Raw genomic sequence first — 56,678 nt, 5'->3', positions numbered from 1 at the left:
CTGCACTGCCGTTATTCCCCTCTTGCAAATGAGGTGAGTAGGCCTCATATACGGGATAGAAACCCAACCGCCTGAAGCATCCCGGTTGGGAAATATTGCTCTGCGCCGATCGTGTAATTAAATATCTAATGTCGGGATGGTTGGATCTGTTGAATATTATATTAAAGCACCAGTAATTTACCGGTGCTTTTTATCCTTTTTACATACAAACACAATGAGAATTATCGCATCTTGTCAAGGCTGAACCATCATAGCAAATCCGAGGGTCTGTTTCAGGATAAGGACATTCGATTGTGGCTCCGCCCTTTATTCTGATTCCTGAATTATTAGTTACAAAACTTGAGACGCTTAAGCTTTCAAGACTAATCTTCTCTCTTTTCATAAGTATATTTTATTATTTAGTTTAAGAGATAATAGCAATCTAAATTCCAAAAGCAAACCAATTTTCATCCCCCATCCCCATTTGTACTTTCGAAATATCCCCCTAAATTGCTTCCCCCGCCTGAGAGCCCCAAATCAGAGTTATCCACATTGAACTGCTTCGTCTCTGCTTCGCTACTAGTCCGTAACTACTTCGGTATGCCTATGCTTTGCCTATAGGTATCCTATAGGAACAGTATAATAGAGGCGCCTTTCTTTAATATCATCAGAAAATTGTACTTTTTCGTGTATACATCCCTGCTAACCACCAGCCTCCCTAATCTAGCCATACCCCATCATAGTAAAAGTATTTCTGCCAACAGACTTTGTACACCCCATGAGATCACATATCTTAACATAACAATCCTCATGCTTCTCATGGAAAATCAACAGAATAAGCCACTGACCCTGTCAGACTTCAATAAGGCTTCTCCTCACACATACACCATCAATAAAGAGGTAGTAATTTTTAATGCTCCCACTGAGAGCCAAAGCATTACCATAAAAGTCCCGAATGATGACCTGCAGGAACACCTCCCTAAGATCAATAATTATCTCAGTTGGCTAACCACCTGTAGCAGCACCCTCATACAAGCCTATAATAAAGACCCCTATTATGATGATGTAGTCGCCGATGATAGCTGGTTTCAAAATATTCAGGTATACAAGGCCACCATCATGCTTAATCAAGATGGAAGTATTTCGGCGATAATTTCAGGAGGCGATGACCAGGTATTGGATCATATACTCGATGTCGAGTTAAAGAATAAAGAAGTGACCTATATAGGATACGACGGATAGCCAACTTTCTTAGCCCACTTATGATACAACCCCGCCATTCATCGTAATCAGACTATCCCAAAAGGCTGCTGATAATATTAATTCAGACATAACCCGGAATTGGCAGTAGGGTTGCCATAATCACCTAAAAATAAAAAAAAAGGCCGCCCTTTTCAGGCAGCCTATTATTTATCAGCCCCAGTCCGGGACACAAACCGTATTGTCAATACACTCGGAAACCCTTTGCGAACGCTCACAAGGCAATTCAGATGAGAGGCAGTCTTCAGAATATCCTCCTCTGATAGTCCGGCTCTTGGAAGTGGTAAAACTTTCAACAGAGAGCTTCATCAGGTTTAATTTTCCCTTTTTCATAAAAGTCAAAATTTTAGGTAATCATTATTATCTAAACGTGGGCCGCATCCAAATTGGTTTAGCTGGCTTTATTTTTATAAAATTTACAAGCAGGTCCGGATAGCCAAAAAAGGTTTTTCCAAGCCGTGCAAAACAAAATCAGCGGGTAATAAAAAACCTATATTGATTACAAAAAAAGGGCAAACCCATGCCGGGTTTACCCTCTTACACTATCCTGTTGGGGGATTTATTTCGAGCCCGCCATCATATCGTCCCGGGCCGCTTTAAACTCCGAGCCCTCCTTGTAATTCGGGAAGTTACCAGAGTTCGCCAGTTCTACCCCCAGGTCAAACATAAGCTGCACGTACTCCACCATGCCAGCCATGTCCCAGCTTTCAGCATCATACTCGTCACTAGGGCCATGGTAGTGCTCAGACGTATACGTCTCCGTCTGTGCCTTGCCCCATTCCGCACCCTGCTCGCGCGATTCGTGGCCACTCTCAGCGTACAGCGCCGGCACCCCCATTTTCGCAAAGCTAAAGTGGTCCGACCGGTAGAAATACCCCGCACCAGGATTCTGGTCCGGCGTCACGTGCATGTCCATCTTGGCCGCCGCTGCCTCTGCCAGGTCGTCCAGTTCAGACTGTCCGTAGCCCACCACGATCAGGTCCTTCGTGCTGCCGATGTTCCCCAGCGCATCCATATTAATTACCGCCACCGTCTTATCCAGCGGGTACACCGGGTTAGTCGCATAATACTCCGAGCCCAGCAAGCCCTGCTCCTCCGCCGTTACCGCCAGGAAAAGGATAGAGCGCCCCTGAGGGTCCTCCAGCTCAGTAAACGCCTCAGCTAGCTCCAGGAGAGCCGCCGTACCCGTCGCATTATCCACCGCTCCATTATAGATAGAGTCGCCATCTACCGGCTCCCCAATACCCAGGTGGTCCCAGTGCGCTGTATAAATGATGTATTCATCCCTACGCTCAGCACCCCGCTTCAGCGCCAGCACATTATTAGATATTGATTCCTTAAGAGAATTGTCCAGCGTCAGCGAAGCAGTCACCCCCATAGGTACTGCCTTAAAGCCAGGCTTGCTCGCCTCCTCCATCAGCGATTCATCCATACCCGCCAGGGCAAACAGCTTCTTCGCGCTCTCCAGGCTTATCCAGCCCTCCACCTTCGCACGGCTCATATTGTTATCCTGCGCCTGCAGGTACAACGCCGGGCCACTCCATCCCCCGCGTACTACCGACCACGGATAGCTCGCAGGCTCCGTATCATGAATAATCAGCAGGCCCGCCGCACCCTGGCGCGCAGCCTCCTCATATTTGTACGTCCAGCGACCATAGTAAGTCATCGCCTCGCCATTAAACAAGCTCTCCTCCTTCGTCGCAAAGCCCGGGTCATTTACCATCACCACCACCGTTTTGCCTTCCACGTCCAGGCCTTCGTAGTCATTCCAGTTATATTCCGGCGCTACCACACCATAGCCCGCAAATACCAGCTCGCTGTTTTCAAGGCTCGTCTGCTCCTGCACGCGGCGCGTCAGCGCCACATAGTCCTTCAGGTAGTCAAGCGATACGCTTTCACCCTCGCCGTTTTTTACCACCATCGGACCCTGCGGCTGGCTGCTGATCTCCACCATCTGCACCTCCTGGAAGAAGCTATCCCCGTTGCCCGGTTCCAGGCCCAGCTTTTGGAACTCATCCTTCAGGTAGTTGATCGTCTTCTCCTCACCCGCCGTACCCGGCATACGGCCTTCGAACTCATCCGAGGCCAGCGTCTCGATATGCTTCGCAAAGCCCTCCGCATCGATTGCCTGCATTGCTGTGGAGTCTGCCCACTTAGCAGTATTTTCACTTGCTTGTTCTTCTTGTTCAGATGACTGACAGGCCACAGCCAGCATAAGGCCGCCTGCCAGTAGTAGGTTTGAGTATTTCATATGTGCTGTTAAGAATATTCTCTAATACAGCCAAAAGTTACGCATAATCCCCCATCAGCCAAAAGTGCATTTTATCCACAGGGTAGGAGGGACGCCATAAATAAAAAAGCTACCTGCCGGAACAGGTAGCTTCGTGTGATAAAATAGTATTTGCTCGTTTACTGAATGGCCTGTACCCTGCCGCACAAACATGGCTGAGGCTGCCCGCAGGCAGAGCATTCGTCACTACTAGGGCTTGCTACTCCGCCTTTAATCTTGGAAACGCTTTTGGAGATGTGCGTTATTTCCAGGTTCTCAAATGTGATCTTCTTCTTCATACTTGGTCAATATTTGATAGATAACTACCAATAATCTAACCCAATTTATCCTATACACAAAATAATTACCTGTCCCTTGCTTCTTTTACTGCCTCATTTTTCTTTTCAAGCCTATTCATATAGCTAGCTATGAACTACAACCCCAGGTGCAAAGAGCTTATCAACTTTATCATCCCTCCAAAGTAGAGACGCCAGGCTGGCGTCTCAGCCCGGTAGCGTTCAGGCACCGAGGCCTACCAATATCCTTCTTCCGACCCACCTCAGGTCCATGGAGCAATAGGTTCCCTCGGACTCATCCTCTTTGTCAGGCGAAAATGGATATGTAAAAAACCTCTATACCCACTTAGCCTCTTTTCCGTATAATCATTAAATTGCTGTATGATTTCGAAAGAAAAACTTAAAGAACAAATAGATAGATTCCCTGAGGATGAAATCTCTATTGATGATCTCATTGACAGACTTATCTTTATTGAGAAGCTCGAGGGTCGCATAAGGATCTCAGAGCGAGATGAGAAAACTGAATCAAGCGCTTCAGTAAAAGATGAGATAGCAAAATGGTCGAAATAAGATGGTTGAAAGAGGCCAGGTTGGATTTAAAAGATATTTTCGATTATATATCGCGAGACTCTAAACGATATGCTCAACGGCAAGTCGATAGAATCTTCCAAAAAACTCAAATTATAGAGACTCAGATCCGCGCCGGTAAAATAGTAGAAGAGATAAATAATCCTGCGGTTAGAGAAATTATTGAAGGTAATTATTGAATTATATATCGGGTAGTTGACGAAAATACCGTAGCTATCCTGATGATACACCACGGAGCCCGAAGCCTGAGTAGGAGATTCGAAAAGTAGCGGCCAGCCAAGTAGAGACGCCAGGCTGGCGTCTCAGCCCCGTATCGTCCAGGCACGGAAGCCCCCAAAAATCACCCTCATACCCACTTACATAAAAAAACTGCCTGTCCATCCGCCAAAGGCAGACCAACAGGCAGTCCCATAATTCTTATAACAAGTTACTCTTTAAAACTCCGCATTACCAGGCGTGCGAGGGAAAGGGATCACGTCCCGGATATTACCCATACCGCTCACAAACTGCACCAGGCGCTCGAATCCCAGCCCGAACCCACTGTGCGGTGCCGTTCCGAAGCGGCGCGTGTCCAAATACCACCACATTTCCTCCGCAGGGATATGCATCGCCTCCATTCGCTCAGTAAGCTTATCCAGGCGCTCCTCACGCTGGCTGCCACCCACTATCTCACCTATACCAGGGAACAGGATGTCCATCGCCGCCACCGTTTTATTATCATCGTTCTGGCGCATATAGAAAGCCTTGATCTCCTTAGGGTAGTTAAACAGGATCACCGGCTTCTTAAAGTGCTTCTCCACCAGGTAGCGCTCATGCTCAGACTGCAGGTCAGCCCCCCAGCCCTCTATCACGTAGTTAAATTTCTTCTTCTTATTCGGCTTGCTGTTACGCAGGATCTCGATCGCCTCCGTGTAAGGCAGTCTTTCAAATTCATTTTCCAGTACAAACTGCAGGCGCTCCATTAGCCCCATCTCGCTGCGCTCATTCGCAGCCTTCAGTTTGTCCTCATCCGCCGCACGCTTGTCCAGGAACAGCAGGTCATCCGCGCAGTTGTCCAGCGCATACCGGATCAGGTACTTCAGGAAGTCCTCCGCCAGGTCCATATTATCCTGCAGGTCATAGAACGCCATCTCAGGCTCTATCATCCAGAACTCCGCCAGGTGGCGGCTCGTATTACTGTTTTCCGCACGGAAAGTAGGCCCGAAAGTATAAATATTGCTCAGCGCCAGCGCCGCAAGTTCGCCCTCAAGCTGGCCCGATACCGTCAGGTTCGCCTCCTTTTCAAAGAAGTCCTTCTTATAGTCGATCCCCCCCTCATCCGTCCGTGGCGGGTTATCAAAAGGAAGCGTCGTCACCCGGAACGTCTCACCCGCACCCTCCGCATCAGAGCCCGTAATGATAGGCGTGTGCACATTATAGAACCCCCGCTCATTAAAGAAGTTATGCACCGCAAAGATCAGTGCATGGCGCAGCCGGTACACCGCCCCGAAGGTATTCGTACGTACCCGCAGGTGAGCGATCTCTCTCAGAAACTCCAGGCTGTGCTTCTTGGGCTGTAGGGGATACTTCTCAGGGTCAGCCGTTCCATACACCTCTATGTCAGAGGCCAGCAGCTCCACCTTCTGGCCCGCACCCTGCGACTCCGACAGCGTACCCCTCACGGCAAGGCAGCTACCCGTCGTGATCAGCCTCATCGTCTCTTCGCCCAAGGCCTGAGGGTCTGCCACCACCTGCAGGTTATGGATCACCGAGCCGTCATTAAGCGCAATGAAGGCCACGTTTTTGCTTTCGCGCTTCGTGCGTACCCAGCCTTTTACCAATACCTCAGTGCCCGTCTCGTCAGAGGCCAGCACCGCTTTTATTTGTGTCCGTTTCAGTTCTGCCACGATAAGAGAATATTTTTTTACTAGTGAGGCTTTTCTTTTTTACCCGTTATACGGGTGAATAAGACCGTAAAATACCCCAGCAAATGAAGAAAAAATGCTCTTCATTTGCTGGAATGCCTGCAAAAAAACGATAATTTGCTCTTTTTCTCAAAGGAATGGTAGAAATATAATAAATTTGGCACGACGTCCCTTGAGCACGTTTACTAGCATAAGAACTATATGCAGAAATTAGGTTTAACACAGTCATTACAACAGAAACTATCCCCGCAGCAGATACAGTTTATCAAACTGCTGCAGATACCTACTGCTGAACTGGAAGCACGCGTCGAAGAAGAACTCGAAGTAAACCCCGCCCTCGAAGAAGGCGGCGAAGATACCCAGGACGACTTCTCTTCCGACAGCGAGTATGAAGACTCCGCGGATCAGTCCAGCGATGATGTGGATGTGGACGACTACCTCAGGGACGACGACTTCAGTGGCTATAAGATGCAGGGAGATGGCAGCTACGGAGAAGACGATAAGGAAATGCCCATCCCCATGATGCAGTCCCTCAACGACCAGCTCAACATGCAGCTCGGCTTTCTCCATATGGACGACCGCCGCGAAGCCATCGGCCGCCAGTTGCTCGGCAGCATCGAGAGCGACGGATACATAAGACGTGACCTCGAGGCCATTATCAATGACCTCGCCTTTTCCCAAAACATTGAAACTGACCTCGACGAGGTCGAAGAGATCCTGCGGAAGATCCAGAAATTTGACCCACCCGGCATTGCCGCCCGCAATTTGCAGGAGTGCCTCCTCCTACAGCTCGAGCGTAAAGACGACCAGACACCCGCCGTCCAAAACGCCATCAGCATACTCGAAGACCATTTCGACGAGTTTACCAAAAAGCACTACGACAAAATAATGAAGCGGCTGGACATAGACGAAGACCAGCTAAAAGACGCTATTAACAGCATAACAAAGCTCAACCCCAAACCCGGCGGGGCAGGAGGGGCCGCACGTACCCAGTACCTCATACCCGACTTTATCCTCACCAATAACAACGGCAAGCTCGAACTGTCCCTAAACAGCCGCAACGCACCCGAACTACGCATAAGCCGCTCATACTCCGACATGCTCGATGCCTACGATAAGTCCAATAAAAAGGATAAGAAGCTCAAGGAGACCGTTTCCTTCGTTAAGCAAAAGCTCGACTCCGCCAAGTGGTTCATCGATGCCATACGCCAGCGTCAGCAGACCCTGCTCCATACCATGAGGGCCATAGTAGACTACCAGTTCGACTTCTTCCTCGAAGGCGACGAGAGCAAGCTGCGGCCCATGATCCTTAAAGACATTGCCAACCGCATCAACATGGACATATCCACCGTGTCGCGTGTGGCTAACAGTAAGAGCGTACAGACCGAGTTCGGCATCTACCCCCTCAAGTACTTCTTTAGCGAAGGCATTGCCACCGATAGTGGCGAGGATGTAAGTAGCCGTGAGGTCAAGAACACCCTGAGGGAGCTCATCGAAAATGAGAATAAGAAAAAGCCCCTTAGTGACGATAAGCTCGAAAAAGAACTCAAAAGCAAAGGCTATAACATCGCACGCCGTACCGTAGCCAAGTACCGCGAACAGATGAACATACCCGTAGCCAGGTTAAGAAAGGAGCTATAGTGTACAGACGCCTTGCCTGGATTCTTTCCGTAGCCCTCCATCCACTCATCATGCCCACCCTCATGTTTGTGGTAGTGCTACTGTTTGCCCCCCTCGCCACCATTCCATTCACCAGGGAAATCATGTGGCAGCTTACCCTGGCGGTGTTCATCACCACCTTCATCGTCCCCATAATCAGCATCAGTAGCATGAAGCTCAGCCGTTACATCAATAGCTTCCGTATGGCAGACCGGCAGGAGCGAAGGCTGCCTTTTCTTGTTATCGGGGCCTTTTACATCATTGCCACCTGGCTTTTTGCAAGCAAAAATACCGTTAACCCACTGCTCAACACCGGCATGATCGCAATGACCACCGTCGTCGTCATAGTAGCCATCGTCACCTTCTTTTGGAAGATCAGTGTACATAGTGCCGCCATTTGCGGCGCCGTCGGGTTCATCACTGCCCTGCAGATCATATACCCACACGATACCCTCCTTTACCCCCTCATCATCTTTACCCTTCTCGCCGGAGCCCTCATGTCTGCCCGCCTATACTTACAGAGCCATAAGCCTGCCGAAGTCTGGGTAGGCGGAGCCCTGGGCTTTACCGTCTGCTTCCTTATGATCTATTACTTCGGGAGGTAAGGGCATAAAAAAAGCCCTGCTTTTCAGCAAGGCTTTAATGTGCGTATGAGAGGATTCGAACCTCCACGCCCGAAGGCACCACCCCCTCAAGATGGCGTGTCTACCGATTTCACCACATACGCGTTTTGTCTCGGGGCTTGCAAAGGTAAAAAAGATTTTCTAATACACATAGCGCCATAAGTTTTTTTAGGACTTCGTTTTGTGAAAAGCCTTTAATATTGGTATATTCATTTTAAACCAGGTTCTTATTCAGATGGTACTTTTGCCTCTGTAAAGAACTCCAAAACAAAGTTTTCCTATGAAAAAACTAAACCTGGCGGGTATCAAAATTACCAGCTTCCCTATTGATATGCGCCACCTTCGCGGAGGAAAAGAGGCCGATTATACAGATGTCGGCTACCCCGGTTGCGGACCTACAGGCCTGTTGGTCGATCCCGACTGCCAGCACTAGGCATTTCTTACTATTTCCTGCTTTTATTCCATGTAATCATAATAAATAACCCTATGAAAAAACTAAAGATCAGCGAGCTCGAGGTAAAGAGCTTCGTAACTGATTCGTTTGCTTCAGGCATAATCGGCGGTGCAGAAGGCGGCCCAACCGAGCATGCAGTCGCCTGCCCCTTTACTCAGGCGTTGAGAGATCCGCTCTGCCAGCCGACAGGCCTTTGTATTAACTGGTAATTAAACATATTAGACAAATGAAAAAATTAAGCTTAAAAAATCTTACTGTAAACAGCTTTACAACTACTGAAAAACGAGTGATAAAAGGTGGGGCTGAGATGGGGCCGACCGAACATAAAGTAGCTTGTCCGCCTACCAAGGCGTTGCGCGACCCTGATTGTGATGTCACCGGATTTCAATAAAAAATCTCAGATGCTATGAAAAAGTTAAAGCTGAAGCAATTATCAGTATACAGTTTTCTACAACTGGTAAGAGACACGTGAAGGGCGGGGCCGAAACCGACAGCTATACCGGGGACTGTTGCTCCCTTCAGGGCTGTCGTACCGAAATAGATGGGTAAAGGCCACAATAATAAACCTATAATAGAAAAAACAAAGCTGCTTAGCTGACACGCTGCACAGTCTGTTTTTTTTTATCATATACTATTACCAACATAATCTAATTGTTATGAAGAAGTTAAAGCTTGAAGATCTTGCTATATCCAGCTTTCAGACCGCTGAAAAATCAAGCGTAAAAGCTGGAGCAGAGGTAGGCACCTCAGAAAAGATAGACAATTGTGCCTTTACAGAGGCCTATTGGACATGCCTCAACCCCTGCAATAATTAACTATACTTATGAAAAAACTGAATTTAAAAGACCTTAATGTAACCAGTTTCTCCACCAATGTGAAAAGCCAGATAATAGGCGGAGCAGAAGGTGGCCCTACTGAGCACCAGGTAGCCTGTCCTGAAACCGAAGCGCTGAGAAGCTGCCTTCGCGAGTGCGTAGCAAACGCGTAACATAAAGCATGTAGAGAAGGCTGTCTCAAAAGGCAGTCTCTTTCTTTTTGTTCAAAATATAATTTTACATTCCTCGTAACTACCGCGGGGTTGCACCCCGTGGTTGCCATTTCCGCGAAGTTGTACTTCGCTATGCAGAGTGTTTCAGGTGATTCTCAAAATATTGTTTGGCATGAAATTAGGCGGTGCTACTTTTAAGACAGCCCCTTTTTTATTACAATTCGATCTGTAAGATCCGACACATTTTAATTTCAACACTATGTCAGAAAAGAAACTGAAGCTCAATGAGCTAACTATAGAAAGCTTCACTACAGGCCAGGCCCGCCTGCTGGTAGGTGGGGCAGAACTGTTAGTAGACGATACTGATGACACAGAGCCTCAAAGAAGCTGTCTGCTCGCTTGTCACTCTAAGTAAAGGCAGATAAAAGTAAGTTATAACAGCTGCGTGGCGAATAGAAGCCACTAAGTATATCCAATCAGTAAATGTAATTTCATGAAAAAGCTAAGTTTAGAAGAACTAACCGTGTCCAGTTTTACTACCTCAGACAAGGAAACAGTAAAGGGAGGCTACGTATCCGAATACCGTGTATGCCCCGCAACAGTACAACTAATTAGCTGCTACCGGGCATGCTAGCCTGATCTAACAAGACTACGCAGGTTTCCCTTATCGGGGAACCTGTACCTTCACCACCAACCAAACCAACCGATGAATAAACTTAAGATTACCGATTTCAAAGTAAGTAGCTTTCCTACTTCCGGCAGCGTCAGGGGAGGAGTTTACACTCATTATGAAGCCTGTTATTCCCAGGAGATAAACTGCCCTACCGAAGCATTAAGATGCCAGGTAGGTAGCTAATGATATAGAATTAATTGACTCCAATTAGAATAATATGAAAAAGACCACTCTGCAAAAAGTGCTTAAAATAGAGAGTTTCACCACCTCTAAGCGTAAGGAAATAAAAGCAGGAGGAGGCCCCACCGAGCATTGCGACTTCTGCCCGGTTACCCAGGCCTTACGATCTTGCCCCCTTACCACAGGTCAAGTACAGTAATCGCTATTTCTAATAGCTTATTTTTTTAACCCTTAAATGATTTATCTATGAATAAGCTTAAGATCACAGATTTCAAAGTAAGTAGCTTTCCCACCGATTATCAGAGAAAGATTACCGGAGGGGAGTCAAATCATACCTGCGACTCAGGTAGTCAGGGAGTGTATACCCATTGCGAGTATGAATGCTCTTGGCCATGCTGATCATAAGATCACTGGCTAATCATATATAAAACCTGCTCCGGCAGGTTTTTTTTATGGGTTAATTTCACACGTGGTCTGTAAATAGTAAATCCCTTAACATCTGTAAAACAAATACTTACCTCTGCTTTTTTTACACTTATACCTAGTCTGAAGTATGAATAAAGAGCAGATAAAAACCCTTCTCACACGTATCGAAGAAATAGTGGAAACCGCCCTCCGCATGGAAGAAAAATACACCAATGAAATAGAAGCCGCCGCCGGGGAGCAACGTGTCAGCCTGAGAAACTTCCTCCACTACCTCGCCCTGGGACATCACAACATCCGCGACATTCAGGACCAGTTATCATCAGCAGGAATCAGTAGCCTCAAAAATGCACAACTGCACACCCTCGAAAATCTACACGCCGCCCAGCAAATACTCCATGCCCTGCTCCATACCTCCTGTAAACCCCGTGGGCAGGAGCCAATCACCCTGTCCCAGGCAAGCGAAAAGCTAAAGCAGAACACAGAAGCCCTCCTCGGGCAAGCCGATAAAGACAGGCATACACGTATCATGGTCACCTTTTCATCATCTATGGCCCACGACTACCAGGAAGTAAAAGCACTCATGCAGGCAGGAATGAACGTAGCCAGGATAAACTGTGCCAAAGATGATGAGGAAGCCTGGGATAAAATGATCCGGAACATTAAAAAAGCAGAAAAAGAAACCGGAAGACCTTGTCAAATACTTATGGACCTCGCCGGCCCCAAAATCCGCACCGGTGAAATAAAGCCAGGACCACGGCAAATAAAGATCAAAGTCACAAGAGACATCTACGGCAAGGCACACTTTCCCCTTACCGTTGCCGTCATCTTCGATAAACAAGGCGAAGAGACAGATGCCGATATCGTCATACCCGTAAGAGCACAGGAACTGCCTCCCCTCAAACCTGGTGACCACATCTGTTTTCGAGATGCCCGGGACTCAAACCGAACCCTTCAGGTAGCCGAAGTGCTGGACAATGGCTTTCTCGCCACCACCAGTAAAAATGCCTACCTCGAAACAGGCATGACCCTCCGGTTTGAACGTATAACCAACGGCCAAAAGGACATAGTCGCCCAGCACCCCGTAGCCCCTGTACCTCAAAAAGAACAGTACATATACCTTCAAAAAGGAGATAAGCTCATACTGCATGCCCGCCAGGAGCCCGGTGAGCCTCCCCTTTACGACAATCAGGGTAAAGTCACACGGTGTGCCCACATAGCCATCTCTCTTCCTGAAGTAATCAGGCATGTACAGCAAGGCCACAAAGTACTTTTTGATGATGGAAAGATAGAAGCCATAGTAGCCGCAAAAAGACAAGATGAACTGGAACTTCATATCACCTACGCCAAAAATGAAAGAAGGCACCTGAAGGCCGATAAAGGCATAAACTTCCCCGAAAGCGACCTGGACACAAAAGGCCTCACCGAAAAAGACCTCAAAGACCTCGACTTTGTCGCCAAACACGCCCATGTGGTAAACCTGTCCTTTGTCCAGAGCAAAGACGATGTACTGCTGCTACAGGAAGAACTCAAAAAACGCAATGCCTCCCAAATAGGCGTTATGCTCAAGATAGAGACCACAGAAGCAGTGCACCAGCTACCCTGGATACTCATGGCCGCTATGCGTACCTACCCCATCGGAGTCATGATAGCCCGCGGCGATCTCGCCGTAGAAATAGGGTGGGTCGAACTCGCCCGCTACCAGGAAGAGATACAGTGGATGTGCCGCGCCGCACACATTCCAGACGTGTGGGCAACACAAGTACTCGAAGGCATGGCAAAAAAAGGCCTCCCCAAACGTTCCGAAGTTACAGACGCCGCCCGCTCACAAAGAGCCGCATGCGTCATGCTCAATAAAGGCGATTACATCATCGATGCCATCCGGATACTCGATAACATACTCAGGCAGGTAGAGGACCTCCAGTACCGCAGCAGCCACCTGCTGCAAGACCTCCCCCTCTAAGATCCTCTATAGCCATTTGCAAGTCCGGTAAACCACCCATAGCTGTCAGCGCAAGGCGTTAAACACCAGGAGAATAGCACTCTGCAGCGATAAGCACAAATAATTCCCCTCCTGGGCCCAGGAGAGGCCCGACTTTCGGAGGTCCGACTTTCGGAGGTCCGACTTTCGGAGGCCCGACTTTCGGTGGTCCGACTTTCGGAGGTCCGACTTTCGGGGACCGGATGAAAATCGTTCCAGCGAGTTTTTATCCAGGGGAGGTACTAGCAGAATGCTTCTTAAAGCAGTCAATTTTAGTAAATTCTAATACCAGCTACTTCCGTATGCCGTCACGCCGAAATGCCGGCCCAACCCATTTGCGGGCCCAGCCTGATCCATACACCACTACGTACTTTTTGAACCGTTCCCGTAAGCCCGCATCGGTAAAGGAAGCATTAGAGCTTACGGTAACGAACTGCTCAGAGGAAACATCCTGCCAGTCCCATCGGGACGTCGCCTTTATAGCCCAATAAAGCCAAAGCAACCCTGAGTGCCGTAGGCACGCTGCCTCCGCCCGCATCCAGGTGTTTGGCATCAAAGTAATTCTCAGCTCAGCGGTGATAAAACACCTAGCCCGGAAACCCGAATAACAGCCGCTTGCAGCAGGCAACGGCTACTCGTACCGGATCTTGTTGATAAAAAATACCTCCCGGTTCAGTTTTACCCCTTCATCACGCATATTCTTGATCTTCTGCACCCCGTAGGCGTAAAAGTTCTGATCAAACCAGTGATTCAGCCCCGTCAGCTCACTGTCCGTCTTTTGAGCCACATCGTCCTCAAACTTCAGCCGCAGGTCATTAAATGACTTCCCTTCCACTACCTCATTTCCCTCTATCAACTTCGAGCGGATCACGTTTTCATACAGGTACAGCAGTACGATCCGGTTATCGTCTACAGTCGCATTCACCAGTTGGTCCAGATTCAGCAGTTCCACATCATTTATCTCAAAGCTATTGTCCCATAGCTTATTACCCGCCTTGTCAAAGCCCATGATCACCGCGTGGGTATATTGAAAACCACTGAAGCTCATCATATTAGTGAAAGTGTTCGTTCGCCAGTTGGCCGGCAGATTACCCGTAAGCGCACTCGTGCTTCGTGGCGAAGGCTGAGACGAATAACGCACATAATAGGCTTCCCCCAGCAGGATAAACTGGTCATCCGTTTCTATTACCGTATTCAGTTTCACCCGGTAATTAAAGCGTAGCTTCTTTCCCTTGATCTTTCTGCGGCGGATACGGCGTTTTATCCGTTCCTGCCGTTTCTCCTTCATATAATCAAAGAAGTTGCTCAGCTCCCCGTAATTAAAGTAATCCAGTGATAATTGCTCACCCTCATCCACCCGGCCCAGGTAAAGCCCCCTGGAGTAGTCCGATACCCGCGTGCCGTACGTACCCATCACCAGTGTTTCCCCGTTTTGCAGGAAACCCGCCATCCCGTTCAGCAGGCTATGCTTCGCCCGGTTTTTTAACTTCACCTCCGAGATCATGTCCCCCCGCGGGTCATAGTACTTCGCCGATATTGTATAAGATTTGTTCCGGTCCCGCTCCTGCATAAGCACCACCAGCCGGCGGTTTTTGTAATCAGGCTGCACCTGTAGTAATTCCGAGTGATCATTATACAGACCCTGTAGCGGCACACCACGGCCCGTCTCAAAATCATAGAGCATCACCACAGGGCGGAAGTTGATCTTACCGCCAAGGATCATTTTACCAAAAAATATCTCGAAGTGAGTGATCTCCATACCCACCTGGTTAATGAACCTGTAGGTCGCCGTGTCTCCCGTGAGCACATCGTATGAATTGATCACGAAGTCATCCTTAGCCCCGTAGCCGTCGCGGTACAGCAGGTGGATAAGCTCAGGTTCCGCATGATAGCCCAGTAGTTGCTGGTCATCCTTTACCAGGTGCTTTTTCTGCCATACCTCGTCCAGGTCCATGTTCAGCATCCGGAACTCCCATATATAACCTCCCCGGTCCCGCTCAGTAGTAGACCGGTACAGGAAAATGCCACTTTCTCCGGCATTGATCACATCAAAGGGATTGTCCCGCTTGTCCAGCTCCACCTCAAAGCGCTGAGGCTGTTGTACCTGCGCCAGCACCGGGGTCAGAAAAAATATCAGGCTGCCCGTGAGCAGTAAGTAAAATACCTGTCTGTTACGCATATCCTTATGTTGCCCGCTTATTAAAATAAGATACTGTTTTTCCGCTTAGTTACAAATAAGACACACTAAGCCCCCACTTTCCATTCCTCAACCCTTGCTCATAGCTATTATTTTTTCAAAAAGAGCCTTCTCTACCGGCATCACAGATAGGCGAGGCTGTTTTACCAGTAGAAATTCTTCGAAAGCAGGATCCCCTTTGATGGTGTCCAGCGATACACAAGCCTCCAGCCTGCCTGCCGCTTTAAGGTCCACCGCTACCCAGCCTTTGCCTTCATCCTCAGCGCCGGGGTCAGCGTAAGCCTCTTTCACCACTTCTGCCAGCCCCACGATTTCACGCCGGCGGCCGCTGTGGTAAAACAACACCTCATCACCCTTATTCATTTCCTTCATGAAGTTGCGCGCCTGATAGTTACGAACACCGTCCCAGCGGCCCGTACCGTCTTGCTTCAGGTGATCATAGCCATATTCCTCGGGTTCCGATTTTACTAACCAGTAGTTTTTCATGGTCAAAATATAAGCCCATGCAGCAATACTTCAAATGTCATCCACACCTCTTTACACCTCTGCTTTTCTGACCCTGCCGCTCATCCGTCATATCGTTTCATCCCTAATTTATTTTTCAGACATTGAAACCAACCAGCAACTATTCGCATCTAACTACCTAAACACAAGAAACCAAATCATGAAAAAAGCATTATTTTTTTACTTACTACTGCTTGCTAGCCTGCCCCTGGCCGCACAGGACAGTGACCTGGCCCGAAGGCTGGATAAACTCATGACCGACACATATCCTGAAGGAGAACCCGGAGCTACGGTCATTGTCAAACAAGGTGATGACATCCTCCTGCGAAAAGCCTACGGCATGGCAGATATGGAACTGCAGGTACCCATGCAGCCCGAAAACATCTTTCGCCTGGGCTCCATCACCAAGCAGTTTACAGCCGTTTCTATACTGAAGCTTCGGGAAGAAGGTAAGCTGGAACTTGACGAAAAGATCACCACCTACCTGAAAGACTACCCTGCTGAAACAGGCGACAAGGTCACCGTAAGGCAACTGCTAAACCACACCTCCGGTATACCCAGCTACACCAGTCAGTCCGACTTTCCTACCTACATGACAGACCACCTCAGCCTCTCAGAGCTCATCGATAAATTTAAAACCCTCCCCCTCGACTTTGAGCCAGGCACCGAGTGGAGCTATAACAATAGCGGTTACATCCTGCTCGGCGCCATCATTGAAGCTGTAAGTGGCAAAAGCTATGAGGAATATGTAGAGCAGGAGCTTTTTGCCCCTCTTGGTATGGAACACAGCTACTATGGAAACGTGAAAGACATCATTCCCGGCCGGGTGGAAGGCTACGGTAAGGACGGAGAAAATATAATCGTCGCTCCATACCTTAGCATGTCACTGCCCCATGCAGCCGGTTCCCTCGTAAGCAATGTAGATGACCTCGCCGTCTGGGACAAAGCCCTCTATGAAGGAAATCTCCTGCCTGCCGAGTCCCTTAAAGAAGCCTGGACCGGCAGCCTTTTGGCAAATGGTGCCGACACCCGCTACGGATTTGGCTGGCAGGTAGGACAGGTGGGAGAATACACCTCCATAGAGCATGGCGGCGGCATCAATGGCTTCCGCACCATGATGATCCGTGTACCCGAGAAAGAACTGCTCGTGGCCGTATTGCAGAACCGCGAATGGGACGCACCCGTAAACCTCGCAGTAAGCCTGGCGGAAACCGCCCTTAACACCGGGGGTGAGCCCATAGCCGTTAAGATCAAGCCTAAAAAACTGAAAGAGTATACAGGCAACTACCGCGTCACCGATGAAGCCTTCAGAGTAGTAAGCATCCGCAACGACACCCTCTTTAGCAAGCGCACAAGACAGCCCGGGTTTGCCCTCATACCCGTAGCAAAAGATGAATTTTACAGCCCCGGGGATAACTATGGCCGCTTCATCTTCAAGCGTGATAACAAAGGCAATATCACCCAGCTTGTTTTTCGCCCCCGCGGTGGCATGGAAAGCCCCTCTTTCCGCACCGATGACCCTGCACCCGCAGAACCCGAAGTCGTGGAAGCAGACCCCGCTTCCTATGATCGCTACATAGGTAAGTATCAACTGGCCCCCGCCTTTGCACTCACTGTATTCACCCAAGGTGAGTCACTCATGATACAGGGTACCGGCCAGCAAGCCATAGAAGTATTCCCCAAAAGCGATAAGCGCTTCTTTGCCAAAGTCGTCAACGCCGAGATCGAGTTTTTAGAAGAGAACGGAGAGATCCAAAGCCTTGTACTCTACCAGGGCGGACAGGAATTACCCGGCAAAAAGGTAGAATAAGATCCCCTTTAGACTATACCCGCAACAGGCCCGCCTCACCGGCGGGCTTTTCTTTTGTCTGGAGAGTGATCATCAGTATTTGCATGATCATTACCCGGGGCAAGTCATCAGGCATAGATTTGTTGGCAGGGTAAACTTATGGCCCTGGCGCCTAATCCTATGCCAGTCCCATCGGGACGTCGCCTTGGTAGCCCGCATAAAGAAATAGCAATCCTTAGGGCCGTAGGCACGCAGCTTTACCTTACTCCTGTTTCCTACTCCCCAATCTCCCCCTGCACATAATCGATTGCCTTTTGCAGCACCTCATCTTTACCTGCCCGTATACCCCCTATAGTCGGTTTTACCTCTATATCCGGCACCAGCCCTATCTTTTGGAGCTGCCGGCCATCTATGTGGCGCACATCATGCCCGGTAAATGCAAGGATTATATTGCCAGGGACCCGGAATTTAGTTACATCCCCGTTAGCCCCTGCCGTCTGGCTACCTATGAAGGTAGTGCCATTAGCCGCTTCCAGAAATAAGCCCGTATGTTCCGCCTGGCTCATCGTACGCTCGTCTATCAGCATGACCGTTTTTCCTTTATAGCGGCCGCCTTTTGAGGGAGGGATGGGCTGGTCAAAAAACGTTTGGTGCCCGGTGCCTCCAACGCTGATCTTCATAGGCGAATACCTTCTGAAGCTTGCCGCATACACCCCGTTCTTTTCCGTAAGGTAGGGCGCGATAGACCACGCCGTGCCCTTTGGGTAGCCCCTCATATCAAATATGATAGCTTTCGTGTCCCTCAATACATCGAACATGGAGTCCACCATCTCTTTCGTCAGCCTGTCCAGGTCCGCATACCCGATATCCTTATTGATCAGCCGGATGATAGGCTGCTCGTTTCTGCCATTGCCCAATTGCCACAACATTCGGTTATAAGAAGCATCTCTCCGCAGAGACACCCTGGCAGTACGGCCATCTGCCTTTTGTATCACCAGCGAAGCTTCCGTACCATCCTGTCCGTTCAACAGCACATGTGCCACCCTGCCTCGCAGATACGCATCATTAGAAGACGCCGTTAGAGTGGCGTACCGCTCAAAGCGATCTGATATAGCCTCACCATCCACCGCCAGCACGATATCTCCTATGTTTACTTCCGTATGCTTATAAAGAGAATCCGGCAGCAAATCCACAATCACAGGCTGCCCTTCTATATACCGTACTTTGATAGGAGGGGCGGCAGGGCCCAGGTAAGCATTAAGCGTTTTGCTGCCTGCAAAGCCGTGCCCGTCCTCGATGTTTGTATACATTGCCGCCACAGCCATATGATACCCCAGCGAATCCGATGCACTAACAAAACGAGGTATATACTCCCTCAGTACCTTGTCCCAGTCTTTTGTCATCAGGTCCTGGTAGGCAAAAAAGTAATGGATAACCGTCCATATTTTAGCGGCCGCCAACAGCCGGTGCCCCTCGTCAGGATAATCGCCTGACGACTCTTCCACCTGGTTATCACCGGCAGCAAACCTTGAAGTTTCTTTGGCATCGCCTACTACATTTACCTGTTCAGGCGTATGGTTAATCAGGGACAGGGCACTACCGACCATCTGCTGCTTTTCGGTTCCTTTCGGTAACAGCACGTGCTCTTTAATGGGACGGTCAGTCAGTAGCTCGTTCGTGCGGATAGAGACCGTTAGCGAGTCATCCAGTTCAAAGGTTATGGTTTCGGCAAATACCGCCTCTGTGATTGGCGAAGTCGATACTATGCGGGCTTTATCACCCAGATAAAGGCCTGCCACCACCCGCGGCATATCCGTATGTTCGTTAACAATAAAAACAATAGGCCTGTCCACCGCTTCAGGAGCCGGGGTAATGGTTTTTTGATTAGTTATATAGTAGCCCGATTCATAGCCGCCCGAAGTAGCCCCTGATTCCGGTGCGAACCCATCATGAAATCTTGCCTGCAAGCCAGGTATCTCGATTACTTCGCTTGAAAAGTAATTTTCTATCATATTGAAATACCAGGGAACGTATCCTTTGAACATTCCCGGATTTTCCGCACTTCGTATGTCAAAAATAACCCCCTTGGACAGCGGTATGCTTTCCGTAAGCCTTTTTAGTTGAGTCATCACATAATTATAGTCCTCCAGGTCACTGTAATCGTTTATTGAGAACAGCAGCACACTGTCCTCTACGAATTCAACTACCGGGTATTTGACAGAATCACCCGTGTATCTTCTGGCTTCTGAGGTGACGACTAGGGTGGCAGGATCATTTAATCGGCTGAGCATCCGTTGGACAGCCTCGCCGTACTCCCGGCTGTTCTTGGCATCCTTTACCAGCCCGATATTATCTGTAAATGCACCAGCCCAGTCGATAGATCCATCATCCAGGTCAGGGTGAAAGTAGTTAAGATGCCCCCACAGCTCGCAGGTTTTGGCAAGTCTCTCAGTCTGTATTGAATCCAGCCCGGCAGGCTGTGATTGAGCGGCAAGAGTCAGGTAGGCAAAGGTAAATAGTATGCTTAGCAGAAGGGTCTTTTTCATGCGGTTAGTTCGGTCATTTTCAAATCCGGGGATAAAATAAGTAGTGACGGCGTTGATAGCCCCTATCGCCTAATCTAATCAATTTTTCCTTTAACACTGGGGCGCGTCCTGTCTGCTTCAATACCCTTAGCCTGGCATCTGTCCTGGATACAGCTATTGCTTCTCGTTTCACCATCAAAGCACCACGCTTGATTAAAGGGATAACCTATCCTCCCCTCCTCCAGGCTATTCATATTATGGCCTCTTTGTCCGGTTGGTTGATTTTCAAGGGAGTTAATTTAAACATTACTATTTCCTCCGGGTTAGCCTTACACACTTTGCATCACACTATTGTGCACCTTAATACAATAATAATATTACCCCGCAGGGGTAATCTGCCACTTTCCGCATTTATATCGTGAAATAATTTTTGGTCACGCTGCTGGCCGGGTCATAAGCCTGATGATTAGCTGACCTGCTTGTAGCAGCTATTTATATTTAACCATACCCACGCCATGAATGAACTTGGTAATGCAACTTTTGAAAATTACGTAGGGCTTGAACAGGGCTTTTCCGAAATGGCCTACCAGCTCACCTCACACGTACTTACCCTTGGCTACGCCTGTATGCTCGCCGGCCTTTTGTACTTCGTACTTACCATTAAAAATGTCGCACCGAAATACCGTATGTCATCCATACTATCGGTAGTCGTAATGGTCTCTGCTTTTTTACTGCTTTATGTACAGACCGAAAACTGGACAGATGCCTTTGCATTTGATAAAGAAAAAGGAAGGTATTTTCTCGCGGAAGGCAGTGACCTGTTTAACAATGGGTACCGCTACCTCAACTGGCTCATCGATGTACCCATGCTGCTTTTTCAGATACTCTTTGTCGTAAGCCTTACCCGTAGCAATTTTAGCAGTGTGCGTAATCAATTCTGGTTTTCCGGCGTCATGATGATCGTCACCGGGTACATTGGCCAGTATTACGAAGTGACCAACCTCACAGCCTTTGCTATTTGGGGAGCCATATCCACCGTATTCTTTATTCACATCCTCATACTCATGCGCAGAGTCATAAAAGAGGGTAAAGAAGGCATTCCGGACAAAGCACAAAAACTGCTAGGGTCTATATGGGTCCTCTTCCTGGTATCCTGGATGCTCTATCCCGGCGCTTACCTCATGCCTCATCTGTTGGGTATAAATGGAGGCTTGTTTAACGAAGTCGGCGTAGTCGCCCGCGAAATCACCTACACCATAGCCGATATATCTTCCAAAGTGATATATGGCGTACTGCTCGGCTTAGTCGCACAGTCACTCAGCAAGGCAGAAGGCTATACCATAGAACAGCAGGAGTTATAGAATTAATTTTATTAATAGCATATAACAAAGAGGCTGTCTCAAAAGGCAACCTCTTTCTTTTTGTTCAAAATATAATTTTGCATTCCTCATAACTACCGCGAGGTTGTACCGGGCCGCGTTCGGCCGGGCCGCGTTCGGCCGGGCCGCGTTCGGCCGGGTCGCGTTCGGCCGGGTCACGTTCGACCGGGTCACGTCCAACCGGGTCACGTTCAACCGGGTCACGTTCAACCGGGTCACGTCCAACCGGGTCACGTCCAACCGGGTCACGTCCGACTTCGCTATGCAGAGTGATTGAGGTAATTTTCAAAATATTGTTTGGTAGAAAAAGAGGTCTTCCTACAGCCTCTTGTTTTTTATATCGGCTTTATCAGCGTAAAACAGATGGAGGGACAGAATAACCATTATAGGAAAAGTGAACCAGCCCTACGCCGACTAGACCGCTTTATATTGGTTCTTCTTCCTGAAAAAACGGACATAAAACCTGTTCATCACAAACACATGAGGCAGCGTAATAGACGATATGGCAATGAGCAGGCAATACCCGTATGATATCGGCAACCATCCCATGTAGATAAGCCCGAATAGTAAACCGATCCCTCCTATGGAAAACAGCGTTAGTGGTGCCACAAGCTTAATAAACTGTCTTATTGAGAATACTTCCCCCGAAGCTTTTAAAAAGACATATTCCTCACGGAGTACTTTAAAAGAATGCAGGATCACAAAGTATAAAGTAAACCCTATCAAAAGAGGAGTAAGGTAAAAGCAACCCAGTAATACTCCCAGCAGAAGCAACTCCCTCAAAAAGGCACCCCGCGACAATACCTTAATATGCCAGAGCCTCCCCATTAGACACACAGTACCCAGCCCGCTTATCAGGCACATAAATACCATTAACTGGTAGCCGTGCAGGGACCGTAGAAAAGAAAACTCCGCATGCTTACTGGCAATGCCCATTACCTCAGAGTAGTTTAAAAGGACAAGGCTGCTTATGAGCAATGTCCCCCAGCTTAAGTAGAGTAATTTATGCTTCGCTATCTGCTGAGACAGATAGTGCGAAAACTGAGACTGACCAAAGTGATAGGCGGATATCAGAAGAAAGACCATATAGGCAATAGCCGGAAAAATAAACCACAAGGCAATATTAATACCCACAAAGACAAGGTAGACAGCGTTAAAGAGTGCAGGGCTGATCGGTTTATTACGAATGAAAAGGATATTATCTATGGCCCCGTGAGGTATTCCCAGTAAGAGTAAAAACGGAATACAAAGGTATAACTGGTCGCTGAGAGAGGGCTCCCCGAAAAGCAAGAGTAGGGGCAGTACCATTACCAGGCTTATAATAAAGATGATAGCGGCCCGTGTCATATGTACTTGCTCATTAATTTCTTGCCTCCTGATTCATTTTTATGATAGCTGGCTGACTAGTATAAAAATCAACCGGACCACATAAGGTTTCCTGTTTTGAAGGTTAATTCGCCTTAAAAGCTGGAAATTCAAAGAATAGTTGATCACACGTCTACTATATGGCAGCCATCACCCCGCTGCAGAGCGAAACAATACCCTTCCCAAACTACTTTTTATATTGATTTGAATTAAAAAAACGTAATTGATGATAACCTACCAGATATCCCAAACAGATAAAATCACTGCCAGCATAGGAGAGCAGTTTCAGGTAATATCCGGAAGAGCCCCCCTCAAGTCCCCGCAAGGTAGCTGGGAAGCCTATATAAACCTGCCCGATGGCATAGAGCTGCAGGAACAAAAGCCTGCCGAAGAAGATCGTTACAAGTTCACCCTCAAGGTGGTACATGCCATGCCAAGCGGTACCCTCACCTGCGGTTTTGTCGATGCAGGTAACAATACCACCGAAGAGTACACCCTCACCGTAGAAGCAGCCGGATCAGGCAGCGCAGGAAATGGCTGATCTTTACCTTTGGTGTTAGCGTCTAAGCCCTTATTTTTGTCTGCCGACAGCTAACCGGTTTACGCTATTGACGACCTTTTTATTCTTTCTGCCCTTTCTGTTGCTATACGCCGTAGTGGCCATCTACGCCGAGCGTAAGGTATCTGCCTTTATACAGGATAGGGTAGGGCCTATGGAAGTCGGGCGCTACGGGCTGCTGCAGACCATTGCCGACCTGCTCAAGCTTTTGCAGAAAGAAGACATTGTACCAGCTGCAGCAGATAAAAAGCTCTTCAGGCTATCACCCGTCCTTATCTTCACCGCCGTGTTTAGCGGGTTCAGCGTCATACCTCTCGCCGCCGGGTGGAGCGGCGCAGGCATAGAGACAGGCGTATTTTTCCTGCTCGCCATAGTCAGCCTCGATGTACTGGGCATCCTTATGGCCGGATGGGGTAGTAACTCCAAATTCAGCCTCTACGGCGCCATGCGCTCCGTGGCCCAGATCATCTCATATGAAGTGCCCCTCGGACTCAGCGTGCTTGCCGTCGTCATGATATGCCAGAGCCTCGACCTCCAGCAGATAAGCTGGCAGCAAAGCGTATGGTACCATAGCCTGCCTCAATCAGAGACTCAGTACCTATTCGGCCTCAGGCACACCGGCATCGATGTATCCCAGGTAGGCGGTATACTTACCTGGAACATCATGCGCATGCCCCTGCTCCTCATTGCCGCCCTCATCTTTTTCATCGCCTCCCTGGCCGAGTGTAACCGGGCCCCATTTGACCTTCCCGAGGCCGAATCAGAGCTGATAGGCGGATTTCATACCGAATATTCCGGATTTCGATGGGCCATGGTCATGCTCAGTGAGTATGGAATGATGCTCCTTGTGAGCTTTCTCGGGGCCGTTCTTTTTTGGGGAAGCTGGAACACCCCCCTCCCCAATATAGGGAGCCTCGAGCTCGCCTACTGGACCTCCGGTACCCCGGGTACCATTTCCGGCATAGCCTGGGGAGGTTTCTGGCTGTGCAGTAAGGCCCTGCTCACTGTGCTTATTCAAATGTGGATTCGCTGGACTTATCCCCGCCTCCGTGTGGACCAGCTTATGTCACTTTGCTGGAAATACCTTACCCCTGCTGCTATTTTAATTATATTAGCCGCCGGCGTTTGGCGCCTTTGGATGATCTGATATGAAGAAGAAAGGAGCAAATAGCGGATACTGGAAAAGCATTGGAGAGGCTATTAGTACCCTCACCGGCGGGCTCAGACTCTCCTGGAGGCACCTCCTGCAGGCCAGGAAAAGCCGGAGCCCCAAAGGCGTGGAGGAAGAAGACTACTTTGAGCAGTCCACCGGTATCTTTACTACCCAATATCCACAGGAATCCCTGCCCATACCTGATAACGGCCGCTACCGCTTGCACAATGAAATTGATGACTGCATCGTATGCGATAAGTGCGCCAAAATATGTCCCGTAGACTGTATAGAGATAGATCCTATACGTGCAGTAGGTGACCTCGGCAAGACCAGTGACGGTACTGTTAAGCGCATACATGCCGCCCGCTTTGATATAGATATGGGCAAATGCTGCTTTTGTGGCCTCTGTACCACCGTATGCCCCACTGAGTGTCTCACCATGACCAAGGCCTACGATTTTACCGAGTATGATGTAGATGACCATATCTATTCATTTGGTAAAATGAGCCAGGAAGAAATAGAAGTGGCCCATACCCGGCTCGCTGACTTTCTTGCGGAAAAAGAAAAGGCCAAAACAGCCAAAGCCGGAAGCGCCTCTGGTACGGCTAAACCTGCCGCACGCGTAAAGCCAGAGGCCGCAAAACCCGCCCGGGAAGGTCGTGAGCAAGGCAGTAAGCCGGCATTTAAGCCCAGGGTAAAGCCTAAGGCCACCGGTACCCAAGCACAGGAAGAGCCAGGTGAGCCCAAGCCAAAGCCTAAGTTTCGCCCCAAAGTAAAGCCCTCCGCCACTAGCCCCGCGGAAGATACCGGACAGCCGGCAGATAAAGCGAAAGAAAAGCCTAAGCCCGCTTTTCGCCCGAAGATAAAACCAAAGGTCAAACCAGCGGCAGCGTCAGAAGAAGATAGTAATAAAGACAGCCAAGACAGTAAGCCAAAGCAATCAGCCCCCCCGGTTGTAAGGCCGAAAATAAAACCTAAGACCACACCCAAAGCGGGTGCCGACGATAAAAAGGCTCGGCCTGTAATAAAGCCTAAGATAATACCAGCTTCGGAAGAAGGAAAGGAGAGTAGGGAAGGAGCGCCTGAACCTTCCAAACCGGCTCGCCCCGTGGTAAAACCTAACGTGAAGCCACGCAAGCCGTCAGAAGATGAAGAGAGAGATGCCTCACCGAAAAGTGACCACCCAAAGCCTGCTGCCAAACGCCCTGTGATCAGGCCTAAAATAAAGCCCGCAGCCTCCCAGGATAAAAAAGGTGACGAGAGCAAACCGGAAAAGCCTGAAGAAAGCAGTACGAAGAAACCTGCACGGCCTGTTATTAAGCCCAACGTGAAGCCCGCCACCTCACAGGATAAGGCCATAGGGGAGGGAGGTACAGGCGAAGACAGCCCCTCAGGTAGTACAAAAAAACCAGGAAGACCTGTCATTAAACCAAAAATAACCCCCCCCTCACCGGAGGAAGAACCTCCCGGGGATAAGGACCAAGGCAACCAGTCCGGAGAAGAAAAGAAAAAGCCCAGGCCCGTGATCAGACCACGTAAGCCCGATAGTGATAGTAACCAGGATAAGCAAAGCGATGATTGAGTGGCTCTTTTATATGTTTGCCGGGCTTACTATAGCCTCAGCCCTGGTCATACTGCTTACCAGAAACATCCTCTATGCGGCCTTTTCATTGGTAGTCACCTTTCTGGGCGTGGCCGCGCTTTATGTCCTCGCCGGTGCTGACTTCATTGCCGTTACCCAGATCATGGTGTATGTAGGAGGCGTTATCGTGCTCATGATTTTCGGGGTCATGTTCACCAATAAAGTGCAGGGTAAACCCATCACCACCGCCGTACATAACCGCGTCTGGGGTGTGCTCATATCGGTAGGGCTTTTTGCCTTTCTTTTTGCGTTTATTCTGAGGATGAACTGGAACGCCCTCGGGTGGATCAGCCGGTCAGAAGAACTAACCGTTGACGGAAGCGGTACCATCCATAGGTTGGGTACCGGGCTTATGACTGACTACCTCCTGCCTTTTGAGCTTGCAGGAATTCTATTATTAATAGCCCTCGTAGGTGCTGCCTTTGTAGCACGCCGGCAACTTGACTGATCCCCGCCCTATGATACCCATTACCCATTACCTCATCGTAAGTTTCTGTCTCTTATCCGTTGGGCTGGCGGTCGTTATAACCCGTAAAAATGCCATAATGGCCCTTATTGGCATAGAGCTTATGCTCAATGCTGCCAATATTAACCTGGTTGCTTTCAGCCGGTACGACGGCGTTCAGCTTCAGGGGCAAATGTTTGCCCTCTTCGTCATCATTATTGCAGCAGCCGAGGCGGCAGTAGGGCTTGCGATAGTCCTCAAGGTATTTAACTACTTCCGCACCCCCGACCTGGATAAAGTGGATTCCCTCAGTGATTAATCAGCCACTCTTTTACAAATTTTTGAATATCCGGAAGGAAAGCCCGGAACTCCCCTTCAAATTGAGCATAATGACTACGTAGCTCAAACCCCGCTTTTTCCATGCCACTGTCAAACGTCGTTCGCCGGGCCATGCCAGATAGCGCCTGTTCTATCCCCTCTACCTCACGATAGTGATACATCCAGTTGCCCTGTGACATATAATAGAAAGTTCGCTGCGCCCTTTGTGGTAAGTGGTCGCTCCTTTTTCTTATAATCTCATATACCCCTTCCGTAAATGGCTTTAGCGGCTTAGAGTGGTAAGTGCCCCACAGGCTTGCCAGAAAATGGTCATAGTAAAGGTCTACAATTACCCCCGCATAGTGGCGGTAGCGGCTTCGCAGCCTGTCCTTACTTTCTGCTACCACCGCATGGCTATCAGTATATGCATCAATCTCCCTGTGCAGGAGCACCCCCTTCTGGATACTGTCAGGCAAGGCCTCATGTTTACTTCCTTTTACAAAGTCCCCGATATAATTGCCAAATAGCAGATCCGGGTTGTCCCCAGATAAAAATACATGGCCTAAAAAATTCATAGATTCCGCGAGCTCATTTTTAACCCAATATATCATTACCCGTTAACTTTTAAAGCCTAGTTTTACATCCTCATGAGTAAAAGCACCGAAGAAATACGCAAAGTGCAGCGACTCATCCGGCTTGAGCGCGATGAAGAACAGCACTATTACCAGAACAAGATCATACGCAGCTCCCTCTCAGACAGGCGGAGGGAAGGCCTCACCTGGTATCCCGTAGACCTTAATAAGCAATACCTTGGTACGGGCGAGCGCCTGTTCGTTGAATTGGTGCGCACTCGTGATATAGGCCAGCCCCATGTTTTTCAGCCTGGTAAAGTGGTGTCCCTCTTCGTCAACAGCGGTGCCGGAGACGGGCGCAAGCAAAGCCTCAGTGGCGTAGTCAGTGCCATACGAAATGAGAAAATGACCCTTGTACTCAATACAGACGATCTGCCCGACTGGATCGATGATGGTAAACTCGGCGTCGATATGCTGTTTGATGAGGCAAGTTTCAGAGAGATGGACCGGGCCCTCAGTGATCTGATGAAGCTGGAAAAAGGCCGCTCCTTTCAGCTTCGCGAAATACTCTACGGTCACCTGCAGCCCTCCTTTACTTCCCGTGGTGACTTTAGCTCAGACTCTCTCAACGAAAGCCAGAATAAGGCCCTGCAAAAGGTTATGGATGCCGAAGACCTGGCCATTATTCATGGCCCACCCGGTACCGGCAAGACCACTACCATCGTACAAGCCATATACCATACCGTAAAGGTGGAAAAACAAGTACTCGTAAGTGCGCCAAGCAATGCCGCTGTCGACCTGCTCGCTGAAAAACTTGCTTCTATAGGCCTCAATGTACTTCGTATAGGTCACCCCGCCCGTGTCACCGCCCCTGTCATAAGCAATACCCTCGATGCCCGCATTGCCAGTCATGACAGCTTCAAAGATCTCAAGACCGTAAGGAAGCGGGCTGATGAAATGCGTAACATGGCCTATAAGTACAAGCGAAAATACGGTAAGGCTGAAAAGGAACAACGTAAACTGCTTATTCGGGAAAGCCACCGCATGCGTGGAGAGGCCGACATGCTCGAGCACTATATTGTCAATGACCTTATGGAGCAGGTACAGGTGGTATTATGCACCTTGGTAGGTGCCTCCCATGAACTGCTTCGCGGCCGTACCTTTGGTACCGTGTTTATTGATGAGGCCGCCCAGGCCATAGAGCCTGCCTGCTGGATTCCCATATTAAAGGCGCACCGTGTCATTTTTGCCGGTGACCACTGCCAGTTGCCTCCCACTGTCCGCAGCATAGAGGCGGCCAGAGACGGACTCAGTGAGACGCTCTTCGAAAAAGCCATAAGCAGACAGGAGGCAGATGTCATGCTTACCATTCAGTACAGGATGCACCGCGACATCATGAACTTTAGCTCCTCATGGTTCTACGAGAACCGGCTGCGCGCCCACCCTTCTGTAGCCCAAAGCCTCCTGCCCGGGTATGACCGCGCCTTGCTTTATATAGATACCGCCGGATGCGGATATACTGAGCAGGTAGACAAAGAAACCCTTAGTACATACAACACCGAAGAGGCTGACCTGCTGCTCAGGCATTTAAAAGAAAGCCTGCAGGCACTGGGAGGGGAGCAAGTCGTGGAGCAAGGCCTTACCATTGCCGTCATAGCCCCCTACAAAGCACAGGTGAATTTACTGAGGGACAAGGCTGCTGCCGATGAAGAGTTCAGACAGTACACCCCGATACTATCCATAGATACCGTAGATGCCTTTCAGGGGCAGGAGCGCGATATCATTTATATCAGCTTGGTACGCAGTAATGAGAAGGGCATCATAGGGTTTTTATCAGATATCCGCAGGATGAACGTAGCCCTCACTCGCGCAAAGCAGCGCCTCGTAGTCCTCGGAGACAGCGCGACACTCGGCACTCATGATTTCTACAGCAGGTTTGTCGATTATGCTCAGGAAGTGAATGGGTATCAGAGCGCATTTGAAATACTCTATAGTTAACCACGGCGACCTGTCGGGTTGTTCACACTGGCAGCCTAATTCAACTAAGACTAACCAACTGGTCGTCTAATAAATGAGGAGCATTACCTTCCGCCCAGCACCCTTCCTTTGCTTACATCATTTGGTCATTCCATGGCTCTGTAACGCTATAATTCAGCCCCACAACTAAAATCTCACCACTAATAACTTACAACTTAACACTCAACACTCTGTGATCCCCTCTTATCCTAATGCTAGCCGGAACAAGTCCCGATGAATCGCGCCTCTACGGTTTAGTGCCAGCATCGGTTATTCAATAACTCAGTAATTCTATTATTCAATTACTCTTCACCCTTCTCTCATTCAAAATTCTCCAATTAAAAAAGGCCACCCTTCCGGGCGGCCTTTTTAGTAATGGATTACTGTATTACTTAGTATACAGAAACACCGCAGCTATAGTACTCATCAGAAGTGTATCCTGCGAGACCTGCATAACAGCTATTACCGAACTGCTTGCCGTCATATGTGCAAACAGGGTCATATACATCAGGACAAGCATAAGGAGGCCATACAGCAGCTTGCTTCTGGCTTAAAGCAGCCTGAAGAGCTAATCCGCAAGACTCATACTCATTCTTCTTGTATCCTGCGCACTCAGCGAAGCAAGAGTTAGAGAACTCTTTGCCGTCATACGTGCATACAGGGTCATAAACTGCAGGGCATACGCAGCCCTTAACAGCTTCAGCTTTATCTACAGAGAAAGACTGTGTAGAGATAGCTGTCATAGCTACCAGTGCAAAAAGCGAAAGGAATAGTTTTACTGATTTCATAATCGTATTGATAGTTGTTTGCTATAAGAAGTTCTTACATTGTAGAAGTACAAGACTCATATTCGTTCTTCTTGTATCCGTCGCACTCAGCGAAGCAAGAGTTAGAATACTCTTTTCCGTCGTAAGTACAAACTGGATCGTATACTGCAGGGCATACACAATCAGCTGCAGCTTCTTCGATCTCTACAGTAGTAGTTTCTGCCATAGAAGTAGCAGCACCGCAAGACTCATACTCATTTTTCTTGTAACCGGCACACTCAGCAAAGCAAGAGTTAGAGAACTCTTTGCCATCATACGTGCATACAGGGTCATAAACAGCAGGACATACACAGTCACCAGCAGATTCAGTTTCTACCGCGAAAGACTGAGTAGAGATAGCAGCAAGTGCTACAAGTGCGAATAGTGATAGAACTAGTTTTACCTTTTTCATAATAGAATTAAATAATTAGTGAAATTAATAAATAAGTAAAAGGACACAGAAAACCTGTCCTGTGCCATTTCACAGGTTTAAAGAAATTATAATAAAGTTCAGTTTATTATTCTGAGATTATTAAATGATTAGTCCGCAAGACTCATATTCGTCTGCTGTATAACCATTACATTCGGCAATGCAGGCATTACTGAATTCTTTGCCATCATACGTACATACGGGGGCATATACCTGAGGACATACGCAGGGACCGCCTTGTTGCGTGCCTGCAGCATTTGTATTGAGTGAGGTGAAAATAGCACAGGCAGTGACCGCTAGTGCCGAAACGGTTTGTTTTATTCTTTTCACAGGTTATTTGGTCAGTTTTTTCAGGTGCAATGGTAAGGGAATTTTTGGGTATTATCAAATTGAATTTTGTCTCTCAATTAAGTTCCGGGAAAGACAAAGCTATTTCTGAAAATTATATAATTGACAGAAAGCACATTGCATTTTTTAAGTAAAAAAAATTCCAATTTTTGTATAATATTTAAATTATCAGTCACTCCCACAGGACTACAAAAAAGATAATGGAATGCCAAAGATTTGAGCGGCTTATCTGCAGAAATAAACGATTTCTATAGACACAGCCTATAATCAGAAAGTACGGCAAGACATATTTCCATTTTTTCGTAACCGGAACTCCGAATACACGATGCCTGCTAAAGAATGGTGGGTTATTTATTTAAGAAAGAACCTTCCATTACCGAGTTCATGCTCTCCCTTTTGTAGAAATTGATGGTATAGCCCCATCACCTCCTTCATCAGGGACTCATTTGCCGTGGCCAGGTAATCGTATTGACCTTCCGTTGAGATGACCGTATCGGCCAGGTTCAGGCCGTCAAGCGTTTTAGCCACGCCCCCTGCTTTATGTAGTATCGGGAAAGCCAGCAAATTATAGAAATCCGATAGCTCTCTCGCCTCCACCAGAATATCCGTGGCTCCCCGTGCTAATTCACATATCTCCATACCCGAATTATCGATCGCCCGAATGTCTCTTACCTTGAAAAAATGAGGCAGAAAACGAGTAAAAAGCGGACCAGCCCCAGAATATCCCGGCTTAATATAGGCCATGGCATTCTTCATCTCCTCGATCGGGCTGGTTTTTAATGGGGTATCCCGGTCTGTAAGTGCATGATGAAAATAAGATCGGTTTCCCGCCGTATAGTACCTGTCTCCGCTGCGTAGCCCTTCCACATACGCAAAGCTCAGGTCTCCGAATACCAGACTTCCTTCTTTTTCCGTAATTGCCAGGCAAAAGCACGGATCTCCAATACCACGGTCCCAGTTCGCAGAACCATCGACAGGGTCTATGAAGACGGTAAATTCAGAGTTTTTGACATCAGGAAAGGTAAACCCCTCCATATATACCCTCCCCGGTACACCTTCCAGTATAGATAGCAACTCCTCATAAGCAATCCTGTCTACAGCATGTGTAGCCTTAGTGTTCTCCGGGTTATCAGACCTGAGTCCCCTCAGCCCATATTGGCGAATATCTTTTACAAGAGCATTTTTAACGGCCCTGCATAGCTGGCGGGATAAAGAAAGGTAGTCAGTCTTGCGCATAAAGGATACATTGGTGTAGTTTTGCAATAAAGCCACTCACTATGAGCGAAAGTATAAAAAAGATCACTCTGTTCGCCTTTTTGTTCACCCTTTGCCATTTCGCCGGTGCTCAGACCGATGCCGAAACAGAAATACGGGCGATTCTCGATCGGCAGGCAGCCTGCTGGACAGCCGGTGACCTCGAGTGTTTCATGGATAGTTATTGGAAGTCAGACTCCCTCAAGTTTGTAGGACAGTCAGGTATAACCTATGGTTGGCAAAAGACGTTCGATAATTACGTAAAGAACTACCCGGATCGCGAGGCGATGGGCACCCTTACCTTTGATGTAGTGGATGCAGAGCAAACCGGCCCTGAATCATTTTTTGTACTTGGAAAATGGCACCTGGATCGTGAAGAGTCCGAAGATGTCGGCGGACATTTCACCTTGCTTTGGCATTACATCGATGGACAGTGGGTAATCGTAACGGACCATTCCAGCTAATGAAGGACCTGTATGGACAAGCCCTGCTGGATTACCAGGAAGGCAACGAAAAGGACTTATGGATTGAAACCAGCTATGGTACCACCGAAGAAATGCCCGTCAGCCATTTTTTTCGCGAATATGATGGCCTGCCCGATATCGAAAAAGTAGCCCTGCAGTTTTGCCAGGGACATATTTTGGATGTAGGAGCAGGGACAGGCATACATTCCATCATCCTGCAGAATGCCGGAAACGATGTGACCTCCCTCGAAAGCTCAGCATTAGCATGCAGTGTGATAAAGAAGCATGGTGTGCACAAAATCCTTAACCAGGACTTTTATCGTTTGAGCCGTAAAGAGACATATGACACCCTTCTCATACTTATGAATGGCCTCGGCATGGCAGGCACCCTGACTAATCTGCCGCAGTTCTTACAGCAGGCCTCCATTCTTTTAGCTCATGGAGGGCAGATCCTTATTGATAGTAGTGATATTAATTACCTCTATGAGGACGAAGGCGTACCAAGACCACAAGGTTATTATGGTGAGTTGTCTTATCGCTATCTGTACGATGGAATAAAGGGCGAGTGGTTTTCCTGGTTATACGCAGACACTGCCACGCTCGAACAACATGCTGCCCAGGCCGGCCTTGAATGCGATATCCTTTTTTTTGAGGAAAATGACCAATACCTGGCCAGGTTATACCGAAAATAATCCGGGTATTACGATTTATTTCGCTGACGGTAGCGGTAACTCAGATAAGACAGCAGGTTTTGGAAAGCAAATACAGCTGACGCCAGTTCCTCCTCCGGCTGCTGTCCCTGGTGCCTCATCTTATTGACTTCATAAACGCTTACTACACAAACCTCCACAGGATTCCGCACTTCTCCATTCATTTCATTCAACCGGCGGTTTATATGCAACTTTGCCTGGTCAAAGTTACGGCGGTATTCCTGATCAGAGCGCAGGAGCTCTTTATTAAGGTCAGCAAGCGAATCCATGTGCTCCTTCAGTAGTTGAATGAAGCCTTCTTTTTCCTTGCCCTCCTCTTTCATTTGAGAGGCTATGTTTTGGTACCAGGAGAGGATAGCATCCTTATCTCCGTCTTCCTTCGGCACATGCTCCTCTACATACTGCTTAATCTTTCCAGAGTCAAAACCTGCTTCTCTGATCACATCCTGAGCATGGAGCAAATACAGTACATATTCAGAAATATTTTCTTTTTTCTTGTGTTCTGCCGGTACCATCTCGTTTATTTTTTATCGTAAATATGCTACAAATAATATCCTTATCAAAAAGTATGGCTGGGAGCATCATGTTAATTTAATATTTCCTTTAACCACCTGACCAGTGTTTTAACTCCTCTTTTTTTACCTCCCTAATGGGAATGATTCCTGCTCAGGCTTGTTATTTAACCACCTATTCATTACAAAGAGCTCCTGCAGTTTATATTAGTGATGGATATTGTCTATTTTTGTGCCTCTTTTGCAACAGTACATGAAGAACATTCGCAATTTTTGCATCATTGCCCATATTGATCACGGCAAAAGTACCCTGGCTGACAGGTTGTTACAGGCAACTAAAACCGTTGCCGACCGTGAGATGCAGGAGCAATTACTAGATAGTATGGATCTCGAAAGAGAGCGTGGCATTACCATTAAGAGCCATGCAATCCAGATGAAATATACCTTTCAGGACGAAGAATACGTCCTAAACCTTATTGACACTCCCGGTCACGTTGATTTTAGTTACGAAGTCTCCAGGTCTATCGCTGCCTGTGAAGGGGCGCTGCTTATAGTAGATGCCTCTCAGGGTATAGAGGCTCAGACAATATCTAATCTCTACCTGGCTCTGGAGCATGATCTTGAGATCATACCCGTGCTTAATAAGATCGACCTTCCCGGAGCCACTCCCGATGAGGTGTCCGACCAGGTGGTTGATCTGCTTGGCTGTGACCACTCCGACATCATTCGCGCCAGTGCTAAAGAGGGGATAGGCATCACCGAAATTCTGGAGGCAATAATCACCCGCATTAATGCCCCCGAGGGAGATCCCTCCCAGCCTCTGCAGGCCATGATATTCGACTCCGTCTACAACCCCTTCCGTGGGGTGGAAGTAATTTTCCGCGTATTTAATGGTACGATTAATAAGGGAGATAAGGTAAAGTTTGTAAATACCGGCCGCACTTACGAGGCGGATGAGATCGGTATTTTAAAGCTTAAGCAGGATCCACAAAAATCTATCAGCGCAGGTAACGTAGGCTACCTTATCTCCGGTATCAAAGTAGCTAGTGAGGTTAAGGTAGGGGACACCATCACCCACGTGGAAAAGCCTTCCAAAGCCCTGAAGGGTTTTGAGAACGTAAAACCGATGGTTTTTGCCGGTATTTATCCTGTAGAGACCACCGAATACGAAGACTTGAGGGCTTCTATGGAAAAGCTTCAGCTTAACGATGCATCCCTCGTATGGGAGCCGGAGACCTCCGCGGCACTTGGTTTCGGATTCAGATGCGGATTCCTCGGTATGCTCCACATGGAGATCATCCAGGAGCGTCTCGAGCGTGAGTTCGACATGACGGTGATTACTACCGTCCCTTCCGTGCAGTTCAATGCCCATATGAAGGATGGTGAGATCATGAAAGTAAGCGCTCCTTCTGAGATGCCCGATCCCACCTTCACCGATCATATCGAAGAACCCTTTATCCGGGCACAGATCATTTCCAAGTCTGAATACATTGGTCCGATCATAGCCCTGTGTATGGACAAGCGCGGGATTATCAAAAACCAGGTATACCTCACCCAGGATAGGGTGGAGCTGAGCTTCGAGCTACCATTGGGAGAGATCGTATTTGACTTCTTCGATAAGCTTAAAACCATCTCTCGGGGTTACGCTTCTCTTGATTATGAACTCATCGGTTTCCGTACCTCAAATATGGTGAAGCTCGATATCATGCTTAACGGTGATCGTGTCGATGCGCTTTCTGCCATAGTACACCGGGATAAAGCCTATGAATGGGGTAAGAGACTCTGCGAAAAGTTGCGTGAACTGCTGCCCAGACAGATGTTCGAGATAGCTATTCAGGCCTCTATAGGCACAAAGGTCATCGCCAGAGAAACGGTTAAGGCCTTGAGAAAGAACGTACTGGCAAAGTGTTACGGAGGAGATATTACACGTAAGCGTAAGCTCCTTGAAAAGCAGAAGAAAGGAAAGAAAAGAATGCGCCAGGTAGGTAATGTGGAAATTCCACAGGAAGCCTTCATGGCCGTGCTTAAACTTGATAGTTAATACCAAACCCTACTATTTACAATATGGCTACCAGATTAGATGGTAAAACAACCAGCCGCACCATTCGCGACGAGATTAAAGCCGAAGTTCAAACCATTGTTCATCAGGGGGGGAAGATTCCGCACCTCGCTGCCGTGCTCGTCGGAGAAGATGGGGCCAGTGAAACCTATGTAAATGGTAAAGTAAGAGACTGCAATGAAGTAGGGTTCAAGTCCACCCTCCGCAGGTTTGATGCCACCATCTCAGAAGAAGACCTGTTAAAAGAAGTACAGGCACTGAATGACGACCCAGATATTGACGGTCTTATTGTCCAACTACCTCTGCCCGATCACATTTCCGTAGAAAAGGTAACCGAGCAGATCAGACCTGAAAAGGATGTGGATGGCTTTCACCCCGTAAATGTAGGGCGTATGGCAAAGAACCTGCCGGCCTACATATCTGCTACCCCCTTTGGTATTCTTGAACTACTGAAGAGGTACAATGTAGAGACTTCAGGTAAGCACTGCGTTGTTATTGGGCGAAGTGATATTGTCGGCTCACCGGTAAGTATACTGATGGCCCGCAAAGGCAACCCCGGTAATGCAACCGTTACCCTGTGCCATAGCCGTACCGCAGATCTGGCAGCAGAAGTTCGCCGTGCCGATATCATTATCGCCGCCCTGGGTAAGCCGGAGTTTGTGACAGCCGATATGGTCAAAGAGGGGGCTGTGGTTATCGATGTAGGTATCACCAGAATACCTGATGAAACTAAAAAGTCTGGATTCAGGTTGGTAGGAGATGTTAAATTTGAAGAAGTGGAGCAGAAAGCCTCTTTTATCACCCCGGTACCCGGAGGTGTAGGCCCCATGACCAGAGCTTCCCTTCTGTATAATACACTGCTGGCCGCACAGCGTAAAATTTATTCCTGAATGTCTGTTATTACAGCCGAAAAAATCAAAACCCTGCCAGTTATGGAAGCCTTCTATACCCTTCAGGGCGAAGGATCCCACACCGGTAAAGCAGCCTATTTTATTAGGCTCGGTGGGTGCGATGTCGGCTGTCATTGGTGCGATGTTAAAGATTCCTGGGACGCATCACGCTGGCCCTCCTTTCCTGTTAGTCAAATAGTAGCGCAGGCAGCCGAATTTCCGGGTCGGCTTGCCGTTGTCACAGGAGGGGAGCCCCTTATGCATGATTGTGACCAGCTCACTCGTTCATTAAAAGACCAAGGCTTCAGGACTCATATTGAAACTTCCGGAGCCCATCCTCTTAGCGGTCAGTGGGATTGGATTTGCCTTAGTCCCAAAAAATTCAAGGAACCTCTGCAAGAGGTTTGTCAGCAGGCCCATGAACTCAAGGTCGTCATCTATAATAAGAGCGACTTCAAATGGGCGGAAAAACACTGTGATCTGGTAAACCCGGATTGCCAGCTATTTTTACAGCCCGAGTGGGAAAAGTCCGCTGAAATGTTACCTTTAATAGTGGAGTACGTAAAGGAAAACCCCGAATGGAATGTCTCTTTACAGACCCACAAATTCATGAATATACCCTGATTCTATGAGGCTAACGTCCGTACTACTCCTTACTCTATGTGTGTTTTTCGGGCAGTTATCCTATGGACAGGAGCTTCATACAGATTCAAGAAAGGCTGAAAAGCTCTACAAAGAAGGACTTAAAGCCGCTCAGCTTAGAAACTTCGATCAGGCAATCTCCCTTCTCAACCAGGCCACTCAGAAAGATCCGGCGTTTGTCGAAGCTTATTTAAGCCTCGCCAGTATCTTCAACCTCTACCGGAATACTGAGCGTGAACTTTATTATAATGAGTTGGCCCTGTCAAACGATCCCGGCATGCCGCAGTTGAAGCCCCTTTACCTGGTAGTTGCTAAAATGCAAATGCAGGCAGGCAAGTATCAGCAAGGCCTTGAAAATGTAGATAAGTATCTTTCTTTCACACCAACAGGCCAGTCATTAAAGGACGCCTCTGCCCTCAAAGAAAATCTAACCTTCGCCATAGAGGCAGCTAAAAACCCCCTGCCCATAGAGCCAGTCCCCCTCCCTACCACCGTTAATGCCTATCCTCTTCAGTATTTTCCGGTCCTTACCGTAGATGAAAATACGCTGATATATACAGCAAGGCAGGGCTTTATGGATATGCATGATGAAGATCTTTATATCAGTAGAAAGGAAAATGGGCAATGGCAAAAATCAGGATTGCTGAGTACCAATATAAATACTGAGATGAACGAAGGTACCTGTACTATATCTGCTGATGGTCGTACCCTCATTTTTACCACCTGCATGGACCCGAAAGGATATGGTAGTTGTGACCTTTATATAACTAGGAAGCGGGGAAATGAATGGAGTGTTCCCGAGAACCTTGGGCCCGCCATCAACACATCCGGCTGGGAGTCACAGCCATCTTTGTCAGCTGACGGGCGCACATTATACTTTATTAGCGAACGCCCAGATGGATTCGGAGGCAGAGACATATATGTAGCTTGGCAAAACGATAAAGGTGAATGGCAGGGAGCTAAAAATTTAGGTGACGGTGTCAATACCAATAAAGATGAGGTGTCCCCTTTTATTCATGTGAATGGCAGAAGCCTTTATTTCAGCAGTAAAGGCTACCCAGGCATGGGAGGCTTTGATATTTATGTGAGCGATAAAACCTCAGACGGCTGGTCTGTCCCGGAAAACCTGGGCTACCCCCTTAATAATGTAGGAGACCAGACGTCATTGTTTATTTCTGCTTCCGGAGACAACGCTTATTATAGTGTGGATAAAGTTTTGCCTAACGGGCTTACGGCCAGTGGTATTTTCACCTTTCGTGTTCCATCTACCATCAAACCTGATATAAAGAGTAACTTCCTCACCGGCAGGATTCTCGATAAGGAAAGTGGCGAACCCGTAAAAGCTTCAATCGAGCTCTTTGACCTCCAAAAAGAAGAAAGGGCCTCTGTATTTCAGTCGGATTCTATAACCGGGGAGTATTATACCGTCCTTAATACGAATACGGAATATGCGTTGTATGTAAATAGCCCAGGCTACCTTTTCAAAACCAGCTACTTCAGCCCCGATTCTACACTAAATTCCGGAGGGGCTGTCAAAGACATCTACCTCGATCCAATCCGTGAAAACGCTGTAACTACCCTGAGCAATATCTTTTTTGAAGTGGATAGTGATAAACTCGTGACAAAGAGTATCGTGGAGTTGAATAAAGTCATTCAGTTTCTCGATAATAATCCTGAGATCAAAATAAGGATTGAAGGACATACGGATAATACAGGCAGTAGCGCCTATAATAAAGACCTATCCTCCAGGAGGGCAAAAAGTGTATACACCTATCTTTTAGAAAACGGTGTGACTGCCACAAGGCTCTCCTACGAAGGCTTTGGGTCTGGTTCCCCGGTCGCGCCAAATGACACAGAAGAAAATAGAAAGCTTAATCGGCGCATCGAATTCAGAATTATCCATGCGGGGTAAGGCTATTGGTGGCCTCCCCTGGTTCGGGGGATATGAATTGTAGATTTTAATCTTTACATTGCACGTTGCTTCTATTTCTAACCCACCTGATTGAAGTAAATTCTATCTAATTTTTAGATTTCTCCGCTAGTAAAAATGACACTTTTTTCATGTGATTTTTTACCAAAAAAGGCAAAATAATTTTTGTTTCGACTATGTGAAAAACGAATGATTTCTGCGTCATTTTCCTGCTGGCCGAATAAAATAATCGTCTTTAAATAAAACGGCTTAATTTGTTTTATAATGGCTTAGAGGTGCTTTTAAAAAAGAATTGAAATGATTTTATTTGACGATAATTTATTTTATGTTTGATCTTGGAAACAATAGAATTGGGTTAAATTCATCACTTAAACAAAAGCAGTATGAAGAGGATTCTACTTATTAGCTTCGTGCTGGTGTCTGCCCTCATAAGCGAGGCGTGGGCTCAGCGTACTGTTTCCGGAAAAGTGACCTCAGCAGAAACGGGTGAAGCCATCCCAGGTGTGACCGTTATTGTGAAAGGTAATCAATCCGTAGGAACAGTAACTGAAATTGACGGTAACTATAAGCTTGCCGTTCCCGAAGGGGCAACTACCCTTCAATTCATGTATATCGGTCTGCAGACTCAGGAAGTCCAGATCGGTAATCGCAGCGTTATTGATGTAGCGATGCGGGAAGACGTTACTCAGCTTTCTGAAGTTGTAGTAACAGCTATCGGTATTGAAAGAGAGCAGAAAGCTCTTGGTTATGCCGTAACTGAAGTAGGTAGCGAGAAAATTGCACAGAAAGCTGAGGCTGACGTGCTTCGTTCTATTTCAGGTAAAGTACCTGGTGTTAACATTACCGGTTCAGGTGGTGTGGTAGGTCAGTCTACTAACATTACTATTCGTGGTAATAGCTCACTGACTGGTAACAACCAGCCCCTATTCGTGGTGGATGGTGTACCTTTCAACAATGACGTTAACGCATCTACCACATTTGCTGGTGGTAACCAGTTCTCTAACCGTGCCATTGACCTTGATCCTAACAACATTGAGTCAGTAACTGTACTGAAAGGTGCTGCTGCTGCTGCCCTGTACGGTTCTCGTGCAGCCAACGGTGTTGTGGTTATTACTACTAAAGGTGCAAAAAGCGGTGTTAAGACTGGTCTTGAGATCACCTTGAGTTCTTCTTATAACGTTGAAGAGGTGGCAAAACTTCCTGATTATACTGAAAAGTATGGACAGGGTGGTGCTAATAGCTTCAACCGTGGTTTCGTAGGTAACTGGGGTGCACCGTTCAGTGATATTGATTCAGTAGCGCATCCTTACTCTGCTAATCCTGGTTTGGCAGTATTCCCCGAATTTGCGGGTGCTCAGGTTGCTTATGAGCCTCATAACAACGCAGAAGATTTCTTCCAGACTGGTTCACTTTTCGAAAACTCGATTACAGTTAGCTCTGGTGGAGAAAAAGCTGCTATTTCAGCTACAATCTCAAGAGCTGATAACGAAGGTATCATTCCTAACTCTGAGTTTGACAGAACAAGCTTTAACCTAGGTACCAATGCACAGCTTGGTAATGGTTTCTTTGCTAATGCTGTACTGAACTATGTGAAGTCCGAGCAGAAGACTCCTCTGGTTGCTCCTGGTATCGCGGGTGGTTCTTCTGTATTCAGAAGACTTATGCTTACTCCTGTAAGTATCGATCTTGCTTCTCTTCCTTATCAGGATCCTATCACAGGCGGAAACGTATACTACAGACAAGATCAGGATAACCCTTACTGGGTAGCCAACAATAACTTCTACACCTCTAATGTAGACCGTTACTTTGGTAAAGTTACTCTTGGATATGACGTGACCGATTGGTTGACAGTTTCATACCAGGCTGGTTTCAACGCTTATACAGATCAAAGAAAATCTGTTACGCGTAGAGGTTCATACGAGACCGGTTCTGAGCTAGGTTCAATGTATATCGACAACTACTCTTTCGAGGAAATGGACGGTATCCTGTTATTCGCTATTAACAAAGACCTTAACGAGGACTTCAGCTTTAGCGCAAACGTTGGACACAACGCTAACCAGCGTACATTTACTAACGATTTTGTAAATGGTAATGAGTTCATTGCATTTGGTATCGATTACCTGAATAATACTGTTATTCAGACTTCTGGTGAAGATTACAACCGTAGAAGATACCACGCTGTATTTGCTGACGTAACGTTAGGCTACAGAGATTGGGCCTTCCTTAACGTGGTAGCTAGAAATGACTGGTCATCTACACTTCCTCAGACGGAAAGAAGCTACTTCTACCCTGGTGTAAGTGGATCAGTTGTATTCACAGATGCATTTGACATCCAGAGCAATGTGCTTTCTTACGGTAAACTTCGCGCAGGTTACACTCGCGTAGGTAATGAGGCCGGACCTTACCAGGTTATTACAACTGTTCAGACTAACTACAATCCTGGTGTTGGTGGAACAGAAATGGGCTTCCCTTTCACTGTTGGAGCTACTACCTATAATAACCAATCGATCAGTAACACGGAAGGTAACCCTAACCTTAAGCCTGAGTTCACTACAGAATTCGAGGTTGGTGCTGACCTGAAATTCTTCCAGAACCGTATTGGTCTTGACGCGACGTACTTCCACAGATCGTCTACTGACCAGATCGTAAATACAAACCTGGCTCCTACCACTGGTTCACTTGGTGCAATCATCAACGTGGGTGAGGTAGAAAACAAAGGTTTCGAAGTTGGACTTGATGTAACGCCAGTATCTACAGCGAGTGGATTCACATGGAATGTCTATGCTGCATTCACTCATATCGATACAGAAGTTATCGACCTTGGAGAAGACACTAACCAAATCGTTGTTGGTGGTTATTCTAACCTGGGTATTGTACACAGAGAAGGCCTTCCTTATGGTCAGATTCTTGGTTCTGCCGCGCTTAGAGCGGAAGATGGTAACTTCCTCATCAACCAGAACACTGGCTTGTTGATTGAAGATCCTGACCTTCAGATCATAGGTGACCCTAACCCTGACTTCACACTCGGTATCACTAATACACTGAGCTATAAAGGAGTTACGCTGACAGCTCTGTTTGACTGGAGACAAGGTGGTGATCTTTATTCATTCACTGCTAACCAGACAATCTCCAGAGGTGTGCTTTCTTATAACGACGACAGAAGAGATGTTGCCCGTATTATTCCTGGATATCTTTCTAACTCAAGCGGTGAGCCTATCCTTGACGAAGATGGTAACCTACAGGAAAACAACATCCCTGTATCTGTAAATGAAATGTACTTCATTGATGGTCTGACTTGGTTCGATGACCTCTTAACTTATGATGCTACAGTTATTCGTTTAAGAGAAGTTACACTTGGTTATTCACTTCCTAAGTCTGTTCTTGAAAGCACTCCATTCGGAAGAGCTTCAATCACACTCTCTGGAAGAAACCTTTTCTTCTTCACACCTAATATTCCTGAAGAGATTGGTCTTGACCCTGAAGTTAGTGCTCTGGGTAGTGGTAACGGACAAGGACTTGAGTTCCTTAACGCACCAACTACGAGACGTTACGGTGTGAACATCAGTGTTAGTTTCTAATCTAAAACGATGGAAATAATGAGAAAATCATATATAAAAGTAAAAGCTGCGTTTCTCGCTGTTACGATGCTCTTTATGGCCTCGTGCGGAGAAGAATGGCTTAACATAAATGAAGACCCTATTCAGCCTTCTGAGGCTCAACTGGATCTGTTGCTCCCTGCAATTCAAGGTGCAATGGCCTGGGGTCTGAATGACCAGATTAATGAGGGTACTTCTATTTATATCCAGCATTTCTATGGCTTAGCTTTTAGCCGTTATGAGCAGAGTACAGCCTCTTACAGCGAAAGCTGGGAAGAGCTATTTGCTGGCTCTCTGCAGGATTTAGAAGTATTCATCCCTACTTCAGAGCAAGACTCACTTTACCTTTACTCAGGTGTTGGTAAACTGCACAAAGCTTATATCTATTCTTTAATTATAGATATGTGGGGTGCAGCTCCTTATTCTGAAGCCTTCCAGGGCCTTGCTAACCAGCAGCCTCAGTTTCAGAGCGGTGAAGCGGTTTATGACTCTGTTTTCGCCCTGATTGATGAGGGTCTTGCTGATTTTGCCAGAGATGAGAGCGGTATCGTTCCTTCTGCTGACATGATGTACGGTGGTGATGCTGAAGCTTATGTAGCACAGTACACGCAATTTGCTAATACGCTTTTGTTGAAGCTGTATAACCAAATCAGGCTTTATGACGAGACTCGTGCACGTACAGGCATTACAGCCCTTCTGGATGCGGACTCTTCTTTCATTGCATCAAACGATGATGACTTTCAGTTTAACTATGGTACTAACCAGGCGCCACTGAACCGTCACCCTCTTTATGTAAACTCGTATGCTTCAGGTAAGACGTATTACATGAACAACTATTTCATGAATGCACTGATCACTAATAATGATCCTCGTCTGCCTTACTACATCTATCGTCAGGACCTTTCTGATCCTGAAGGTGACAACCTTCCTTGTGAGACAGTAGACTGTCCTTATGGATACCAGGGCAACGGATACACAGGTAGAGATCACGGTGATCCTAGCGGCCTTCCGCCAGATGATGCCATCCGTGCTGTATTCGGTGTATACCCTGTAGGTGGTAAATATGATGCTGGTCAGGGTGATGAAGCTGAAGTAGGAGATGGTGGTCAAGGTGCCGGTATTCTTCCTTTACTTACTAACTTCATGCATCACTTTATCCTTGCTGAAGCTGCTCTTACTTTAGGTGTATCAGAGGATCCTCGTGTGCAGTTGGAGGAAGGAATCAGAGCATCAATGAGCAAAGTTGTTGACTATAGTGTTAGCGTTGATGAAGCTGCTGCCAATAACTATGATGCTGATGTTGTTAATGATGGTATAGAGGCTTATGTAGCGGACGTTTTAGATCGTTACGACAATGCTTCTGCGAGCGGTAAACTTGATGTTGTTATGACAGAAGCTCATAAAGCTTTGTTTGGTAATGGCTTTGAGGCTTATAATAACTACCGTCGTACAGGTTATCCCTCAGCTCTTCCTCCTTCAATCTCTCCTTTCTTAGCTGATGATGAGTTTGTTTTGAGGTTACCGATGTCAGTTGCAGAAATTCAGGGTAATAGCAATGCACCAACTGAATTAGTAACTACTCCTGTATTCTGGGACATTAACTAAAGCTTGAACTGATGAATAGAATAAATAAATATCTTTTCTTTATGCTTGCTGCGGGTTTTACAACCTTCACAGCATGTCAAAATGAAGATGAGTTTCCTGTTCCAGAGTTAGACACTGTTGAAGAGGGAATCATCCCAAGAGTAAGTATTGTTGAAGGCAACTTGGGCCTTATTAACCCAAATGATTTCGACAACACTGACGTTGAGTTCACAGTTGACGCTTATTCTGATGGTTATGTAAACATTGACGAGGTTGAAATATACTTAACCTACAATGGCTTTTATATAACTGAAGACCAAAATGGCGAAGATAGCGTAGTTGAATTCTCTGAAAGAAGGCTTTACACAACTATACAGAGCGTTCCTTCAAATGTTTCTTTTGGAACCGCTGAAATTGAGTCTCTTTTTGGAGTCGATCGTGACACCTTGGATGTGGGTGAAAGCTTCCTTGTTGATTACACTTATATCACTGAATCAGGTAAGCGTATAGATCAGTGGTCTGCTGATATATGCAACGAGTCTGCTTATAATGGTACTTGTTCATTCAGCGTAGGTGTTTTCTGTCCTACCGAGATTCCTGCAGGTAATTATACTGTAACAGCTTATAGAAATCAGAACATAGCTGATCCTAGAGTGTATACAGTATCTATCACGCAAGGTTCAGGTACTACATTTGATTCCCCTAATTTAAATCTGGACTACCAGACTCCTTTCTACAGCACCTTTGAAGGTCTGCCTATTAGTGGTGGCTTCACTGATGTTTGTAATACGGTGACGTTGGATCAACCCGGTGAATTCGGTGTGATCTGGAGCGGTGAAGGTACTTTTGATCCTGTTAACAACACGATCACCTTCCCTCAGATTTCTGATCCTGGTTATGGCCAGGGTCCTTGGACCAACGCTGGTCAGGGATATGTTTTGACATACACAGGAAACTAATCCTGTACGTAATACATTATGTAAAAAGAGGTCTTATCTAAGACCTCTTTTTTTTTAGGGAAAAGCTTATTTTTGGTGTCCTAAATAAAATGAATAAGTTTTATGAAGATATTTTCACTAACTACACTATGTCTCTTGCTTGTATCTTCTGTTGGCCTTTTTGCCCAGGAGAATGATTACATGACGGATCGATTAGAGTTTTTAAGTGTTCCTACGGGTAGCATCCTCATGGGTAAATCACTTCCTCCCCCCGATACAAAAGGATCATATTTTTTGGATGATGAGTGGTCTGAGGTTGGTTCCTTAGAACTGTATGTTGGGAAGGTCATCGAAGGCGTGCAATTGAAATATAACCTTAACTCCAATCTAATCTACGTGAAGATTAAGAAGACCGATGAGAATTTCTTTCTTGAAGGTAATAAGGTTAAAAATTTCGTTTTTGGTGATGAATCTACCGGTCTCTCTAGAAAGTTCGTTAACGTTAGTGAATTAACGGATAAAGAGCCCACTGAAGGTTTCTATGAGATTTATTTTAATGGAAATCCTATGTCCATAGTCAGGGTAAACTATACCTACTTGAAAAAGGCTAACTACATGGAAGGAGCTGATATGGGACGTCGTGACAATGAAATCCTTAAAAAAATGGATTACTTCTTCTACAATGGGGAAGAAATGGTCGAAATAAAAAGTAATAAGAACCGGAACCTGGAGGTTTTCGGAGAGAAAAGAAATGAGATTAAGAAATATGCAAAGGTTAATGGTCTTGATTTAAAAGAACCTGTTGACCTGGCTAAGATTATAGGATACTATAACAACAGCCTCTGACTAGTTAGTAAAACTAGTGGATATAACCGTATAGGCATTAACTATACGGTTTTTTGTTTTAAAAGGTAATTTGTTACGTAATCTTTCACGCCGGACTCCAGACTCGTGAAAGGCTTTGAGTATCCTATAGATCGTAATTTGCTCATATCTGCTTCTGTATAGTATTGATACGTATCTCGGATATCTTTAGGCGTATCAATGAACTCTATTGAGGGGGGCAGGGTTTGAGCTTCAAATACTGCTGTAACCAAATCCAAAAACGTACGTGCTGTTCCGGTTCCAAGATTGAAAATGCCTGAATTTTTTCGATGCTTCATCAGAAACACTAATACGTCCACAAGATCCATAACATAGATGAAATCTCTCATCTGTTCTCCATCATTGTATTGAGGGTTGTGAGAGCGAAACAGGCGCATTTTCCCCGTTTCTTTTATTTGATTATAAGCATGATATACAACTGAAGCCATGCGACCTTTATGATATTCATTTGGCCCGTATACATTAAAGAATTTTAAGCCGGCCCAAAAGAATGGCTTTTCTTTTTGATCAAGGGCCCAAAGGTCGAATTCATGCTTAGATTCACCATAAGGGTTTAATGGTTTCAATTTTTTAATAGTGGATTCATCGTCTTTGTAGCCATATTCGCCAACACCGTATGTGGCGGCTGAGGATGCATAGACCAGCGGGATTTGGAATGCTATACATTTTTCCCATATCATTTTTGTGAAATCTGTATTTAATTCCCATAGCAGGGATTTGTTAAACTCAGAAGTATCAGTGCGGGCACCAATATGAAAAATGAATTCTATTTCCTCACCGTTTTCATCAATCCATTGTCCGAGTTGTGAACGATCAACCTTTTTTAGCAGTCTATTGCCCGCTAGGTTTTTGTTCTTTTCAGGGTGATCGAACTTGTCCACTGCAACTATGTGATTATAGTTTTCCTTATTTAAGCGGCTTATCAAAACACTTCCAATAAACCCTGCTGCTCCGGTGACTACTATCATTATGCTTGAATTTGTCGCAATTTCGTGAATTATTCCGTAACACGCAGTAATTCATCGCTATTCTAATTTTTTCGAATTATGGGCTGTATATTTGCGTTCTATTCGAAAATGTGGTGAAGGAATGATTTACGTAAACCGGAAAGAGCATTTCAATGCGGCCCATAAACTTTATAATCCGAAGTGGTCTCCTGAAAAAAATGAGGAAGTCTTTGGCCCTTGTGCTAATGCAAATTGGCATGGTCATAATTTTGAGCTAATTGTGACTGTTAAGGGGCTGCCTGACCCTGATACCGGATTTGTCATTGATCTGAAGAAGCTTGGCGATCTTGTTAAGAAAGAGATTATTGAACAGGTAGATCATAAGAACCTTAATCTGGATGTGCCTTTTATGCAAGACAAGATGGCCAGTTGTGAAATTCTCATCATTGAGTTTTGGTCCATTTTGTTCGATAAGGTTAAAGAGATAGCTCCTCAAGCAGCGCTTCACAGCTTAAAACTTTATGAAACCCCCAAAAACTTCGTTGAATATTTCGGCGAATAGTCTTCTTTATTTTCATTCATGAGGTATTACATTATTGCAGGAGAAAGGTCTGGTGATCTTCATGGAGGTGAATTAATTAAATATCTCATGCAGATGGATCCCGATGCTCAAATCAGAGGGTGGGGGGGAGATGGCATGAAAGCTGCCGGAATGAAGTTAGTTAAGCATTATAGGGAGACAGCCTTTATGGGGGTGTGGGAGGTGCTAATTAACCTACGAAAGATCAGGTCTTTTCTTAAAGAATGTAAAAAGGATATAAGATCATTTGCTCCCGATGCGATCGTACTTATTGACTATCCCGGTTTCAACCTCAGAATTGCTGCGTTTGCTAAATCCTTAGGGGTACCCGTTCATTACTACATCTCCCCTAAAGTTTGGGCCTGGAACACAAAACGAGCAAAGAAAATAAAGCGATTTGTAGATAAGTTATATGTCATATTCCCTTTTGAGGTCGATTTTTTTAGAAAATATGAGGTAGGGGCTATTTTTGTAGGTAATCCCCTTATATCATTGATAAATGATTATAGCCCTTCTGCTGATGCTAAAATCCTTTGTCAAAAAAATGACCAGATAATTGCTGTACTGCCTGGGAGCCGATATCAGGAGGTAAAATCGATGTTAGATGTCATGCTCCAGGTAGTAGATCAGCTTCCTGACTTTCATTTTGTGGTAGCTGCTGTTTCTAACCTACCAGTAGAGCTTTATGATGCAGCAATGGAGCATCCGTCAGTGACGGTTCTTACTGATTCAGCATATGACATATTGAGTTATTCAAAGGCAGCAATTGTTACAAGCGGTACAGCAACCCTTGAGACAGCTCTGTTTTCAGTTCCCCAGGTGGTGTGTTATAAAACTAGTGCGTTTACCTATTCAATTGCTAAAAAGGTCATAAAAGTCCCCTTTATCAGTCTGGTTAATATTGTGGCTGAAAAGGAAGTGGTCAAAGAGTTAATCCAGAACGATTTCACTCCTTCTATGATTACAAAGGAGTTACAAAGCTTAGTAGACGATACGAGTTATCGTCGAAATATGCTGAATGAATACTCGGATTTGAAGAAACGCTTAGGCAAAAAAAATGCCCCGCTAGAAGTAGCGGAGCAAATTGTTAATTCTTTAACTTAAAACAGGCCTAGGCTGCTTTAAGCTTATTGAACTTAGATTTTCTAAACTGATTAGAGGCATATTCTCTATCTACCCTTAGTTTTCTAATTTCCTTACCAGGCAGGTCAAACATTGCTTCAGTGAGAATAGCCTCACATATTGACCTCAAACCTCGGGCACCGAGTTTGAATTCTACTGCCATTTCCACTATATAATCAAGTCCGTCTTCTGCGAACTCCAATTCTATTTCCTCCATTCGGAACAACTGCTTATACTGTTTCACCAGTGCATTCTTAGGCTCAGTCAGTATTAGCTTAAGCGTTTCTGCATCCAGTGGATCAAGATGTGTTAATACCGGTAGACGGCCAATTAGCTCAGGTATAAGGCCAAAGTTTTTAAGATCTTGTGCAGAAATATACTGCAATAGGTTTTCTTTATCGATAGAACCAAGAAATTCAGATTCCTCATTCGTGGCAAAGCCGATAGGTCGTGTATTGAGTCGATTACCTATCACTCTGGCAATACCATCGAAAGCACCACCACAAATAAAGAGGATATTCTCTGTATTTACGGTAATCATTTTTTGATCAGGATGCTTACGCCCGCCCTGCGGGGGGACATTCACTGAAGTGCCTTCCAACAATTTCAATAGAGCCTGCTGAACGCCTTCTCCGCTTACATCACGTGTGATGCTTGGATTATCTGACTTTCGTGCAATCTTATCGATCTCATCGATATAAACTATACCACGTTCGGCTGCCTCTACATCATAATTAGCTGACTGAAGCAGTCTGGTAAGAATAGACTCTACGTCTTCCCCTACATAACCGGCTTCTGTAAGCACAGTGGCATCAGCAATACAGAAAGGCACCTGGAGTATTTTAGCCAGAGTACGTGCCAGGTAAGTTTTACCGGTTCCGGTTTCCCCTACCATAATGATGTTACTCTTTTCAATAACAACATCGTCTTCCTGGACTTCCTGTTTCAGCCTTTTATAATGGTTGTAAACAGCTACTGAAATTACCTTTTTCGCCTCGTCCTGACCTACCACATAATCATCCAGGTATTTTTTCATCTCCCTAGGCCGTATAAGCTTTAGCTTCGGCATAGTGCTTTGGGAGGTTGTTTTTAGCTCTTTATTTTTAATATCCAGAGCTGAGTCAATACAATCATTACAAATATGAGCGTGGATTCCCGATATAAGAAGATCAACTTCTTTTCGGCTTCTTCCACAGAATGAACAGGAAAGTTGCTGTGTCATTACGTTAGTATCTAAGATCTAATTCGTCAATATCCGACTACTGATTGCGCTTTGCCAGCACCTCATCTACAAGCCCGTAAGCTTTAGCCTCTTCAGCTTTCATCCAGTAGTCGCGATCGGAGTCCTTCTCTACTTCTTCTAAAGGTTTACCGGAATGTTGGGCAAGTATACCTAATAACTCCTTTTTAATAATTAAAATTTGTTTCGCAGTAATTTCAATGTCCGACGCTTGTCCCTGCGCTCCTCCGAGCGGCTGGTGAATCATGATCCTTGAGTGAGGCAGAGCAGCTCTTTTCTTATCAGCACCGCCCGCAAGAAGCACTGCGCCCATAGATGCAGCAAGACCAGTACAGATTGTACTAACATCAGGTCCTACAAGTTGCATTGTGTCATATATGCCTAATCCGGCATACACTGACCCACCGGGACTATTAATGTAGAGGGTAACATCTTTTTTAGAATCCACTGACTCGAGGAAAAGAAGTTGGGCGGTAATAATGTTAGAGATGTTGTCATCAACCTGCATTCCAAGAAAAATAATGCGGTCCATAATAAGGCGGGAGAAAACATCGATTTCCGCAAATCTTGTAGGACGTTCCTCAATAACAGAACGGGTCATGTTTTCAACTCTTCCAATGTAGGAGTCAACAATCGAACTGGTCAGACCTTGTCCTTTGACAGCGTATTTACGGAATTCTTCTCTGCTGATTTCTTTATCGAACATTTTGGTAGTGTTACGTGAGTATCTTGGCAAAAATAAAAAAAAGCCCTTCTGTTGAAAGGACTTTTATATTAACGTAATGCAAGTATTTTAGTTTGCCGCTTCTTTTTGAAACTCTTCGGCGGTCACATCTTTCTCGTTGATTTTGACCTTTTCTTTAATTAATTCGAAGACCTTCTCTGTTCTCGCTTCATTGAAGACCCGCATATAATTCTGTCCGTCTTCCCCTTTCAGATAGTTGTCGGCAAAGGCGTCCATATTAGCCTCCATCGCAGGGTTAGCCATGCCTCCCAGCTGCTGACGAATCATATCCTTCGCCTTTTCCATTACATCTTCATGCTCTACTTTGACCTCATAGTCATCAGCAATTTTGTTCCGGATTAGCGTCCACTTTAGGTCTTTTACATAAAGGTCGAAATCTTTATCGATATCCTCTTCAGTAATTTTGCCTTCGTTGGTCGCTAGGAGCCATTTTTTAAGAAAATCTTTAGGAAGTTCCATCTCTGTTGAATCCACCATTTTTTCGCGGATCTTATACTCCAGATAGCCTTCCGTTTCCTTAGAATAATTGCTCTCCAGAATTTCCTTTACCTTCTCTTTAAACTCTTGCTCAGTTACGGCGGTGCCGGGGCCTAAAATCTTATCGAAAAATTCCTGATCAAGATCTGCAGGTTCTGTACGATTGATATTTTCAACCTGGAAAGTGAAGGTGCCTTTAAGATCACTCACTTCATCGTCCTGCTTGTTGGTAAGGGCAGCCACATCTTCATCGCTCTTAAAAGCTTTTCGGAGGTCAAACTCAATGACATCGTCTTTCGACACGCCAATGAATTTTCCTTGTTCTTTCATTTCAGCCTTAGAGATGTTGAGAAGAGTGTTGGTGTTAAATTCACCGTCTTTTTCTATCAATTCACCATATAGCAGGTCACTCTCCTCACTTTTTTCAGGATTAGTCATTTTGCCATATTGCTGGCGCAGGTTATCGATAGTTTCATCAATCGTAGCGTCATCAACTTTGATCGAGTAGCGGGTAACCTCCTGGTTTTCAGAAAGGTCATATTCAAAGTCATCAGCGAGACCTACCTCATATGTAAATGAAAACTCTGTGTCATTTTCCCAATCGATAGATTTAGCTTTTTCCAAGTCGGGTAAAGGTTCACCGATTACCTTCACCTCATTTTCACGGATATAATCAGTTACCGCCTTATTCAGGATATTATTTACTTCTTCTACTAATACAGACTGTCCGTACATTCTTCGTACAACCTGTACTGGAACCTTGCCGGGTCTGAACCCTTTCAGGTTCATTTTCTTGCTGTATTCCTTCAGCTTAGCTTCAACCTGTGGTTTGTAGTCTTCTTCTTTAAGGACCACGTCTAGCGTTGCCTCTGTGTTCGACTTTTTATTCAGATTAATGTCCAAGGCAGTAAAAATTATAGGTCTGTAAATACAAAAACCCTCAATCCAAATAACCTGTATCGAGATCGAGGGTTCTTTTTATTGTGCGGATGGAGGGACTCGAACCCCCATGCCTCGCGGCGCTAGATCCTAAGTCTAGTGCGTCTACCAATTTCGCCACATCCGCTATCGGTCAAATCGGACGGCAAATTTAAGGAATAAGTTTTTTAATTACCTAAAATTCCGTCAAATTTTTAATAAAAAAAGGAGCTCTGCTCCATTGTGCGGATGAAGGGACTCGAACCCCCAAGCCTTGCGGCACTAGATCCTGATTCTAGCGCGTCTACCAATTTCGCCACATCCGCGTCAATTGAGGCACAAAGATACGTGCACCTATTTTAATCTCCAAACAAATAATTCTAGATTTTATATCCTCAATAGGCTGTGCTAAATAAGCTTGGCAGCTCTTCAATTTCTTCTGGATAGTTAGTATTTTAATATCAGCCAATTCAGTAATACCGAACTGATTTTACCTAAGGGAAGCAAAGTTTCACCTATTATTCCAGCCACCTGCTAAACTTTTTCAAATTTTCCGCCTTGGAATTACTATTGGTTTCGATAGAATAACCATTTTGCTCCTAAAATTTACGTAAACCGTATTAGTTGGATATTGACGACCGTATGATCACAGTCGATATAGAAGAAGAGAAAAAAGAAATTCTGCGCAGGTACCGCAGACTACTCAGAAAGGCCAAGCCTGTTTTAAAGGATGGGGATGCCAAAATTATTAAAAAGGCATTTAACACTTCGGTAGATGCGCATAAGGATATGCGTAGAAAAAGCGGTGAACCCTATATCTACCATCCCATAGCCGTTGCTCAGATTTGTGTCGAAGAGATCGGCCTTGGTACCACTTCCATTGTTTCTGCCCTGCTTCATGATGTAGTAGAAGATACTGAATACGAACTCACAGATATAAATAAAGATTTTGGACCTAAGGTGACTAAGATCATTGATGGCCTTACCAAAATCAGCGGAGTTTTTGAACATGGTAGCTCTCAGCAAGCAGAAAACTTCCGTAAGATGCTTCTTACCCTGTCGGAAGATGTTAGAGTTATTCTTATTAAGCTGGCAGATAGGCTGCACAATATGCGTACCCTTGAAAGCATGCCCAGGCATAAGCAGTTAAAAATTGCCAACGAAACCATTTACCTATATGCACCCCTTGCTCACCGGCTTGGACTGTATACTATCAAATCTGAACTTGAAGATCTTTACCTTAAATACTCGGATGAGGATACCTATCGTGAAATAGCCCAAAAAATAGCGGCGACAAAGTCAGCCCGGACTCGATTCATAAAAAACTTTATAAGCCCTATTCAAAAGGAGATAAGTAAGCTTGGTTACCCCTTCCTGATCAAAGGAAGGCCTAAATCCATCTTTTCTATTTGGAATAAAATGAAAAAGCAAAATATCCCTTTTGAGGAAGTTTATGACCTTTTCGCTGTCCGGATCATTCTGGAGACTGATATAGAGGTAGAAAAGGCCGCATGTTGGCAGGTATACTCCATTGTCACAGACTATTACAAACCCAACCCAGACAGGCTCAGAGACTGGATAAGTACCCCGAAGGCTAATGGCTATGAATCATTACACACTACTGTAATGAGTAAGGCAGGCCAGTGGGTGGAAGTTCAAATCCGTACCAGACGGATGGACGAGATAGCCGAAAAGGGTTTTGCCGCACATTGGAAATACAAAGAAAATGCTTCGCAGAGGAGTGGTTTGGAAGAATGGATATCCAAGGTAAGGGACATGCTTGAACAATCGGAAACGTCGGCTATTGAATTCGTTGACGACTTCCGTAGTAACCTGTTTAATGAGGAGGTTTTTGTGTTTACCCCGAAAGGTGACTTGCGCACCCTTCCGCATGGGGCGACTGCCCTCGATTTCGCCTTCGATATACATACCGAGATTGGGGCTAATTGCTTGGGGGCGAAAGTAAATCAGAGGCTGGTGCCTTTAAATCACATTCTGAAAAATGGCGATCAGGTAGAGATACTCACTTCTAAAAAGCAGAAACCTAATGAAGACTGGCTGAAGTTTGTGGCTACTAGCAAAGCCAGGAGTGCTATTAAAGATGCCCTAAAAGAAGAAAAGAAGGCCAGTGCTTCTGAAGGCAAGGATATAGTAAGGAGAAAGCTAAGGCAGATGAAACTGCCTATGAATGATGTTACCCTTAATCAGATGCGAGCCTTTTTCGAGCAAAAGACCGTGCTCGATATGTATTATAAAATAGGTAAAGGCAGTATTGACCCCACTCATATTAAGAAATTCAGAGAAGTCCGGGAAACAATAGATAAGAACCCTGCCCGTGAAATTTCTGATGCGAAGACCTTCAAAAAGGAGATTAGTAAAATTAAGGGTGAAGACCAGGACTCCCTGCTTATTGGAGAGGATATGGATATTGTCGACTATCAGTTGGCAAAATGTTGTAATCCCATTCCTGGAGATGATGTATTTGGTTTCGTCACAGTCAATGAAGGAATAAAAATTCACAGGACAACTTGCCACAATGCAGCCGAGTTATTATCCAAATATGGCTACCGTGTCGTCAAGGCGAAATGGATGAGTCAGAAAGAGATAGCTTTTTTGGCAGGTCTCCGGATTATTGGCACAGATCGGGTTGGCTTGATAAATGATGTGACGGAAGTCATCTCGCATGAGTTGAAGGTTAATATGCGGTCCATTACGATAGATTCCGATAGCGGTATTTTTGATGGCACCATAATGGTATTCGTTCAGGACACCAAACACCTCGAACTACTTATCAAAAAACTGAAAAAAGTACCCGGGGTAGTTAAAGTTAGCCGTGTAACCACGTGACAAATTTTCTTCCCTATATTTGTATGGCTGAGTTCAGCTATACAATTGGGTAAGTAGTATGAATTTTTCTACCAAGGTAAAGCAAAACGTATTTTTCGTCAGATATGAGGGAGACCTTATAGGCCCGGAACAAAATGAAGACCTTAATCGCCTGATTGAGGAACAGATTGCGGCAGGGGTTTTAGCATGTGCTATTGATATTTCTGAGGTTAGATATATTAATAGTACCGGTATAGCCATGCTGCTGGTTTTGCTTACCAGGTTTAGAAATAAAGGTGGAGAGGTTTTACTTATAAACCCAAGTCAGCATGTACAAAAGCTCTTGATCATTACTAAGCTAAACGCAATTTTTACAATTGTATCTAGTGAACAGGAAGCTATTGACACTCTTCTAAAAATCAACAAACAATGAGCGTAGACGTATTACTCGGACTCCAGTGGGGAGATGAGGGAAAAGGTAAAATTGTGGATTTTTTAGCTCCGCAATATAATGTGGTAGCCCGTTTTCAGGGAGGACCTAATGCCGGCCATACCTTAGAGTTCGATAATATCAAGCATGTTCTTCATCAGATACCCTCGGGAATTTTCAGAAAGGACATCACCAATATAATAGGTAATGGGGTTGTACTGGATCCGGTTATTCTTCGTAAGGAAATTCAAAACCTGGGGAAATTTAACCTTGACCTAAAGTCCAACCTCCACATTTCTAAGAAAGCTCAGTTAATAATTCCTACACATAGATTGCTTGACGCGGCTAACGAAAAAGCAAAAGGCGATAAAAAAATAGGAAGCACCCTAAAGGGCATCGGACCGGCTTACCAGGATAAATATTCCCGGCAAGGTTTGAGGGTAGGAGATATTGTGTCTTCCGGTTTTCAGGTTAAATATAAGACTCTGGTACAATCTCATGAAGCCATGCTGAGGTTTCTAGAGTTTGAGTATGACTTGCCGGCATTGGAGAATGAATTCTTTAATGCTATTGAGTTTCTTTCGCAATTTAAATTAGTCGATTC

General features: G+C 46.1%; 58 protein-coding genes and 3 tRNA genes (1 of these 61 only partly in view). 40 read left to right on the top strand and 21 right to left on the bottom strand.

The features are described from left to right. Window positions 1–798 precede the first annotated feature (798 nt). Window positions 799–1,221: a hypothetical protein gene (locus AB9P05_RS03865; RefSeq protein WP_371907492.1), complete on the top strand. Its 423-nt coding sequence runs from the start codon at window positions 799–801 to the stop codon at window positions 1,219–1,221. Between the two features lie 577 nt (window positions 1,222–1,798). On the opposite strand, the gene AB9P05_RS03860 is transcribed toward AB9P05_RS03865, so the two are convergent. Both AB9P05_RS03860 and AB9P05_RS03855 read right to left on the bottom strand, forming a co-directional pair. Continuing rightward, on the bottom strand, window positions 1,799–3,490 hold the full coding sequence (locus tag AB9P05_RS03860) for a M28 family metallopeptidase (protein WP_371907491.1): 1,692 nt from the start codon (window positions 3,488–3,490) through the stop codon (window positions 1,799–1,801). A 158-nt stretch (window positions 3,491–3,648) separates the two neighbouring features. After that, window positions 3,649–3,807, bottom strand: coding sequence for a hypothetical protein (locus tag AB9P05_RS03855; protein ID WP_371907490.1), 159 nt, complete (start codon window positions 3,805–3,807; stop codon window positions 3,649–3,651). A 378-nt stretch (window positions 3,808–4,185) separates the two neighbouring features. Between AB9P05_RS03855 and AB9P05_RS03850 the strand changes: the two genes are divergently transcribed. Both AB9P05_RS03850 and AB9P05_RS03845 read left to right on the top strand, forming a co-directional pair. Next, on the top strand, window positions 4,186–4,374 hold the full coding sequence (locus AB9P05_RS03850; RefSeq protein ID WP_371907489.1) for a hypothetical protein: 189 nt from the start codon (window positions 4,186–4,188) through the stop codon (window positions 4,372–4,374). Then, complete coding sequence (locus AB9P05_RS03845; RefSeq protein ID WP_371907488.1) at window positions 4,362–4,571, top strand: type II toxin-antitoxin system RelE/ParE family toxin; 210 nt, start codon at window positions 4,362–4,364, stop codon at window positions 4,569–4,571. Before AB9P05_RS03850 ends, AB9P05_RS03845 begins: the two co-directional genes overlap by 13 nt. A 255-nt stretch (window positions 4,572–4,826) precedes the next feature. On the opposite strand, the gene asnS is transcribed toward AB9P05_RS03845, so the two are convergent. Next, the gene (asnS, locus tag AB9P05_RS03840) at window positions 4,827–6,278 is read right to left on the bottom strand and encodes an asparagine--tRNA ligase (protein WP_371907487.1); all 1,452 of its coding nucleotides are present in this window, start codon (window positions 6,276–6,278) and stop codon (window positions 4,827–4,829) included. 219 nt (window positions 6,279–6,497) lie between these two features. Between asnS and rpoN the strand changes: the two genes are divergently transcribed. Further along, on the top strand, window positions 6,498–7,937 hold the full coding sequence (gene rpoN, locus AB9P05_RS03835) for an RNA polymerase factor sigma-54 (RefSeq protein ID WP_371907486.1): 1,440 nt from the start codon (window positions 6,498–6,500) through the stop codon (window positions 7,935–7,937). Next, window positions 7,937–8,560: a PA-phosphatase gene (locus AB9P05_RS03830; protein ID WP_371907485.1), complete on the top strand. Its 624-nt coding sequence runs from the start codon at window positions 7,937–7,939 to the stop codon at window positions 8,558–8,560. Before rpoN ends, AB9P05_RS03830 begins: the two co-directional genes overlap by 1 nt. 40 nt (window positions 8,561–8,600) lie before the next feature. Here the strand turns inward: AB9P05_RS03830 and AB9P05_RS03825 are convergent. Beyond that, a tRNA-Leu gene (locus AB9P05_RS03825) sits at window positions 8,601–8,682 on the bottom strand. Window positions 8,683–8,858: 176 nt separating this feature from the next. Between AB9P05_RS03825 and AB9P05_RS03820 the strand changes: the two genes are divergently transcribed. The 11 genes from AB9P05_RS03820 (at window position 8,859) to AB9P05_RS03770 (ending at window position 13,484) form a co-directional block, all read left to right on the top strand. After that, window positions 8,859–9,011 (top strand): hypothetical protein, encoded by a 153-nt coding sequence (locus AB9P05_RS03820; protein ID WP_371907484.1) that lies wholly within the window; start codon window positions 8,859–8,861, stop codon window positions 9,009–9,011. Between the two features lie 53 nt (window positions 9,012–9,064). Beyond that, a complete protein-coding gene (locus AB9P05_RS03815) occupies window positions 9,065–9,241 on the top strand; it encodes a pinensin family lanthipeptide (RefSeq protein WP_371907483.1) in 177 nt (58 codons plus the stop codon). Between the two features lie 17 nt (window positions 9,242–9,258). Then, entirely contained in the window at window positions 9,259–9,423 is a 165-nt protein-coding gene (locus AB9P05_RS03810) for a hypothetical protein (RefSeq protein ID WP_371907482.1), read from the top strand. Window positions 9,424–9,688: 265 nt separating this feature from the next. Next, window positions 9,689–9,847 carry a hypothetical protein gene (locus tag AB9P05_RS03805; protein ID WP_371907481.1) on the top strand — a complete coding sequence of 53 codons (159 nt, stop codon included), beginning with the start codon at window positions 9,689–9,691 and terminating at the stop codon, window positions 9,845–9,847. An 8-nt stretch (window positions 9,848–9,855) separates the two neighbouring features. Continuing rightward, a complete protein-coding gene (locus AB9P05_RS03800) occupies window positions 9,856–10,020 on the top strand; it encodes a hypothetical protein (RefSeq protein WP_371907480.1) in 165 nt (54 codons plus the stop codon). Window positions 10,021–10,279: 259 nt separating this feature from the next. Further along, window positions 10,280–10,435, top strand: a complete 156-nt coding sequence (locus AB9P05_RS03795; RefSeq protein ID WP_371907479.1) for a pinensin family lanthipeptide — start codon at window positions 10,280–10,282, stop codon at window positions 10,433–10,435. Between the two features lie 78 nt (window positions 10,436–10,513). Then, window positions 10,514–10,654: a pinensin family lanthipeptide gene (locus AB9P05_RS03790; RefSeq protein WP_371907478.1), complete on the top strand. Its 141-nt coding sequence runs from the start codon at window positions 10,514–10,516 to the stop codon at window positions 10,652–10,654. 72 nt (window positions 10,655–10,726) lie between these two features. Beyond that, complete coding sequence (locus AB9P05_RS03785) at window positions 10,727–10,876, top strand: hypothetical protein (RefSeq protein ID WP_371907477.1); 150 nt, start codon at window positions 10,727–10,729, stop codon at window positions 10,874–10,876. A gap of 34 nt (window positions 10,877–10,910) precedes the next feature. Continuing rightward, window positions 10,911–11,072, top strand: coding sequence for a hypothetical protein (locus tag AB9P05_RS03780; RefSeq protein WP_371907476.1), 162 nt, complete (start codon window positions 10,911–10,913; stop codon window positions 11,070–11,072). Window positions 11,073–11,426: 354 nt separating this feature from the next. After that, window positions 11,427–13,259 carry a pyruvate kinase gene (locus AB9P05_RS03775; RefSeq protein WP_371907475.1) on the top strand — a complete coding sequence of 611 codons (1,833 nt, stop codon included), beginning with the start codon at window positions 11,427–11,429 and terminating at the stop codon, window positions 13,257–13,259. Between the two features lie 99 nt (window positions 13,260–13,358). Beyond that, window positions 13,359–13,484, top strand: a complete 126-nt coding sequence (locus AB9P05_RS03770) for a pentapeptide repeat-containing protein (RefSeq protein ID WP_371911332.1) — start codon at window positions 13,359–13,361, stop codon at window positions 13,482–13,484. Window positions 13,485–13,569: 85 nt separating this feature from the next. Here AB9P05_RS03770 and AB9P05_RS03765 read toward each other — a convergent pair whose 3' ends face one another. From AB9P05_RS03765 to AB9P05_RS03755, 3 genes are all read right to left on the bottom strand, one after another. Next, window positions 13,570–13,830: a hypothetical protein gene (locus AB9P05_RS03765; protein WP_371907474.1), complete on the bottom strand. Its 261-nt coding sequence runs from the start codon at window positions 13,828–13,830 to the stop codon at window positions 13,570–13,572. A gap of 78 nt (window positions 13,831–13,908) precedes the next feature. Next, on the bottom strand, window positions 13,909–15,456 hold the full coding sequence (locus AB9P05_RS03760; RefSeq protein WP_371907473.1) for a hypothetical protein: 1,548 nt from the start codon (window positions 15,454–15,456) through the stop codon (window positions 13,909–13,911). A gap of 87 nt (window positions 15,457–15,543) precedes the next feature. After that, window positions 15,544–15,960, bottom strand: a complete 417-nt coding sequence (locus AB9P05_RS03755; protein WP_371907472.1) for an EVE domain-containing protein — start codon at window positions 15,958–15,960, stop codon at window positions 15,544–15,546. A gap of 178 nt (window positions 15,961–16,138) precedes the next feature. Here AB9P05_RS03755 and AB9P05_RS03750 point away from each other — a divergent pair, with 178 nt between their 5' ends. Continuing rightward, the gene (locus tag AB9P05_RS03750) at window positions 16,139–17,788 is read left to right on the top strand and encodes a serine hydrolase (RefSeq protein ID WP_371907471.1); all 1,650 of its coding nucleotides are present in this window, start codon (window positions 16,139–16,141) and stop codon (window positions 17,786–17,788) included. Window positions 17,789–18,042: 254 nt separating this feature from the next. Here AB9P05_RS03750 and AB9P05_RS03745 read toward each other — a convergent pair whose 3' ends face one another. Next, window positions 18,043–20,313, bottom strand: coding sequence for a S41 family peptidase (locus tag AB9P05_RS03745; RefSeq protein WP_371907470.1), 2,271 nt, complete (start codon window positions 20,311–20,313; stop codon window positions 18,043–18,045). 494 nt (window positions 20,314–20,807) lie between these two features. Here AB9P05_RS03745 and AB9P05_RS03740 point away from each other — a divergent pair, with 494 nt between their 5' ends. After that, a complete protein-coding gene (locus AB9P05_RS03740) occupies window positions 20,808–21,653 on the top strand; it encodes a bacteriorhodopsin (protein ID WP_371907469.1) in 846 nt (281 codons plus the stop codon). Between the two features lie 103 nt (window positions 21,654–21,756). Further along, window positions 21,757–21,948, top strand: a complete 192-nt coding sequence (locus AB9P05_RS03735) for a hypothetical protein (RefSeq protein WP_371907468.1) — start codon at window positions 21,757–21,759, stop codon at window positions 21,946–21,948. A gap of 137 nt (window positions 21,949–22,085) precedes the next feature. Here AB9P05_RS03735 and AB9P05_RS03730 read toward each other — a convergent pair whose 3' ends face one another. Then, a complete protein-coding gene (locus AB9P05_RS03730) occupies window positions 22,086–23,018 on the bottom strand; it encodes a Brp/Blh family beta-carotene 15,15'-dioxygenase (RefSeq protein ID WP_371907467.1) in 933 nt (310 codons plus the stop codon). A gap of 244 nt (window positions 23,019–23,262) precedes the next feature. Between AB9P05_RS03730 and AB9P05_RS03725 the strand changes: the two genes are divergently transcribed. The 5 genes from AB9P05_RS03725 (at window position 23,263) to nuoK (ending at window position 27,154) form a co-directional block, all read left to right on the top strand. Further along, window positions 23,263–23,577, top strand: coding sequence for a hypothetical protein (locus AB9P05_RS03725; RefSeq protein ID WP_371907466.1), 315 nt, complete (start codon window positions 23,263–23,265; stop codon window positions 23,575–23,577). Between the two features lie 67 nt (window positions 23,578–23,644). Next, the gene (locus tag AB9P05_RS03720) at window positions 23,645–24,742 is read left to right on the top strand and encodes an NADH-quinone oxidoreductase subunit H (RefSeq protein ID WP_371907465.1); all 1,098 of its coding nucleotides are present in this window, start codon (window positions 23,645–23,647) and stop codon (window positions 24,740–24,742) included. Between the two features lies 1 nt (window position 24,743). Continuing rightward, complete coding sequence (locus tag AB9P05_RS03715) at window positions 24,744–26,330, top strand: 4Fe-4S dicluster domain-containing protein (RefSeq protein ID WP_371907464.1); 1,587 nt, start codon at window positions 24,744–24,746, stop codon at window positions 26,328–26,330. Beyond that, window positions 26,323–26,838 carry an NADH-quinone oxidoreductase subunit J gene (locus tag AB9P05_RS03710; RefSeq protein ID WP_371907463.1) on the top strand — a complete coding sequence of 172 codons (516 nt, stop codon included), beginning with the start codon at window positions 26,323–26,325 and terminating at the stop codon, window positions 26,836–26,838. Before AB9P05_RS03715 ends, AB9P05_RS03710 begins: the two co-directional genes overlap by 8 nt. 10 nt (window positions 26,839–26,848) lie before the next feature. Then, window positions 26,849–27,154, top strand: a complete 306-nt coding sequence (gene nuoK / locus AB9P05_RS03705; RefSeq protein ID WP_371907462.1) for an NADH-quinone oxidoreductase subunit NuoK — start codon at window positions 26,849–26,851, stop codon at window positions 27,152–27,154. Here the strand turns inward: nuoK and AB9P05_RS03700 are convergent. Then, window positions 27,144–27,728, bottom strand: coding sequence for an ACP phosphodiesterase (locus AB9P05_RS03700; RefSeq protein WP_371907461.1), 585 nt, complete (start codon window positions 27,726–27,728; stop codon window positions 27,144–27,146). The genes nuoK and AB9P05_RS03700 overlap by 11 nt on opposite strands. Before the next feature lie 72 nt (window positions 27,729–27,800). Here AB9P05_RS03700 and AB9P05_RS03695 point away from each other — a divergent pair, with 72 nt between their 5' ends. Continuing rightward, window positions 27,801–29,723 (top strand): AAA domain-containing protein, encoded by a 1,923-nt coding sequence (locus AB9P05_RS03695; RefSeq protein WP_371907460.1) that lies wholly within the window; start codon window positions 27,801–27,803, stop codon window positions 29,721–29,723. A 410-nt stretch (window positions 29,724–30,133) separates the two neighbouring features. On the opposite strand, the gene AB9P05_RS03690 is transcribed toward AB9P05_RS03695, so the two are convergent. The 4 genes from AB9P05_RS03690 to AB9P05_RS03675 all read right to left on the bottom strand — a co-directional run bounded on the left by AB9P05_RS03690 (window position 30,134) and on the right by AB9P05_RS03675 (window position 32,561). Then, window positions 30,134–30,529, bottom strand: a complete 396-nt coding sequence (locus tag AB9P05_RS03690; protein WP_371907459.1) for a Kazal-type serine protease inhibitor family protein — start codon at window positions 30,527–30,529, stop codon at window positions 30,134–30,136. A gap of 34 nt (window positions 30,530–30,563) precedes the next feature. Then, a complete protein-coding gene (locus tag AB9P05_RS03685) occupies window positions 30,564–30,959 on the bottom strand; it encodes a Kazal-type serine protease inhibitor (protein WP_371907458.1) in 396 nt (131 codons plus the stop codon). Between the two features lie 120 nt (window positions 30,960–31,079). After that, window positions 31,080–31,307, bottom strand: coding sequence for a Kazal-type serine protease inhibitor (locus AB9P05_RS03680; RefSeq protein WP_371907457.1), 228 nt, complete (start codon window positions 31,305–31,307; stop codon window positions 31,080–31,082). Between the two features lie 369 nt (window positions 31,308–31,676). Further along, complete coding sequence (locus AB9P05_RS03675) at window positions 31,677–32,561, bottom strand: inositol monophosphatase family protein (protein WP_371907456.1); 885 nt, start codon at window positions 32,559–32,561, stop codon at window positions 31,677–31,679. Between the two features lie 41 nt (window positions 32,562–32,602). Here AB9P05_RS03675 and AB9P05_RS03670 point away from each other — a divergent pair, with 41 nt between their 5' ends. Beyond that, window positions 32,603–33,043, top strand: a complete 441-nt coding sequence (locus tag AB9P05_RS03670; RefSeq protein WP_371907455.1) for a DUF4440 domain-containing protein — start codon at window positions 32,603–32,605, stop codon at window positions 33,041–33,043. Continuing rightward, the gene (locus AB9P05_RS03665) at window positions 33,043–33,735 is read left to right on the top strand and encodes a class I SAM-dependent methyltransferase (RefSeq protein ID WP_371907454.1); all 693 of its coding nucleotides are present in this window, start codon (window positions 33,043–33,045) and stop codon (window positions 33,733–33,735) included. Before AB9P05_RS03670 ends, AB9P05_RS03665 begins: the two co-directional genes overlap by 1 nt. A gap of 8 nt (window positions 33,736–33,743) precedes the next feature. Here AB9P05_RS03665 and AB9P05_RS03660 read toward each other — a convergent pair whose 3' ends face one another. Beyond that, window positions 33,744–34,268, bottom strand: a complete 525-nt coding sequence (locus AB9P05_RS03660; RefSeq protein WP_371907453.1) for a DUF4924 family protein — start codon at window positions 34,266–34,268, stop codon at window positions 33,744–33,746. A gap of 250 nt (window positions 34,269–34,518) precedes the next feature. On the opposite strand from AB9P05_RS03660, the gene lepA reads away from it, so the two are divergent. The 8 genes from lepA to AB9P05_RS03620 all read left to right on the top strand — a co-directional run bounded on the left by lepA (window position 34,519) and on the right by AB9P05_RS03620 (window position 46,750). After that, window positions 34,519–36,306: a translation elongation factor 4 gene (lepA, locus tag AB9P05_RS03655; protein ID WP_371907452.1), complete on the top strand. Its 1,788-nt coding sequence runs from the start codon at window positions 34,519–34,521 to the stop codon at window positions 36,304–36,306. 23 nt (window positions 36,307–36,329) lie between these two features. Then, window positions 36,330–37,214 (top strand): bifunctional 5,10-methylenetetrahydrofolate dehydrogenase/5,10-methenyltetrahydrofolate cyclohydrolase, encoded by an 885-nt coding sequence (locus tag AB9P05_RS03650; RefSeq protein WP_371907451.1) that lies wholly within the window; start codon window positions 36,330–36,332, stop codon window positions 37,212–37,214. Continuing rightward, entirely contained in the window at window positions 37,215–37,838 is a 624-nt protein-coding gene (locus tag AB9P05_RS03645) for a 7-carboxy-7-deazaguanine synthase QueE (protein ID WP_371907450.1), read from the top strand. 4 nt (window positions 37,839–37,842) lie between these two features. Then, on the top strand, window positions 37,843–39,768 hold the full coding sequence (locus AB9P05_RS03640; protein WP_371907449.1) for an OmpA family protein: 1,926 nt from the start codon (window positions 37,843–37,845) through the stop codon (window positions 39,766–39,768). A 401-nt stretch (window positions 39,769–40,169) separates the two neighbouring features. After that, window positions 40,170–43,364 carry a SusC/RagA family TonB-linked outer membrane protein gene (locus tag AB9P05_RS03635; protein WP_371907448.1) on the top strand — a complete coding sequence of 1,065 codons (3,195 nt, stop codon included), beginning with the start codon at window positions 40,170–40,172 and terminating at the stop codon, window positions 43,362–43,364. An 18-nt stretch (window positions 43,365–43,382) separates the two neighbouring features. Further along, window positions 43,383–44,987 (top strand): SusD/RagB family nutrient-binding outer membrane lipoprotein, encoded by a 1,605-nt coding sequence (locus tag AB9P05_RS03630; RefSeq protein WP_371907447.1) that lies wholly within the window; start codon window positions 43,383–43,385, stop codon window positions 44,985–44,987. An 11-nt stretch (window positions 44,988–44,998) separates the two neighbouring features. Continuing rightward, a complete protein-coding gene (locus AB9P05_RS03625) occupies window positions 44,999–45,925 on the top strand; it encodes a hypothetical protein (protein ID WP_371907446.1) in 927 nt (308 codons plus the stop codon). A 135-nt stretch (window positions 45,926–46,060) separates the two neighbouring features. Then, complete coding sequence (locus tag AB9P05_RS03620; protein ID WP_371907445.1) at window positions 46,061–46,750, top strand: hypothetical protein; 690 nt, start codon at window positions 46,061–46,063, stop codon at window positions 46,748–46,750. Between the two features lie 41 nt (window positions 46,751–46,791). On the opposite strand, the gene rfaD is transcribed toward AB9P05_RS03620, so the two are convergent. Beyond that, window positions 46,792–47,757 carry an ADP-glyceromanno-heptose 6-epimerase gene (rfaD, locus tag AB9P05_RS03615; protein ID WP_371907444.1) on the bottom strand — a complete coding sequence of 322 codons (966 nt, stop codon included), beginning with the start codon at window positions 47,755–47,757 and terminating at the stop codon, window positions 46,792–46,794. 121 nt (window positions 47,758–47,878) lie between these two features. On the opposite strand from rfaD, the gene AB9P05_RS03610 reads away from it, so the two are divergent. Further along, window positions 47,879–48,298 carry a 6-pyruvoyl tetrahydropterin synthase family protein gene (locus AB9P05_RS03610; RefSeq protein WP_371907443.1) on the top strand — a complete coding sequence of 140 codons (420 nt, stop codon included), beginning with the start codon at window positions 47,879–47,881 and terminating at the stop codon, window positions 48,296–48,298. Window positions 48,299–48,316: 18 nt separating this feature from the next. Further along, a complete protein-coding gene (gene lpxB / locus AB9P05_RS03605; RefSeq protein WP_371907442.1) occupies window positions 48,317–49,420 on the top strand; it encodes a lipid-A-disaccharide synthase in 1,104 nt (367 codons plus the stop codon). Between the two features lie 7 nt (window positions 49,421–49,427). Here lpxB and clpX read toward each other — a convergent pair whose 3' ends face one another. The 5 genes from clpX to AB9P05_RS03580 all read right to left on the bottom strand — a co-directional run bounded on the left by clpX (window position 49,428) and on the right by AB9P05_RS03580 (window position 53,144). Beyond that, on the bottom strand, window positions 49,428–50,660 hold the full coding sequence (gene clpX / locus AB9P05_RS03600) for an ATP-dependent Clp protease ATP-binding subunit ClpX (RefSeq protein WP_371907441.1): 1,233 nt from the start codon (window positions 50,658–50,660) through the stop codon (window positions 49,428–49,430). Window positions 50,661–50,697: 37 nt separating this feature from the next. Further along, window positions 50,698–51,384, bottom strand: a complete 687-nt coding sequence (locus AB9P05_RS03595) for a ClpP family protease (RefSeq protein WP_371907440.1) — start codon at window positions 51,382–51,384, stop codon at window positions 50,698–50,700. An 87-nt stretch (window positions 51,385–51,471) separates the two neighbouring features. Then, the gene (tig, locus tag AB9P05_RS03590) at window positions 51,472–52,803 is read right to left on the bottom strand and encodes a trigger factor (protein WP_371907439.1); all 1,332 of its coding nucleotides are present in this window, start codon (window positions 52,801–52,803) and stop codon (window positions 51,472–51,474) included. A gap of 81 nt (window positions 52,804–52,884) precedes the next feature. Further along, window positions 52,885–52,966, bottom strand: a tRNA-Leu gene (locus AB9P05_RS03585). A gap of 96 nt (window positions 52,967–53,062) precedes the next feature. Beyond that, window positions 53,063–53,144 (bottom strand) — tRNA-Leu (locus AB9P05_RS03580). Between the two features lie 316 nt (window positions 53,145–53,460). On the opposite strand from AB9P05_RS03580, the gene AB9P05_RS03575 reads away from it, so the two are divergent. The 3 genes in view from AB9P05_RS03575 to AB9P05_RS03565 are tightly spaced (at most 58 nt apart) and all read left to right on the top strand, a layout consistent with a single transcriptional unit that may run on beyond the window. After that, complete coding sequence (locus tag AB9P05_RS03575; RefSeq protein ID WP_371907438.1) at window positions 53,461–55,665, top strand: bifunctional (p)ppGpp synthetase/guanosine-3',5'-bis(diphosphate) 3'-pyrophosphohydrolase; 2,205 nt, start codon at window positions 53,461–53,463, stop codon at window positions 55,663–55,665. A gap of 58 nt (window positions 55,666–55,723) precedes the next feature. After that, window positions 55,724–56,077: an STAS domain-containing protein gene (locus AB9P05_RS03570; RefSeq protein WP_371907437.1), complete on the top strand. Its 354-nt coding sequence runs from the start codon at window positions 55,724–55,726 to the stop codon at window positions 56,075–56,077. Next, window positions 56,074–56,678: the start of an adenylosuccinate synthase gene (locus AB9P05_RS03565; RefSeq protein ID WP_371907436.1), read on the top strand. It continues 691 nt past the right edge of the window; only the first 605 of its 1,296 coding nucleotides appear in the window; its start codon is at window positions 56,074–56,076; the stop codon falls past the right edge of the window. The genes AB9P05_RS03570 and AB9P05_RS03565 overlap by 4 nt, the downstream gene beginning before the upstream one ends.

It is taken from the genome of Roseivirga sp. BDSF3-8 (assembly GCF_041449215.1).
Taxonomy (GTDB): Bacteria; Bacteroidota; Bacteroidia; order Cytophagales; family Cyclobacteriaceae; genus JBGNFV01.
This window is presented reverse-complemented; position numbering and strand designations above follow the sequence as displayed.

What these genes read in the sequence shown, in the direction of transcription:
- AB9P05_RS03635 (WP_371907448.1), top strand. Translation starts at nt 40,170, where the DNA reads ATGAAGAGGATTCTACTTATTAGCTTCGTGCTGGTGTCTGCCCTCATA.
- AB9P05_RS03700 (WP_371907461.1), bottom strand. Translation starts at nt 27,728, where the DNA reads ATGAATTTTTTAGGCCATGTATTTTTATCTGGGGACAACCCGGATCTG.
- AB9P05_RS03745 (WP_371907470.1), bottom strand. Translation starts at nt 20,313, where the DNA reads ATGAAAAAGACCCTTCTGCTAAGCATACTATTTACCTTTGCCTACCTG.
- AB9P05_RS03860 (WP_371907491.1), bottom strand. Translation starts at nt 3,490, where the DNA reads ATGAAATACTCAAACCTACTACTGGCAGGCGGCCTTATGCTGGCTGTG.
- AB9P05_RS03780 (WP_371907476.1), top strand. Translation starts at nt 10,911, where the DNA reads ATGAAAAAGACCACTCTGCAAAAAGTGCTTAAAATAGAGAGTTTCACC.
- AB9P05_RS03775 (WP_371907475.1), top strand. Translation starts at nt 11,427, where the DNA reads ATGAATAAAGAGCAGATAAAAACCCTTCTCACACGTATCGAAGAAATA.
- AB9P05_RS03765 (WP_371907474.1), bottom strand. Translation starts at nt 13,830, where the DNA reads ATGCCAAACACCTGGATGCGGGCGGAGGCAGCGTGCCTACGGCACTCA.
- AB9P05_RS03820 (WP_371907484.1), top strand. Translation starts at nt 8,859, where the DNA reads ATGAAAAAACTAAACCTGGCGGGTATCAAAATTACCAGCTTCCCTATT.
- AB9P05_RS03750 (WP_371907471.1), top strand. Translation starts at nt 16,139, where the DNA reads ATGAAAAAAGCATTATTTTTTTACTTACTACTGCTTGCTAGCCTGCCC.
- AB9P05_RS03785 (WP_371907477.1), top strand. Translation starts at nt 10,727, where the DNA reads ATGAATAAACTTAAGATTACCGATTTCAAAGTAAGTAGCTTTCCTACT.
- AB9P05_RS03730 (WP_371907467.1), bottom strand. Translation starts at nt 23,018, where the DNA reads ATGACACGGGCCGCTATCATCTTTATTATAAGCCTGGTAATGGTACTG.
- AB9P05_RS03650 (WP_371907451.1), top strand. Translation starts at nt 36,330, where the DNA reads ATGGCTACCAGATTAGATGGTAAAACAACCAGCCGCACCATTCGCGAC.
- AB9P05_RS03660 (WP_371907453.1), bottom strand. Translation starts at nt 34,268, where the DNA reads ATGGTACCGGCAGAACACAAGAAAAAAGAAAATATTTCTGAATATGTA.
- clpX (WP_371907441.1), bottom strand. Translation starts at nt 50,660, where the DNA reads ATGACACAGCAACTTTCCTGTTCATTCTGTGGAAGAAGCCGAAAAGAA.
- AB9P05_RS03855 (WP_371907490.1), bottom strand. Translation starts at nt 3,807, where the DNA reads ATGAAGAAGAAGATCACATTTGAGAACCTGGAAATAACGCACATCTCC.
- AB9P05_RS03740 (WP_371907469.1), top strand. Translation starts at nt 20,808, where the DNA reads ATGAATGAACTTGGTAATGCAACTTTTGAAAATTACGTAGGGCTTGAA.
- AB9P05_RS03610 (WP_371907443.1), top strand. Translation starts at nt 47,879, where the DNA reads ATGATTTACGTAAACCGGAAAGAGCATTTCAATGCGGCCCATAAACTT.
- AB9P05_RS03690 (WP_371907459.1), bottom strand. Translation starts at nt 30,529, where the DNA reads ATGAAATCAGTAAAACTATTCCTTTCGCTTTTTGCACTGGTAGCTATG.
- AB9P05_RS03760 (WP_371907473.1), bottom strand. Translation starts at nt 15,456, where the DNA reads ATGCGTAACAGACAGGTATTTTACTTACTGCTCACGGGCAGCCTGATA.
- AB9P05_RS03845 (WP_371907488.1), top strand. Translation starts at nt 4,362, where the DNA reads ATGGTCGAAATAAGATGGTTGAAAGAGGCCAGGTTGGATTTAAAAGAT.
- AB9P05_RS03640 (WP_371907449.1), top strand. Translation starts at nt 37,843, where the DNA reads ATGAGGCTAACGTCCGTACTACTCCTTACTCTATGTGTGTTTTTCGGG.
- AB9P05_RS03625 (WP_371907446.1), top strand. Translation starts at nt 44,999, where the DNA reads ATGAATAGAATAAATAAATATCTTTTCTTTATGCTTGCTGCGGGTTTT.
- AB9P05_RS03695 (WP_371907460.1), top strand. Translation starts at nt 27,801, where the DNA reads ATGAGTAAAAGCACCGAAGAAATACGCAAAGTGCAGCGACTCATCCGG.
- AB9P05_RS03670 (WP_371907455.1), top strand. Translation starts at nt 32,603, where the DNA reads ATGAGCGAAAGTATAAAAAAGATCACTCTGTTCGCCTTTTTGTTCACC.
- AB9P05_RS03570 (WP_371907437.1), top strand. Translation starts at nt 55,724, where the DNA reads ATGAATTTTTCTACCAAGGTAAAGCAAAACGTATTTTTCGTCAGATAT.
- AB9P05_RS03575 (WP_371907438.1), top strand. Translation starts at nt 53,461, where the DNA reads ATGATCACAGTCGATATAGAAGAAGAGAAAAAAGAAATTCTGCGCAGG.
- AB9P05_RS03815 (WP_371907483.1), top strand. Translation starts at nt 9,065, where the DNA reads ATGAAAAAACTAAAGATCAGCGAGCTCGAGGTAAAGAGCTTCGTAACT.
- AB9P05_RS03800 (WP_371907480.1), top strand. Translation starts at nt 9,856, where the DNA reads ATGAAAAAACTGAATTTAAAAGACCTTAATGTAACCAGTTTCTCCACC.
- AB9P05_RS03725 (WP_371907466.1), top strand. Translation starts at nt 23,263, where the DNA reads ATGATAACCTACCAGATATCCCAAACAGATAAAATCACTGCCAGCATA.
- nuoK (WP_371907462.1), top strand. Translation starts at nt 26,849, where the DNA reads ATGATACCCATTACCCATTACCTCATCGTAAGTTTCTGTCTCTTATCC.
- AB9P05_RS03795 (WP_371907479.1), top strand. Translation starts at nt 10,280, where the DNA reads ATGTCAGAAAAGAAACTGAAGCTCAATGAGCTAACTATAGAAAGCTTC.
- AB9P05_RS03810 (WP_371907482.1), top strand. Translation starts at nt 9,259, where the DNA reads ATGAAAAAATTAAGCTTAAAAAATCTTACTGTAAACAGCTTTACAACT.
- AB9P05_RS03755 (WP_371907472.1), bottom strand. Translation starts at nt 15,960, where the DNA reads ATGAAAAACTACTGGTTAGTAAAATCGGAACCCGAGGAATATGGCTAT.
- AB9P05_RS03630 (WP_371907447.1), top strand. Translation starts at nt 43,383, where the DNA reads ATGAGAAAATCATATATAAAAGTAAAAGCTGCGTTTCTCGCTGTTACG.
- AB9P05_RS03685 (WP_371907458.1), bottom strand. Translation starts at nt 30,959, where the DNA reads ATGAAAAAGGTAAAACTAGTTCTATCACTATTCGCACTTGTAGCACTT.
- AB9P05_RS03805 (WP_371907481.1), top strand. Translation starts at nt 9,689, where the DNA reads ATGAAGAAGTTAAAGCTTGAAGATCTTGCTATATCCAGCTTTCAGACC.
- AB9P05_RS03710 (WP_371907463.1), top strand. Translation starts at nt 26,323, where the DNA reads ATGATTGAGTGGCTCTTTTATATGTTTGCCGGGCTTACTATAGCCTCA.
- AB9P05_RS03715 (WP_371907464.1), top strand. Translation starts at nt 24,744, where the DNA reads ATGAAGAAGAAAGGAGCAAATAGCGGATACTGGAAAAGCATTGGAGAG.
- AB9P05_RS03790 (WP_371907478.1), top strand. Translation starts at nt 10,514, where the DNA reads ATGAAAAAGCTAAGTTTAGAAGAACTAACCGTGTCCAGTTTTACTACC.
- lpxB (WP_371907442.1), top strand. Translation starts at nt 48,317, where the DNA reads ATGAGGTATTACATTATTGCAGGAGAAAGGTCTGGTGATCTTCATGGA.
- AB9P05_RS03645 (WP_371907450.1), top strand. Translation starts at nt 37,215, where the DNA reads ATGTCTGTTATTACAGCCGAAAAAATCAAAACCCTGCCAGTTATGGAA.
- AB9P05_RS03595 (WP_371907440.1), bottom strand. Translation starts at nt 51,384, where the DNA reads ATGTTCGATAAAGAAATCAGCAGAGAAGAATTCCGTAAATACGCTGTC.
- AB9P05_RS03850 (WP_371907489.1), top strand. Translation starts at nt 4,186, where the DNA reads ATGATTTCGAAAGAAAAACTTAAAGAACAAATAGATAGATTCCCTGAG.
- AB9P05_RS03865 (WP_371907492.1), top strand. Translation starts at nt 799, where the DNA reads ATGGAAAATCAACAGAATAAGCCACTGACCCTGTCAGACTTCAATAAG.
- lepA (WP_371907452.1), top strand. Translation starts at nt 34,519, where the DNA reads ATGAAGAACATTCGCAATTTTTGCATCATTGCCCATATTGATCACGGC.
- rfaD (WP_371907444.1), bottom strand. Translation starts at nt 47,757, where the DNA reads ATGATAGTAGTCACCGGAGCAGCAGGGTTTATTGGAAGTGTTTTGATA.
- AB9P05_RS03675 (WP_371907456.1), bottom strand. Translation starts at nt 32,561, where the DNA reads ATGCGCAAGACTGACTACCTTTCTTTATCCCGCCAGCTATGCAGGGCC.
- AB9P05_RS03665 (WP_371907454.1), top strand. Translation starts at nt 33,043, where the DNA reads ATGAAGGACCTGTATGGACAAGCCCTGCTGGATTACCAGGAAGGCAAC.
- rpoN (WP_371907486.1), top strand. Translation starts at nt 6,498, where the DNA reads ATGCAGAAATTAGGTTTAACACAGTCATTACAACAGAAACTATCCCCG.